Here is a 57,671-nt window from a genome sequence, read left to right on the forward strand (position 1 = left end):
GAGGCGCGGGTGGCCGCGTACTCGGACCGCGAGATCGTCGTACGGGACGGGAAGTCCCGGGACATGGAGCGCGCGATATGACCACCGGCACCTCGCCCACCGCCGCCCCGTCCGAGACTTCCCCGAGACCCATCTCCTTGGGAGATCCCCGCCACGACACCCCCATGCTGCGGCAGTGGTCCGCAGACCTGGCCATGGGCGTCAAGTTCGCGTTCACCGGAGGCCGGGAGGGCTGGATACGTCTCCTGCTCACCGGCGTCGGCGTGGGTCTCGGCGTGGCACTGCTGCTGCTCACCACCGCCATCCCGAACGCGATGCAGACACGGGAGGACCGCGAGTACGCGCGCCTGGCCTTCGCGCTGGTCGGCGAGTTCGGCGCGCGCGCACCCGAGCCGGCCAAGGCCGACAACACGCTGCTCGTCGCGGACGTCTCCACCGAGTTCCGCGGCCGGCATGTCCTTGGCCGTCAGCTGGAGCCCGAGGGCCCCGGGGCGCCGCTGCCGCCCGGGATCAAGAAGTTCCCCGCGCCGGGTGAGATGTTCGTGTCCCCCGCGCTGAAGGAACTGCTCAAGTCCAAGGACGCCAGGCTGCTGCGCGAGCGAGTGCCGTACCGCGTCACCGGCAGCATCGGGGAGAGCGGCCTGATCGGCTCGGCCGAACTCGCCTACTACACCGGCGGCCGGAACCTGGCCAAATACCACGACGCCGACTCCAGCGTCTCGCGCATCGACGCCTTCAACGTGGCGAAGCCGCCCGCAAAGGAGAAGGACCCGGTCCTTCTCCTGCTCGTCCTCACGGTCTTCCTGGTGCTGCTGATGCCGGTCGGGGTGTTCATCGCCGCGGCCGTACGCTTCGGCGGCGAGCGGCGCGACCGCAGACTCGCCGCGCTGCGGCTGGTCGGCGCCGACGGCCGGATGACCCGCCGGATCGCCGCCGGAGAGGCACTCGCCGGAGCCTTCCTCGGACTGCTCTTCGGCATCGGCTTCTTCCTGATCGGCCGCCAGATCGCCGGCTCCGTCGAACTCTTCGAGATCAGCGTCTTCCCGAGCTACCTCGACCCGGCGCCCGTACTCGCCGTCCTGATCGCCCTCGCGGTCCCGGCCACCGCGGTGGTGGTGACGCTGCTCGCCCTGCGCGGCGTGGTCATCGAACCGCTCGGCGTGGTGCGTACGGCCAAACCCACGCGACGCCGACTGTGGTGGCGGCTGCTGCTGCCGCTCGGCGGCCTCGGCCTGCTCGCACAGATGATCGGCAAGGGCAACAACAGCGGCGAATTCAACGAGTACATGGTGACCGGCGGTGTCATCCTGCTCCTCGTCGGCATCACCGCGCTGCTGCCATGGATCGTGGAAGCCGTCGTGGCCCGCCTGAACTCGGGCCCGGTCTCCTGGCAACTGGCCCTACGCAGACTGCAGCTGAGCAGCGGCACCGCCGCCCGCATGGTCAACGGCATCGCGGTCGCGGTGGCCGGCGCGATCGCCCTGCAGATGCTCTTCGCCGGCGTCCAGGACGACTACACGAAGCCCACCGGCCAGGACCTCTCCCGCGCCCAGATGGATCTGTCCGTGCCGAAGCACATCCCCATCGCAGACACCCGGCAAAAGCTCGCCGACACCCGCGGTGTGCGCGGCGCCGTCGCGCTGTCCGACACCCGGCTGGGCGACCGCGCCAAGAAACCCAAAGCGCTCGCGGGAGTCACCGTCGGCGACTGCGCCGACCTACGCGAAGTGGCGAAGCTGCCCTCGTGCCGCGAGGGCGATGTCTTCGCCTTGCACGGCACCGAACCGGAGCTCGCCGAACCCGGCCAAAAGCTCTTCCTCGACCCCTCCCTCGACGGCGACCCAAAGGGTGCGCAGGTGCCCTGGACGGTGCCGCGGGACATCAAGAAGGCCGAGCCGCGCACCGACCCCTCGGGCTGGGAGCGGGAGGGCTTCCTCATGACCACGAGCGCGCTGCCCACCGCCGCGGCCGAGACCTCCAGCGGGATGATCTACCTCAAGCTCGACATGGCGGTCCCGGACGTGAGCGAGATCGTGCGCAACGCCGCAATGAAGATCGACCCGCTCGCGGTGCCCAGGATGTTCACGGAGGGTGAGCGTACCCCTGAGTTCGACTCCATCCGCACCGGGCTGTTCGCCGGCGCGGCCTGTGTCCTCGCGCTGATCGGGGCGAGCCTGCTGGTCTCCCAGCTGGAGCAACTGCGCGAGCGAAAGAAGCTGCTCTCCTCGCTGATCGCCTTCGGCACCCGGCGCCGCACACTGACCCTGTCGGTCCTGTGGCAGACCGCGATCCCGGTCGCCCTGGGCCTGCTCCTCGCCACGATGGTGGGCCTCACCCTGGGCGCCGTCCTGCTGAAGATGACGGACACCGCGGTGACGGTGGACTGGCTGAGCGTCCTGGCGATGACCGGCATCGGCGCGGCGGTAGTCCTGGTGGTGACAGCCCTCAGCGTCCCCCCACTCCTTCGCCTGATGCGCCCGGACGGCCTCCGCACCGAGTAACACAGACGCCCCGTCAGGAGCCCGGAGAACAGGGAACGGTGCGTACAGCTCCACCCCGCCCACCTGATCAGCCGGTCAGGTTGGGCCAGCATCCGGTCCATGGGGTCCGGGCACGCTGGCACAGTGATTCCTCATGCGGTCTGTCAAGCCGCGTGCGCGGTGGGTGGCATGAGTTCGTAGGTCCGTCCGTCGCGGAGGAGGCCCAGAGGACGTTGACGCGGCGGCGGGCCAGGGCGAGGACAGCCTGGATGGCAACTTCACCTGCACGACCAGCTTTACGACATCGGACCGCAGTACGAATCCCGCACACACGACTGCCGTTCACCCGACGCTCATCACAGCCGGTGACTCACGGAACGATCGTTCGCATTCCCCGGCTCCGCCGGGCAGCCGTGCGGGCGCTCCGCGTCGGACGAAGAGCTGACGCCGCGACGCTCCGCGTCGCGGCCGACAGGAGGCGATTCCTCCCCGGCGTGAACGCCGGGGCATCCTTGCCAGAAGCGAGTGACGTTCCTGACGTACACCTGGAGGAGCCCGGCTCGGCGGCGAACCCGGACACCCAGTTCTGGCACATCGTGACCGAACCGAACGGCGGAAAGACGCTGCTCAACAAGTCGGGTGGCCGCGCGGCAGCCATCTGGACGGGGAACGCGACGGTCGGCCAGCGGATCGGCCAGTGGGTCGACGACAGCGCCACGGGCAGCTGAAACCTCGTCAAGACCGACGACGGGTTCTACCGGCTGCAGTCGGTCAAGAACACGAGCCTGTATCTGACCGGCGCGTCCGACGGGGCGCCGCTCACCTTGCAGAACACGGTCTCCGACGGCTCCCAGGACTGGGAGCTCGTCCAGTAGGCCGCCGCCGGGGACAGCGGCGTACGAGCCCGCGCCCGGCACTGCCCGCGGTGTGGGGTGGGCAGTGGATGCAGCCCACCCCCACTACCCGTTTTCCACGGCCGCGCTGATCGTCTTTCGGCCGTCTTCCGCTCTCTTCCCGTCTTCGCGCTTCTTTGTCTCTCAACTTACTTATCTTGGTACTAACTTCTTGATCATTCATCGCGTCAGACCATGCGGAGCGTTTCATGACCGGGCAGAACCCCTATCAGCGCGCCGTCGAAATCGACACCAGCAAGCCGCATCCCGCGCGGATGTACGACTGGTATCTCGGCGGCAAGGACAACTACCCGGTCGACGAGCAGATGGGCCGCCAGATGCTGACCCTTGACCCGAGGGTGCCGGTGATGGCGCGGGTCAACCGCGCGTTCATGCACCGGGCGACGCGCTGGCTGGCCGAGAACGGCATACGGCAGTTCCTGGACGTCGGCACCGGCATCCCGACCCAGCCGAACCTCCACCAGATCGCCCAGGGGATCGCGCCCGACGCACGTGTCGTCTACTGCGACAACGATCCGATCGTGCTGGCCCACGCCGCGGCCCTGCTGCGCAGCACACCGGAGGGGGTCACGGAGTATCTGCAGGCCGACATGCGGGACCCGGCGAGCATCGTGGAAGGAGCGAAGGAGGTCCTGGACTTCGGCCGGCCCATCGCGCTCTCCCTCGTCGCGCTGCTGCACTTCGTCTCCGACGAGGACGGTGCGCACGAGCTGGTCGACCGGCTGCTGTCCGAACTGCCCTCCGGCAGCTGTCTGATGATGACCCACGCCACCGCCGACTTCACGCCGGAGGAGTCGCGGGCGGCGACCGAGAAGCTCAAGGCCGCCGGCGTCACCCTGGCTTTGCGTTCCCGGGAGGAGTTCGCCCGCTTCTTCGACAGCCTCGACCTGGTCGAGCCCGGTGTCGTCGTGGTCGACAAATGGCACCCGGAACTCGGCGAGCCCGTTCCCGGTCAGGACGACGGGGTCATTCCGGGGTACGGGGCGGTGGGCCGTAAGCCGTAGCGGGTGCCGTGGCGGGCCTGGGCCCGGTGACCGCGCCGGGCTCAGTGACCGGGCCGGCCCCGGGGTGATCAGCCATGCCGTGTTCCGCCCGGCTGTGGGGGACCCGCCGTCATGCTTCACCAAGGCGGACATTTCATCTTTTTTGAGAATTTTTACCTTTTCTGGGCGTCAGTCGTTCTGGCGTGCGCACTCGATGGCCGTCCCGACCGAACCGAACCATACGGAGGACGCCATGTCGCTGGTCGAGAAACTGCTGGATGCCTATCCCGCCCAGACAGGGATGCCGCCCAGGCTTCTCGGCGAGGCGGTGGACAAGCTCTACGAGTGCGCCGGCGTCTGTCTGACGTGCGCCGATGCGGCCGCCGCCGAGCAGGACCCGGAAAAGATCGTGATGTCCATCAAGTGTGTGCGGCTGGACAACGACTGTGCCGACCTGTGCACCGTCGCCGCCCGGATCCTGGCCCGGCAGACGGGCTACGACGCGCCGACGACGATGGCGATCATCGAGGCGACCCGCACCGTCCTGCGCGCGAGCGCGGACGCTGCCGAGGAGTTCAAGGAAACGACCTACTTCCAACTGTCCGCGAAGGCGTGCCGCGAGACGGAACAGCTGCTCGGTCAGCTGGTCGAGCAGATGGGCTCCAGCGAGGCGGGAGAGGGATACCCCACCTCACCGCCCAGCGCGACGACCCCGGCCGGAGCGTCCATGGGCGGCGGAACGGAGACGACGGAGAAAACCGGCGGGTCCGGTGCATCCGGTGCGGGCAAGTCCGAGGAAGAACTCCGAGAGATGAACGTCGACGAGCTCCGGGACCTGGCCCGCGAGCAGGGGGTGACCGGTTTGCACGAGATGCGAAAGGAAGAGCTCATCGAAGCGATCAGCGGAAAGCGCGGATCGTAGCAGCGAGCAGCTGCGCATAGGCCGCGCCGATGCGGTCGTCACCTGGCTCCAGCGAACCGGCATCCACCTGCCTCGACCGTTGTGACTTCGCTTTACACAGGTCGACGGGGGGGGACCCGGCGCTCCGCCATCACCGGACGAAGACGCAAGGAGGCCTCTCCATGACCATTCACGCAAGCACCACCAGACCTACTCGTGCAGCTGTCCAGCAGGCCGCGCAGTTGGTCGGGGTGGTCTTCCTGCTCGTCGGGGTCCTCGGGTTCATTCCCGGCATCACCACCGGCTACGACGACATGGAGTTCGCCTCGCACGACTCCGGGGCGGAGCTGCTCGGGATCTTCCAGGTGTCGGTCCTGCACAACATCGTCCACCTGCTGTTCGGGATCGTCGGCCTCGCGATGGCACGCAGCGCCTCAGGGGCACGTGCCTTCCTGATCGGCGGTGGCGTGATCTACCTGGTGCTCTGGCTGTACGGCCTGATCATCGACCATGGTTCCGACGCCAACTTCGTCCCGCTGAACACGGCCGACGACTGGTTGCACTTCGCGCTCGGCGTCGCCATGATCGCCCTGGGTGTTCTGCTCACCCGAGGCCGCCGGTCCGGCCGAGAGGGATCCACCCCTACCGGGGCGGGACTGTGACGCGGCGGAGGACACGCGTCCCACCGAACCCGTGATGATGCGGTGCCCGGCCGGCCTGCGAGCTTTTCAGCGCCACCGCAGGCCGGCCGCACCCATGCCTAACCGCCGCTGCCACCGCCGCCGTTCATGGCCTTGCGGACGGCATCCTCCGTGCGGTCCACGGTTGAACGTCTGCGGACGTGCCGGCCCAGTCCACCGTGGCCTCCTCCGGGTGATAAAGCCTGACGAAGTACCCCTCAGCGAGGAGATCGAACTGCATGACCGGCGGTGCGCCGGCCGAGCTGTCCTTTTCGGCCGCGGCCCCGGCCACCGGTCACGGGCCCGGCCGGGGCACTCGCGGCCTTCCGAGGCCTGGCCCGTGCGGGCCATTCGCCCTCCCATCCGGGCGTGTCCTTCCCACCTCTCGCCCGTGCGGGTCATTCCCCCCTCTCCCCTGCCGGTGGCAGCTGATCGTCGGAAACGACGTGGACGGCGGCCTCCTCCGCACCGGCCGCCCCGCCGTCGATGCCCTCGTCCTCGGCCACGAGTTCCTTGGTGGTGTCCGTTCGCGCACCCTCGTCCGGTGCCACCAGGCGACCGGCGCGGTCCGTGCCGGCCTCCGGGTCGAGTGGTTCGCCCTCGCCGCCGGGCAGGTCCCCGATGCCGTCCCCTGCCTGCGCCTCCGCCTCCGGAACCTCCTGGCGCAGCCTCTCGTCCAGGGACTCGCCCTCGTGCTGCTCGGCCGCCGTGACGCCCTTCTTGGTGACGCCCAAGGGCTTTTCCGGCGGGGAGTAGCCCTCGTCGAGCATGTCGTCGTAGGTGCGCTCGTCCACCGCGTCCTGCAGATCCAGAGGGGCGGCGTCCTCCTGGTCCTCGTTGCTTCCCGTGGGCTGGTAGGCGTCGTCGGCCATGTTCTCGCCGGCCGTGTTCTCGTCGGTCATGGTCTCGTCGGCCGTGTTCTCGTCGCTCATGTCCGTCTCCCCGGCTGGTGATGCTTCCTGCTGCGTCCACCGGTCACGGGCCGGACCAGCCGGCCCGGTATTCCTCCGTGCCCTCGTCGTCCGCCTCGTCCTTGTCGGCCGCCTCGGCCTCGTCCGCCTCGTCCTCGCGGTCGCCCTCCGCCTGCGAGGGGGTGTCCCGGCGCGGGTCGGGGTGACCGGACGCCTCCCGCTCGTCGGTCCCCGGCTCCTGGTGCGGCGCGGTGTTCCGCTCCCGCTCACCCTCTGCCTGGGACGTGGTCTGCTCAGTCATGGTCGGCCCTCCACATCGGATGACGCAGCCGGGTTCCCGCACAGCCGCGCACATAACGGCTGACACGGTCGCGTGGGCGAAACTCCTTCCCGGCCGGGCCCTGCCGAACGTTCAGGGTGTGCTCGGGGGCCGATGGGGCACTCGGCCGCCATGGATGGACTTCGCCACCCCGTCATGGACCACACCCTCTCCGCCCTCTCCGAGGGCTACGCCTGGCTGCCGAACCGCACGCGGGAAAGCCCGGGCCCCGTGGTGCGCACCCGGCTGATGGGCCGGCCCGCGGTGGCCCTGCGCGGACCGGACGCCGTGCGGTTCTTCTACGACGAACGGCACGTGAACCGTCATGGCGCGCTTCCCGAGCCGGTCCTGGGCACCCTGTTCGGGCACGAGGCCGTGCACAACCTCGACGGCCAGGCGCATCGCGTGCGCAAGGGCCTGTTCCTGCCCCTGCTGGCTCCCGAGAGGATCGCCGGCGTGGTCGAACACGTCACCGCGGAGTGGGATGGCGCGGTACCCGTCTGGAGTCGGCGTTCCCCCGTCGTGCTGTTCGACGAGGCGAGCGTGGTGCTCACCCGGGGCGTCTGCCGATGGGCCGGGATCCCGCTGGACGACCGGGACGCTGAGTCGGTGGCCCGTGACCTGATCGCGATGGTCGACGGATTCGCCACCCTCGGACCGCGCCACTGGCGTGCCCGCCGCGCCCGGGGCAGGCAGGAGGCCCGGCTGAGCCGGCTCGTCGAGGATGTGCGGTCGGGCACGGTCCAGGCGCCCGCGGGTTCCGTACTCGAGGACGTGATCCGGCACCGGAACGCCGCAGGCGAACCACTGGATCCGAAGACGGCCGCCGTGGAACTGATCAACGTCATCCGCCCCACCGTCGCCGTCAGCTGGTTCGTCGCCTTCGCCGCGCACGCGCTGCACCGGTGGCCGGAGCACCGCGAACGACTGCAGTCGGACGACGCGGCGTACGCGGCGGCGTTCGTCCACGAGGTCCGCCGCTTCTACCCCTTCGCCCCGTTCCTCGGCGGCCGCGCCGTCACCGATCTGACCTGGCACGACGAGCACATCCCCGCCGGCACGATGGTCCTTCTGGACGTCTACGGGCAGAACCACGACGGGAGCCTGTGGGACGACCCGTACGCGTTCCGCCCCCAGCGGTTCCTCCGACGGCCCGTCGAGCGCGACGAACTGATCCCGCAGGGCGGCGGCGACCCGAAGGCCGGACACCGCTGCCCGGGCGAGGGCATCACCATCGGGCTGCTGGAGGCCCTCGCCGTACGGCTGACCCGCCTCGATTACACCGTCCCCGACCAGGACCTGAGGATTCCCCTGCACCGGATACCGACGCGGCCGCGCAGCGGCTTCGTCGTCACCGGACTACGGGCACCGGCCGACCGGCCCGTCGCCGTGCCATGACCGCCCCGAACCGCGCGTGATCGTGCCCGACGCCCGAGGAGAATGCCCATGAAAGTCAAGGACGCCGTTGTTGTGGTCACCGGGGGGTCGAGTGGTATCGGCCGGGCGTCCGCGCTGGCGTTCGCCCGCGCGGGCGCGTCGGTCGTGGTGGCGGCGCGCGGTGAGAGCGCCCTGGAGGCCGTGGCGGACGAATGCCGTGAGCGGTTCGGCGCGCGCGCCCTGGCCGTGCCGACGGACGTGGCGGACGCCAAGGCCGTCGAGGACCTGGCCGCTCGCGCGGTGGAGCGGTTCGGCCGCATCGACGTGTGGGTGAACGCCGCCGCCGTAACGGTGTTCGGCCCGTTCCAGGAGACACCGCTGGAGGACATCCGGCGCGTGCTCGACGTCAACATCATGGGATGCGTGCACGGGGCGCGCGCCGCCCTGCCCGTCCTGCGCGAGCAGGAGCACGGTGTGCTGGTCAACGTCTCGTCCATCGCCGGTGTGGTCTCCCAGCCGTACGCGCCGGCGTACGGCATGTCCAAGTACGCCGTGCGGGCACTGGGCTCCTCCCTGCGCCAGGAACTGCGTCTGGCGGGAGCCCGGCACGTCAAGGTGTGCACCGTGCTCCCCGCCACCATCGACACCCCGTTCTTCCAGCACGCGGCCAACCACACCGGACGACGCGTGGTGCCCATGCCGCCGGTGTACCCGCCGGAGCGCACCGCGCGGGCCGTCGTCGACGTCGTACGCGTGCCCCGCAGGGAGGTCGTGGTCGGCCCCGTGGGCCGCGCGCTGATCCTGCAGTCCCGTCTGGCTTCCGGTCTGGTGGAGCGGATGATGGCCCTTCAGGTGGACCGCACCCACCTGTCCCGCCACGACACCGCCGCCGCGGGCCCGGGCAACCTCTACGATCCGGCCCCCGGCACGGGATCGGTCGACGGAGGCTGGCACGGCCGCCGCCGAACCGCCGTGCGCCGCACGGCGGCCGTGGCCGCCCTCGCCGTCGGCACGGCGCTGGGGCGACGCGCCAGGCAGGCGGCGGCCCGCTGACGGTGACGCGAGGACGGGTCCGGGACGGGAAGGCCGCGAAGCGGTTGTCTCAGTGGCCGATGTCGTGGTCGCCCGCTTCGACGAGTCCGCTCTCATAGGCGAAGATCACGATCTGGATGCGGTCACGCAGGCCCAGTTTGGTGAGGATGCTCGACACATGCGTCTTGACGGTGGCGGGCCCGATGAACAGCTGGGTGGCGATCTCCGAGTTGCTCGCGCCCCGTGCGACGGCGACCACGATCTCGCGTTCGCGGTCGGTGAGCCGCTCCAGTCGGCCCGCCACGGTGGTGTTGACGACACGTCGCCCGGCGAACTGGTCGATGAGGCGCCGGGTGATCGACGGTGCCAGCAGTGCTCCGCCCTCGGCCACGGTGCGTACGGCGATGGCGAGTTGCTCGGGCGGGATGTCCTTGAGCACGAAGGCGCTGGCACCGGCGCGGAGCGCCTCGTAGACGTACTCGTCCGGGTCGAACGTGGTCAGGATCAGAACTCGCACGTCCCAGTCGGCCTCCCGCAGGATCCGGGAGGTGGCCTCGATGCCGTCCATGCCGGGCATGCGGATGTCCATGAGGATCACGTCCGGGCGGTGCCTGCGTGCGGCGTCGACGGCCTCGAGTCCGGTCCCGGCCTCGGCCATGACCTCGATGTCGTCATGGACCCGCAGGATCATGACGAAGCCCCGGCGGACCAGCGCCTGGTCGTCCACGACGACGACACGGATGCTCACGCGGGCTCTCCTGACGTCGGCAGACGGGCGGCCAGCCGGAATCCGCCGCCGGGGCGCGGGCCCGCGTCGAGGCTCCCGCCGAGGAGGACCGCCCGCTCCCGCATGCCGACGATCCCATGGCCGGGCACACTCCCGTGGGCGGCGGCCGACACGGACTGGACGGCGGTGCCACGGCCGTCGTCGAGCACCTCGATGGTGAGGCCGCCGCTCTCCCGGCTCAGGCGCACCTCGGTGCGGGTCCGCGGTCCGCTGTGCTTGAGCACGTTGGTCAGTGCCTCCTGGACGATGCGGTACGCCGACAGTTCGACGCGGGCCGGGAGGACGGCCTGGACACCACCGGTGACGGTCACGTCCAGACCCGCCTCGCGGACCTGCTCCACGAGCTGGTGCAGGTCGGCCAGCCGTGGCTGGGGGCCCAGCCGGTCGCGCTGGGCGTCCGGCCGCAGTACGCCCAGCAGGTGACGCAGTTCGTCCAGTGCCTGGCGTCCGGCTTCCTCCACGGCTGCCATCGCGTCGACGGCCTCCTGGAGGTTCTCGGCGGCCACCATCCGGGCCGCGCCCGCCTGCACCGTCATCATGCTCACCCGGTGGGCGACCACGTCGTGCAGTTCGCGGGCGATGTGGGTCCGCTCCTCGGCGACGATCCGGCGCGCCTCGGCGGCCTGCTCCTGGCGGAGCCGGGCGGCGCGCCCGGCACGCAGCCGCAGACGCCGGCCGACGTACCAGGCCCCGGCCATGAACACGGCGCCGAAGACGATGTCCCCCCAGGGGGCGGATCGCAGCAGTTCCTCGATCACGAGCGCGGCCGCGGCCGCGGCGATGCCCGCGCCGGTGCCGAGGCGGCTCCCGCGGGTGTCCGCGGCGTATCGCCCGGTGGCGTACAGCGCCACGATCACGAACCCGCCCCCGGTGGAGTAGCTGCTCCCCAGCGTCGGGCCCCAGGCGAGGAGTGCCACGCACAGGACCACGAGAGGTTTGTTTCGACGCCGGTAGAGCGCCCCGGCGGCCACGGCGTACAGCAGCAGGACCGGGACCGGCACGTCGGTGATCGGGCGGACGCGGAGCGAGTCGCCGGGTGCCTCCTCCAAGAACACTGCGGCCAGGAACAGGGCGGCGGCGAGGACGGCGTCCGCGGCCCGCGGCCAGCGGGCGAAGGGCCCGCGGAACCTGCCCGGCAGGCCGCGGGCCGATCCCGGCACGCCGGGGGTCGGCCTCTGTGAGGGCAGCGCCGTCCGGTTCATCATCGCTCCGTCAAAAGGCTTCCGTCGCACTGGCGTTGGTCATCGGGGTGCACCGGGCAGGCCATCGTAGGGCCAGGTCGCAGGCGCGGTCACCCACCTGCGGGCGGATACCGGGCTCCCCCGTCGGGGGGAGGTGCCGCCGCGTCGTCCCCGTCCCGCGCGGGAGCTCCGAACCCCTCCGGTGGCGGGGGACAGCACCGGCGCCGGAACCGACGATGGGATCGCTCAGGAATCCTGCCTCCGGCGCGCGGCTCGGTGTACGGCGGACCGGCGGGGGCGGCGGCCATCTCAACGGGGGAGCCCACACAGTCATGAACCGATTCACCCGCCGCATCGGCAGCGCGAGCGCCAGGCGGCCATGGGTCACCATCGCCACCTGGGCGGTTGCCCTTCTCCTGGTACTGCCTCTGGCCGGAACGGTCGGCGGCTCGTTCGTCGACGACCTGGTCGCTCCCGGCAGCCAGAGCGAGAAGGCGATGGAACTGCTCGAAGAGCGCTTCCCGGAGGCGTCCGGTGGCGAAGCCGTGGCGGTGTTCGCCGTGCCGGAAGGGCAGCGTCTGGACGACCACCGGCCTGCCGTGGAGGCCGCGGTCGCCCGGATCGCCGACGTCGGGCACGTTGCCACGACGGCCGATCCCTTCACCGCCGGCGCTCTGTCAGCCGACGGACGTATCGGATTCGCCAGGATCACGTTCGACGTGCCCGCGATGGACGTGGATCCCGAGGACATCGAAGCCCTTACCAAGGCGATCGAGCCCGTACGCGATGACGGTGTAGTCGCCGAACTGGGTGGCGACGCCGTCTTCATCAACGCCGAGACGGAGACGTCGGGTGCGGAGGCGGCGGGGCTGCTGACCGCACTCGTCATCCTGGTGGTGGCGTTCGGCACGGTCGTCGCCGCGCTCGTGCCGATCGCCCTCGCCCTGGTGGCCGTCGCCGCGGGCCTGGGCAGCGTCACGCTGCTGGCCAACGCGATGGACGTCTCGACCGCCGCACCCACGATCGGCGCGATGGTCGGCCTGGGCATCGGCATCGACTACGCCCTGTTCATCGTGGCCCGTCACCGCGAGAACCGCGCCGCCGGCCAGGACAACGCCACCGCGCTGTCGAATGCCATGGGTTCCTCGGGCGCGGCCGTCCTGTTCGCCGGCGGCGCCGTCATCGTGGCGATGGCCGCTCTCGCCCTCACCGGCCTGGGCTTTCTGACGTCGATCGGCCTGAGCACCGCCCTGGTCGTCCTGTTCGCCGTGGCGAGCGCCTTGACGCTGCTGCCGGCCCTGCTGTCGCTCCTCGGCGACCGGGTCCACAAAGGACGCACAGCACGGATAGCACGCAAAGTAGGCCCGTCAGGCGCAGCAGGCCGCTGGGGCCGCAAGCGCACTCCCAAGAGGCTCGAGGACACGGCATGGTGGCGCTTCGCCCACCGTGTGTCCGGCCGCCCTTGGCGCCACCTGCTCGCCGCGTCCGCCGTCCTGCTGGTGCTGGCCGCCCCGGCGTTGCGCATGGAGACCGGCTTCCCCGACGCCGGCGACGACGCCACGAGCACCACCCACCGCCGCGCCTACGACCTGCTGGCCGAGGGCTTCGGCCCGGGCTTCAACGCTCCCCTGCTGATCGTCGTCGACCTCACCCGCCCCGGCGCCGACGCCGAGGACGTCCCCGCACTGTCCCGGCGCATCGCCGCCGATCCCGGTATCGCCACGGTCGGCGAGCCGGAGACCTCCGCGGCCGGGGACACCGTCGTGCTGCCCACGCTCCCCACTACCGCCCCCGCCGACGCCGAGACCTCCCAAACCCTTGCGCGCGTCCGTGATCTCGTCCCCGACAACGTCGCCGTGTCCGGCATGACCGCCATGACCGACGACCTCACCGAGCAACTCACCGACACCCTGCCGGTCTTCATCGCGGCGATCCTGGCGGCGTCGTTCCTGCTGCTGTTGGTGGTGTTCCGCTCCGTCGCACTGCCACTGAAGGCCGCCGCGGTCAACCTCCTGTCCATCGGCGGGGCATACGGTGTGGTGGTCGCCGTCTTCCAGTGGGGCTGGCTCGGGTTCCTGTTCAACCTGGAGGGCACCTTCCCCGTGGCCTCGCCCATGCCGACGATCTTCTTCGCGGTCCTGTTCGCCCTGTCCATGGACTACGAGGTGTTCCTGCTCTCGCGCGTCCGCGAGGAGTACGAGTCCACGGGCGACACAAGGGAGTCGGTGGCGCGCGGCATGGCGGCCACGGGCCGTGTGATCACCTCTGCCGCGCTGATCATGACGGTGGTGTTCCTCAGCTTCGTCGCCAACCCGTCGCCGCTCGTCAAGATGATGGGCCTGGGCCTGGCGACCGCGATCGTGCTCGACGCGACCATCGTCCGTATGGTGCTCGTGCCCGCGGCCATGGCGCTGCTGGGACGCGCGACCTGGTGGCTGCCCCGCTGGCTCGACCGTCGACTGCCCCGCATGGGCGTCGAGGGCCCCGACCGGCAGCCTCACCCGGAGCCGGTACTCGCTCCCGCGGCCGAGCGTCCCTGAAGTCACGCCCGACGTCCCGCTCCGACGCGCATCCCAACCGCCCAGCGGTCGAGGAGAGTTCCTGGGCGGGACGACTGGGCGACCCTCCAGTCGCCCGTCAGCCGCTGCGCTCCACCACCCTCGCTCTACCGCGGGCCCAGCCCGCGACGACTGCGCCGACGGCGACAGCGAGAACGTAAACGGTGATACTGGCGGCGAATCCACCTGGCAGCCACCCGAGCAGGCCTGCGTTGCCGTGGTCGACGAGCTGGCGGATCGCGCCCTGCGCCCCCAGGGCGAAGAGAGCGACACCAAGGGTCTGCAAAAGGTCGTACTTCACGTGCTGCCCTCCGGGGTTCAAGACGTCTCTGCCGGTGACGGATGCTCCGGGGCGGGAGAGCCCCGGCAACTCCGCGGTCATCGCCCCGGCCATTACAATGCGATCGCACTGTAATACGGCGCGAGCACCGTTCGCAATGCACTCGCATTGCGAACGGCGGGAGAGGAGGCGCCATGCCGAAGATCGTGGATCACGAGGAGCGCAGGAAACGCCTGGTCGAGGCGGTCTGGGCGCTGGCGGTCCGAGGCGGTACCGAGAAGGTGACGCTGCGGAAGGTCGCGGATGAAGCGGGCGTCTCCATGGGGCAGGTGCAGCACTACTACCCTTCGATGCAGGCCCTGATCCGCGACGCGCTCGACCGGGCGGTCCAGGCGGTGAACGCGAGCATCGAGAACGCCGTCAGGACGGCCGGCGCGACGGGCCCGGAAGCCCTCCTCCGCGCATGTCTCCATGCCCTGGTCAGCCCCGACGAGGAGAGCATGCGACTCATGCGGTTCTCCCTGGCGGTGGCGGGACGGGCGGTCTCCGACCCGACGATGGCGCGGGTCCTGGCGCCCGGCGACGACGAACTGCTCTCTTTCACCGCCGGGCTCATCACCGCGGCCCGGCAGGAGCAAGGCGGCGAGCCGCGCGGCGAAGAGCGCACCGACGCCGACATCTGCTGGTCACTCGCCACCAGCCTCGGGGTGGACGTCGCCCTCGGGTATCGCTCGCCGGATGCCGCCAGAAGCGTGCTGGACCATCACATCGATCGGCTCCTGGGATCAGGGCGGCACGAGACGGCCGGCTGACCTGATCGCCGCGCTCGCACAGTCGTCGACGCTCTTCGGGTGCCCGGACCCGGTGGGCGACATGCGGTAGTTCGGCGCTTGTGCCCGTAGCAGGCCCGGGCACCCGAGGTGTTGTCGACTGAGTGTTCAGCCGACTTGTCGTCACGTGTGCTCCACCTGGAGCGCGCCTACTGGATCTTGATGCTGCACCGCAGCCATTACTTTCCGTGGTGCCACCGGCCCTTCTTCTGGGGCAGGTCTTTCGGATCACGCCCTGTGCGGTGCTGACGCAGGGCAAGAAGGATCAGCAGGACGAAGGCGGCGAACGCGGAGCTTGTGCGGGCGTAGTCGAAGGCTTCCCAGCGAGCGAGAATCGCTGCGTGGTCGGGGGGAGCCGAGGTGGCGGCCCACTTCTCGATCTGACCGTTGATGGGAACGTTGCCGAGCCGGGTGAGCGGGAAGGACGTTCAGCGCCACGAGTGCTGCTCCGCCGGCGAGCCGCCGCGGGTCATGATGGCGAGTGTCGTGGAACTGAGCGCCGACATCCCCATGGCCGCTATCGGTAAGTCCGGCTTGTCACGGGCCAGGCGCAGGCCGGACCGGTGCGTTCGACGGGCCCCGCAGCCATACGCCGGGAAGGCCCAGCACGATCTGTGATGCCTGCAGCGTCATCTCGCGCGGGCAGACGGCCGCTCCCCAACCGGTAAGGCAACCCAAGCCCTTCGTTGCGGACTGCACTGCATCCGGTCTCATCCGGTGTTGATCGGACCTGGGTTCGCCGGTCCCGTCCACATGCCCCATCACGAGCGCGCGGCAAGCAGCGTCTCGCGTATCACCCCTCGGAACCAAAACTCGTTCTTTCGACTTTGTCGTCTGATAAAGTCTGTCGAACGGATGCTCCCTGCTTCCTCTTGTCGTTCCCGCGCACCCGCCCCCTGCCGCAGGGGATTGGCGCGGCCCCTCATACGAAAGGACCGTCCCATGCGTGTGTTCACAAACGAACCGGTCGAGAGGATGGACCGGCCCTACGCCCGGCGCTGGTGGGCTCTCCTCGTGCTCTGCCTGAGCCTGCTGATGATCGTGATGGCCAACACCGCCCTCACGGTCGCGGCTCCCTCCATGACCCAGGACCTCGGCCTGTCCAGCACGGACCTGCAGTGGGTGATTGACGGCTACACCATCCCTTACGCCGCCCTGATGCTGCTGTTCGCCGCGATCGGCGACAAGTACAGCCGACGCGGCGCGCTCGTTCTCGGGCTCGTCCTGTTCGGCGGCGGAGCGATATGGGGTTCACTCGTCGACAGGCCGAAGTCATCGCCACCCGTGCCGTGATGGGTGTCGGCGCGGCGCTCATCATGCCCGCCACGCTCTCCCTCCTCGCCGCGACCTTCCCGCGCGCCGAGCGGGCCAAGGCGATCACCTTGTGGTCGGGCACGGCCGGTATCGCCATCGCCGCCGGACCGCTGATCGCGGGCATGCTGCTGGAGAGCTTCAGCTGGCAGTCCACCTTCCTGATCAACGTTCCCGTGGTCGCCCTCGCCATCGTCGGCGCCTTCGTCCTGGTACCGCCGTCCAAGGCCACGCACGCGCCGCGGATCGACTACGTCGGTGGACTGCTGTCGGTGGTGTGGATCGCCGCGCTCGTCTTCACGCTCATCGAGGCCCCGCACGGCTGGGACGCCAAGTCGGTCACCGGCACGGTCGTCGCGGTCTTGGGGCTCGTGGCGTTCGTCCTCTGGGAGCTGTTCCACCCGCACCCCCTGCTCGACCTGCGCCACTTCGCGAACCGTGCGTTCACGGGTGCCAACATCGCCGTCGTGCTGTTCTTCCTGGCGGTCTTCGGCGCCTTCTACTACGTCACCCAGCACCTCCAGTTCGTGCTGGCCCACGACGCGTTGGAGACCGGCCTGCGCATGCTGCCGCTCGCCGGCGCGGTCTTCGCCGGCTCCGTGCTGACCGGCTACCTCACCCCGCGCTTCGGCAGGAGGGCGTCCATCGTCGCGGGCATGGTCGGCGGCACGGCTGCACTCGCGCTGCTCACCCAGATCGACAAGTCGTCGTCGTACGGTGATTTCGTGGCACCCCTCATCACGCTCGGGCTCGCGATGGGCCTGGCGCTCGCGCCCTGCACAGACGCGATCATGGGCACGTTCCCGGAAGAGGAACTGGGCGTGGGCAGCGCGGTCAACGACACCTCCACGGAGCTGGGCGGGGCGATCGGCATCGCCATCCTCGGTTCGCTGCTGTCGACGTCGTACTCGTCGAGCCTGTCGGACGCGACCGCGGGCAGCAAACTCCCGGCCGACGCGCTGAACCATGCGCAGGACTCGGTGGCCGCCGGGTACGGGGTCGCCCAGGAGATCGGCGACCAGGCACGCCGGCTCGCCGAACAGGCGGCGCAGGCGACCGACCCGCAACAGGCCGCACAGCTCCAGGAGCAGGCGAGCCAACTCACCAACGGCGCCCACCAGATGGCGGACGCGGTCGGCTCTTCGTTCGCGGACGCGGTGGCTCACACCAGCCTGGTGGGCGCGGCGATCCTGGGGGTGGGGGCGGTGTCCGTGTCCTTCTTGCTCCCCGGCAAGGGCCGTGGTGCAGAAGCGGGGGCGGAGGATACGACCAAGGCCGGAGAGGGGATCAAGACCTCGGTAGCCCTGGCGAAGGAGCCCGAGATCGCACGTACGAGTTCGTGATCCCCGTCATGTCCTTCGCGTCCCCGCAAGAGGGCCGCTGACCTCCGGGCCCGGCCCTGGCCACCCTGCGCGACACCACCAGCCCCGCTCGGCCGACCAGCACCTCACCGGTCGCACACCCCGCGCCTCGGGCTGACCCCGGGGCGCGCGATACGCCCGCCGCCCACCACAGGAGGAGACGGGGCCGATGACCGCCGACACCGCCACCCGGTACAAGAGCGCGTGCATCCTGTGCGAGAACAACCGCGGCATCCAGACCGACGCCCGCCGCTTCGCCAAGATCCGCGGCGCCGAGGAACACGTCGCCCCCGCCGGCTACACCCTGATCGGACGCACCGTGCTCGGCAGACAGGTTGTACAGCCGGAACCGCTGTTGCGGCGCTGAGCGATGCCCCCGGCCGGCCCAGAGGTCATCCAGTGCTCAGGCCCTGGGGTGCGGCCGGGGCCGGTTCGCGCACGGCCAGGTAGACCGCGTGCACCGCGAGCACGCGCTCGATCTCGTCGATGATCGGCGCGAAGAACTGCTGTCGATGGTCCGCGTCCGTCATCGAAGTGACCGCGAAGTACATGCTGCCGAACGCGGCGAGGAGTGTGGCGTTCCGCAACATCGCGACGGGGATCACGGGGGAAAAGGCAGACATCTCTGGTTTTTCGCCGATCCACTGTTCCGCTGTCTCGGGCGTGACCACCAGCACGCCCAGGGCGAGGAAGAAGGTGAACAGCGTCAGGCCGACCACCGCTGCCTGCACGAGCTGGCGGCTGGCCAGCATCAGCAGCAGGTTGCGTTCCTGCCGTGGGGTCAGCGGCATTGCAGGCAGTTGACCCTCGGGCGCCAGCTGCTCGACCCGCACACCGGCCAAGGGAGTGCCCCGGCACGCCGCCGCGAGCGTGGGCCGGCTGAGGTCCTGCTCGACCCGGCCGATCTCGTCACGCAGGCGGGCAGCGGCGGCAAGCACGGTGATCGCGGCGAACAGCACGACGACGAGCACGACCCGCCACCACGCCAGCCGGTTCATGGCCTGCCACAACTCGCCGGTGAAGAACAGGAACAGCGTGACGAAGAGCAACGGGGGCAGCGCCCGGCCCAGCAGGTGCACGCTGTTGCGCAGGTCGAAGACCGAGTGGCGGACCGCCCGACGCAGCAGCGTGCCGAGACCGTAGGTGGTGGCCAGAAGTGTGGCGACAAAGGTGGCGGCGAAGAAGATCACGAAACCCAGCAGCCCGACCACGTTGCCGCCCGGCGGTGTGACGGCTCCGTCGACGGCGAGCTGCAACAGAGGTACTGCGACGGGCATCGTGGCGTACGCGGCGAGGAACGCGATGGCGGCCCTGCGCGAGAAACGGGGAAGCCGCCGGACGAGAACGGTACTTGTGCCCCACGCGGCCAGCGTCATCACGGCGACGCCACCGAGGAGGATCCACCCGTGCGAGCCTGCGGATCTGAGCGGGACGAGCCAGGCCAGGCTGGCCAGCGCCACGAAGGCCAGCGACGGCAGCATTCGGGGGAGCACATGATCGACGAAGCCGTACCCCTCGATCATCGTGGGTGCACCTCGCCGGACAAGCCAACCTTCGGTTCGGCGTATCACCGCCTGCGGCACCGTGAACGGCATGACTGACCGGCCCTTTGCTCACTATGGATGAACGATCCGAACATCAACTCGACCGCACCTTATGCCAAGACTCGTGACCGACTGGGAGAGGCACCGGTTCGAGTCAGCGACGACTGGTACCTCGCGCTACGCGAAGCCGGCTTGGCTTATGTGGCGGCGCCGGCCTGGCGGGATGCCGCGCTTCTCCGTCAGCAGGTCGAGGATCTCCGCCAGGGTCCGGGCCGGGATGCGGTTGGCACGGGAGAGGCCGCTCCCGTCGTACATCTCGAAGTTCTCCAGCGACACTCCGTACCGCAGGCTCAGCACGTCCCGTACGACCGCCGTGCCGCCCTCGAACGTGGCGGGCTGCCCGGCGCGCAGCGCGGTCATCCGCAGCAGGGTCTCGGCGATGTTGTTGCACCGAGAACCTCCTCTCCCTGCCCCACCTCATCGCGGGCACCGACCGGGTGGGTGTGCTCCCTGAGCGTGCCGCCCGTCCGGCTCCCTCCGGCAGCGGCAGGACCGTCGTCGACCTGCCTTTCGGGGTGGGACCGCTGGTGGAATCACTGTTGTGGCACCCCCTGCACGAACGCGACCCCGCCCACATCTGGCTGCGCAAGATCGCGGCCGAGGCCGGCCACCTCGTTGCCGTGAGCACGGCAGAGACCGACCCCCGCGACCTCAGCCGCAGAAGGAGTGCCGGAAATCGTGACCTGATCGAACGATTCATTCACCGGACTAAGTCGCTATGATGTTTTCATGGCTCATGTTTCTGCGGCAGAGCGCCGTCCTCAGCTGATCAAGGCCGCCATCGACCTCATGACGAGGGAGGGTGTGGCTGCCGGAAGCACCCGTGCCATCGCAGCCGAGCTGGGCGTGGCCCAGGCAACGGTGCACTACACCTTCGGCACCAAGGAAGATCTGTACCGGGCCGTCATGGAGCAGCTCACCCACGACCTGATCGCACAGGTCGAACTTGCGGCGCCCGCGGACGCCGGCTTCGAGGAGACGGTCGCGGCACTCGCCGCCGCCCTGTGGCAGACCCTGCGCGAGCAACCGACCACCCACCAACTCCTCACCGAACTGTCCATGTTCGCGCTCCGGACACCACGGCTGCAGGAGACCCTCGAGAGCCACTACCGCGAGGTGACGGCCGTGACGACGAAGCTGGTGACCGAGGCGGCGGAGCGCACCGGTCACCGGCTCGCCCAGCCGGCGGAGACCCTCGCCCGGTTCTTCCTGGCCGGCTTCGACGGCCTCTCGGTGCAGCATCTCTCGCTGCCCGACGAGGAGGCCGAGTTGACCGGTCTGCAGGCCCTGGTCGCCGCTGTCGTCGCTCTCGCCGGAGGCCGAATGGAGCTCGTGACCCTGCCGACGAGCTGACAGCAGGGCGGATCAGGCCGGCCTCGCCCTTGTCGCCGTTACCCAGCGATGAGCCGCGGACGTCGGCCGGCCGGAAGGTGCCCGATCCGCGGTGAAGGGCCGGTCGTAGACCTCCGGGTTCCGGCGGCGTCATCTCTTCGCCGGAGTTCGCCCCGCCGTTGCCGAGGGTGACTCCGGCGATGAGTGCGACCGCCACGCAGAAGGTCAGGGCGGAGCCGCTTCGTACGTTCACCGGTCGCTTCTCTGCGGGGAGTTGGGAACGGCCACCGGTCCTCGGCAGTGCGAGTTCAGAAGGGGTGGGACAGGACAGCGGGACACGCCGAAGGAGACAGGGCCACGGACGTTGGGGGGAGTGGGTGTCCGTGACCCTGTCGGTCTGTGGAGTCGGCGGGGCGGGCGGTGGGTGCCGGCCACGCACCGGGGAAGGTGGTCAGCCGGCCCAGACGTCTTCCACGTAGTGGCCGGACTCGGTCAGGGCGGCCAGCCAGGCGGTGGCCTCGTCGTCGCCCGCGCCCGTGCCGTCGCGGTAGATCTTCATGAACGCCTCCCGCACCGCGGGGGCCATTCGGCGGCCGTCTCCGCAGATGTAGACGCGCCCGCCTGCCTCCAGTACGGCCCAGACCTCGTCGCTCTCCTTGGCGATGCGGTCCTGGACGAAGCGGGCCCCGTCCTCGGGTGCGCAGGAGAAGGTGGGCCGCATGCTGACGGCTCCGGCTGCCTCGGCCGCCGCGAACTCTTCGCGGTGGAGGTAGTCGACGTCGGGGTGATCGCAGCCGAAGTAGCACAGCAGCGTTCCGGTCGACCGGGTGTGGTGGCGGTCGAGGACGGCGCCGCGGAAGGGCGCGAGGCCGGTGCCCGCGCTGACCAGGATCACCGGCACCGACTCGTCCTGCGGCAGGCGGAAGGCCTCACTGCAGGGCAGCACCCTGGCCTGGAGGGTGTCGCCGGCATGCACGGTCTGGAGGTGGTGGGAGGCGATGCCGTGGAAGGTGCCTTCGCCGCCGCGGTGGGGCGCGGCGAGCAGCGACACCATCAGGTCGACCTCGCCGGGTGCCGCTTCGGCGGACGAGGAGATCGAGTAGTGGCGCGGGCGCAGGACGGGCAGCAGTTCCAGGAAGCGTTCGAAGGGCAGCTCGCAGGCGCGGTAGCGCTCCAGCAGGTCCAGGACGCTGTGTCCTGCGGTGGTCACCTGCTCGCGGAAGGCCTCCGGACCCGCCGCCGCGAGTTCGGCCAAAGGCCGCTTCTCGGGCGGGCAGGCGGTGTGCTCGGCGAGCACGGCGACCTGCTCCTGGGTGGCGACGTCCTGCAGTTCCACGAAGTCGGTCAGCAGGCGGCGCACGGTCAGCGGCCGGTCGACGGGCAGGGCGCCCCGGCTGCGGCGACGGGCGCGCAGTCGCACGGTGCGGTCCAGGTCGAGGCCGAAGCGGTCGGCCACCCGCCGTACGAGTGCGTCCGGGTTGCTCGGCAGGACGGCGAGGTGGTCGCCGGTGCGGTAGGTGACGCCCTCGGGCAGCCGCAGCCTCAGGAATCGCTTGGAGCGGCCCAACCCGTGGTCCATGTCGACCAGTTCGTACGCGTCGAGCACCTCCATCGGCTGCACGCCGTGTCGTGCCGCGAGACCGCCGATGACCGAGTCGGTCGCGTCCTCCAACTCGTACAGTCCCGTCTCCTGGTCGGCGGCCGGCTCCGCCTCCCCCGCTTCTGCGGCGGCTCCGTACCGCTCCAGCAGGGCGGTCCACAGGTCGCCGGTCCACCGCTCCACCGTGCCGGCGAAGTCACCGGCGGCGTCCGCGGCGCCGCGCTCCAGCAGTGAGGTGGCGCCCGCGGCGGCGAGCCGCTCGTCGATGAGGGTGGGGACGCGCTGGTAGGTGGCGGCCCAGTTGCGGTCGCCGACACCCAGCACGGCGTACTGGACGCCTTCGAGCGAACCGGGCTCGAGTCCCTCCAGCCACGCGACGAACTCCGTGGCGTCATCCGTGGGCCTGCCGTTGTAGGAGGCGGCCACGATCACCACCGGCCCGTCACCCGCGGAAAGTTTGCCCACGGCGTCGTCGAGGGGAGCGACGGACGGGACGAAGCCGCGCTCGTCGCCGTCCGAAGCGAGGTCGCGGGCGATGCCCGCGCAGGTGCCCAGGTTGGAGCCGTGCAGCAGGGTCAGCGCGGTCCCGGTGGCGCGCCGGACGGCGGGCCGGTTCTGGCCGGCGGGGGCGTTGCCCGCGGTGAGGGCCGTGGCGGTGGGCAGGCGGCGCTCGCCGCTGGTGCGCCGGGCGAGGTTCAGGGTGAACTGGTCGGGCTTGATGGTGAGCGTCTGCTTGATCTTCAGCTGGTAGTTGGTGTGGTCGATCAGGCGGTAGCGGTGGATCACCAGCGCGAGGACCAGCGTCGCCTCGTGCAGTGCGAACTGGCGGCCGATGCAGGCGCGTTCGCCGCTACCGAACGGCTTGAACAGGTGGACCGGGCGCTCCTCCTCCTGCTCGGGCAGGAACCGGTCGGGGTCGAACAGCTCGACGTTCTCGCCCCAGGCGGGGTCGCGGTGCAGCTGCGGGATGAGGATCTGGATCGACTCGCCCTTGCGCACGGCGTACTTCCCGCCGATGACCGTGTCCTCAAGCGGCTCCACCGCGTACGCGGGCGCCGTCGGCCACAGCCGCAGACTCTCGTTGAGCACCTGGCGGATGTACGTCAGCTTGCCGATGTCCCCGTAGCCCGGCTCGGGGGCGTCCGAGTCCCCCCACAGCACGTCGACCTCGGCCTGAGCGCGGGCCAGCACCTCGGGATGCTTGGTCAGGTAATGCAGGGCGAACGACAGCGCCCCGCTGGTGGTCTCATGCCCGGCGATGAGGAACGTGATCACCTGGTAGCGGATGTTGACGTCGTCCAGGGGCTCGCCCGTCACCGGGTCAGCGGTGTGCAGCATCCGCCCGAGCAGATCATCGGTGTTCCGGTCACCGGACGCCCGGCGCTGCCGGATCACATCGTCGACCAGATCCTCCATCAGCGTGACGTCCTCACGGAACTGCTCGGCCTGCTTCCACTTGAACAGCTCCGTGCCGGGGATGGACTCCCCCTTGTCCTGGAGGAACCCGAGCGCCCGCGACAACGCGACGATGAAGGGATGCGGCTCCTCACGAGCGAACGACTCGAAGTCGTAGCCGAAACCGCACAGACCGATCGTGTCGAGCGTCAGCCGCGTCATGTCGTCGGCCACGTCAACGGGCACCGCACCCGCCGCCCGGTCCCACTTCCCGATCAGCTCCCGGGCCACCTGGAGCATCGTCGCGTGATAGCCGCGCATCGCGCCCAGCGAGAACGCCGGCATCAGCACATCGTGCGCCTTGCGCCAGTTGGGCTCGTCGTTGAACGCGGTGAACAACCCGTCCCCGCTGATCTCCCGGATGTTCACAAGATCGGAGTGCACGCTCTTGCGGAACCGGCTCTCGTCCGCCAGCTCCGTGACCAGGTCCAGGCCGGAGGCCCACTTGATCTCGTGGCCGAAGACGCGGAGCTTGAACAGCGGCCCCAGCTCCCTGGCCTCCTTCATCATGTAGAGCAGGCCGTCGGCACCACCGGGAATGTCGAACGCGTGGCCGACCAGGGGCAGGGCGGGACGCTCGGGGATCGGCTCGGTTCCGCGCAGGGCCTCGTGAGTCATGAGCTTGCCTTTCGATGCGGCGCAGGCTGTCTCTAGCCAGAACCATACAAGCGACTTTGTCGCTCGACAATATCGATCGATTGTGTTGGCTGACACAGTCGATTGACGGAACCTGTGAAGGCGGCCTGTAAACCTCAGGGACGAAGGCCCGGGATACGCCGACCCACCGGCCCGACACATGACTGGGGTGAGGACAAACCGGATCGGGTCGCCGAAGCCTGCCGGAGCCAAGGAACAGTCGGCGCCGTCACGCGCGAAGCTCGGCAGCGCGTACCGCCCCTCCTCGACGGGGGAGACCGAGCCCGTGGGGCCCGTCAGCAGCCGACCTCGCCGCGATCGACCTCGAGGGCGAGCCTGAGGACATCGGGACGCTGGTGGCCGCGAACTTCTTCGACGGCTTCCACACGGTCGGCGTGGCGATCGTGAACGTCGTCTACCGTTTGCTGATCGATGAGGCGGCGCATGCGCAGGTCCGGGCCGACCAGTCGCTGGTCACCAACGCGTTCTTCGAGGGCACCCGTCTGGAATCGCCGCTGATGTTCAGCCAGCGGCTGGCCCTGCAGGATGTCGAGCACCAGGGCGTGTTCATCCCCGCCGGCACGCCGGTCGTCATGGTCTGGGCGGCGGCAAAGTGGCTGCGCACCGCGACGGGGCAGGCCTTCCTCCGACAGCACTCATCGACCTGAAGCTCACGCTCCGGCCTCGGGGCGCGGGCCGGGTGGGGATCCGCCGTCGTGGTGGCCGACGCTCCGACAGCGCCGACAAGTGGGGCCCCCGCGAGGACCGCGGGGGCACCACCACGGTGGGTACCGGGGGTCAGCCGACGAACTCCCGCACCGCCGCCTTCAGTTCGGCCAGGCCCTTCTTGGCGTCCGTGAAGAACATCCCCGTCTTCGGGTCGGTGTACAGCTCGTTGTCGATGCCCGCGTAGCCGTGGCCCATCGAGCGTTTGATGACGACGACGCTCTTGGCCTTGTCCACGTCGAGGATCGGCATGCCGGAGATCGCGTTGCCGGGGCGGCGGGCGATCGGGTTGGTCACGTCGTTGGCGCCGATCACGAGGGCCACGTCGGCCTGCGGGAACTCGGGATTGACCTCGTCCATCTCCTTGAGCTGGGTGTAGGGCACGTTGGCCTCCGCCAGGAGCACGTTCATGTGTCCGGGCATGCGGCCCGCGACCGGGTGGATGGCGTAGCTGACGTCGACGCCGTGGTCGGTGAGCAGCTTGGCCAGGTCGCCGAGTTCGTGCTGGGCCTGGGCAGCCGCCAGACCGTACCCGGGGACGAAGACGACCTTGCTCGCGTAGGCGAGCTGGATCGCCACGTCGTCGGCGGAGACCGGGCGCACCTGGGCCGGCGCCCCACTCGTGGCGGCCGCCGTCGGCGCGCTGTCCCCGGTGCCGAAGCCGCCGACCATGATGTTGGCGATGGACCGGTTCATGGCGTCGGCCATCAGCTTGGTGAGGATGCCGCCGGAGGAGCTGACGAGCATGCCCGCGATGATCAGGGCGGTCTCGTCGAGGACGAAGCCCGCCATCGCGACCGCCGAGCCCGTGAAGGCGTTCAGCAGGGCAATGACCACCGGCATGTCGGCGCCGCCGATCGGCAGCACCAGCGTCACGCCGAACAGCAGGGCCACGGCCACGAGTCCATACAGCGCCACCCGGGAGTCCGGTGCCAGCACCAGCCACACCGTGCCGACGACGAACGAGGCCGGCAGCGCCACGTTGAGCAGCCGGGCGCCCGGGAACACCACCGGCGAACCGGACACGACGCCTTGCAGCTTGCCCGCCGCGATCAGCGATCCGGAGAAGGTGACCGCGCCGATGACGATGTCCAGTGCGCCGGGAAGCGAGACGCGTGCGCCGAGCCCGGCCGGGTCCTCGGCCTGGAGCAGGTCGCCCACCGCGATGAGCGCCGCCGCTCCCCCGCCGACGGCGTTGAAGACGCTGACCAGTTGGGGCATGGCGGTCATCCGGACCTCGCGGGCCGCCCACAGGCCGAGTCCGGCACCGAGGACGCCGCCCGAGACCAGCACGAGCCAGCCGGTCCGGCTGATCACGTCCTCGTCCAGCACCAGCCATACGGTGGCTGCGATCGCCAGCGCCATGGCACCTGCCGAGAGGGTGTTGCCGCGGCGGGCCGTGCGCGGGTGGTTCATCAGGTGCAGGCCCATCACGAAGCAGGCGGCAGCGGCCAGGAAGATGTAGTGGACGGCATCGGAGACGGTGTCCATGGCTTCTCACACCTCCGCCTTCTCGTGTGTTTCGGTGACGGACTGCCGCTCCGCGGGTTTACCGGCGGCCGGCTTGGCCTTGAACATCTCCAGCATCCGGTCCGTGACGACGTACCCGCCGACCACGTTCATCGCGCCGAACACCATGGCCACGAAGGCGAGGACGTAGCCGAGCCAGTTGTGCGCCTCGGCCGCGATCAGCATGGCGCCGATGACGACGATGCCGTGCACGGAGTTGGAGCCGGACATCAGCGGTGTGTGCAGGGTCGCCGGGACCTTGCTGATGACCTCGATGCCGACCAGGACGCTCAGCACGAAGACGGTGATCGCGGTGAGGAGATCGAGGTCGTTCATGATGACACTCCTCCCATGAGCGCGGCCGTGATCTCGTCGGCCGGGTCGAGGGTCAGTTCGCCGTCGCGCACGAGGTGACGCAGGAGCGCGACGAGGTTGCGGGCGTAGGCCGTGGACGCGGCGGTCGCCATGGCGGACGGCAGGCGTCCGGCGCCGACCAGAGTGACCCCGTTGTCGAGGACGGTCGTCTTGTCGGGTTCGGTGCCCTCGACGTTGCCGCCGAGTTCGCTCGCCGCCAGGTCGATGACGACCGAGCCGGGCTTCATGTGCTGGACCACGGCCGCGGTCACCAGCAACGGCGGCTTGCGGCCGGGGACTTGAGCGGTGGTGATGACGATGTCGGAGCGGGCGATGTACGCGTCGAGCGCTTCGCGCTGGGCCCGCTGCTCCTGTTCGGTCAGCTCGCGCGCGTAGCCGCCCTGCCCGGAGCCCGGTTCCCCGTGGTGAGGGCTCTGGATCTCGAGGAACCGGGCGCCGAGCGACTCCACCTCCCCTCGGGACTCGGGGCGTACGTCGTACGCCGTGACGACGGCGCCGAGACGGCGGGCGGTGGCGATCGCCTGCAGCCCGGCCACTCCCGCGCCGAGGATCAGGACCTGCGCCGGGCGCATGGTGCCCGCCGCGGTGGTCAGCATCGGGAAGAACCGGTCGTACGTGTCCGCGGCCAGCAGCGCCGCCTTGTAGCCGGCGACGCTCGCCTGGGACGTCAGCGCGTCCATGGACTGGGCGCGGCTGAGGGTGCGCGGCAGCAGGTCGAGGCTGATCGTGCGTACTCCGCGTCCGGTCAGTTCCGCTGTCAGGGCGGGGTGGCGCAACGGTTCGAGCAGGCCGATCAGGGTCTGCCCGGTGCGCAGGGCCCCGGCCGTCTCCGGATCCGGCGGGCCGACGCACAGGACGACGTCCGCGCGCGCGTAGAGCTCCTCCGCGGGGACGACGGTGGCGCCGGTGTCGGTGTAGTCGGCGTCGGTGAACCAGGCTCCGGATCCGGCACCGGTTTCGACCAGGACGTCGAGTCCGGACCGGCGCAGAAGGGTCACGGCCTCGGGGACGAGCGCGACGCGGCGTTCGCCGGGTGCCCGTTCCCGTACCGCTCCCACGGTGAGGGTTGCCATGATCTGCTGCCTCTCCCTGTGGCCCGGTGGTGGCCGGGCCACAGCATTCGCAGAGCTCTGGGAGCTCTCTAGAACTCGAAGACGAGCCGTGCCTCGGCCCGTCCGCCGAGGACCTCGTCGAAGGAGTCGTTGACCTGATCCAGACGGCGGGGTTCGGCGATGACCTGGGTGCGTCCGGCCGCGTGCAGCGCGAACACCTCGGCGAGGTCCTGGCGGGTGCCGACGATGGAGCCGATGACGGAGATCCCGCTGAGCACGGTTTCGAAGATCGGGACCTTGATGGCCGCGTTGTCGGCGGGCAGTCCGACCATGACCAGCCGTCCGCCCCGGTTCAGGGACTGGTAGGCCTGCTCGAAGGCCTTGGGTGCGGCGGCCAGCACGATGGCGACGTCGGCGCCACCGGCCTGCTTGATCTCCTTGACGGGGTCGTGTGTGCGGGCGTTGACGATCTGGTCGGCGCCGAGCCGGTGGGCGAGGCCCAGCTTGTCGGGTTCGACGTCGACGGCGGTGACGAGTCCGCCGACGAGGCGTGCGTACTGCAGCGCCAGGTGGCCGAGACCGCCGATACCGAAGACGGCGACACGTTCGGCGGGGACGACGTGCGCGACCTTGACCGCCTTGTAGGTGGTGACGCCCGCACAGGTCAGCGGCGCCGCGTCGAAGGACGACACCCCGTCGGGGACCCGGACGACCGCACCGGCGTCGGCGACCGCGTACTCGGCGTAGCAACCGTCCACCGAGTAGCCGGAGTTGACCTGGCTTTCGCAGAGGGTCTCCCAGCCGGAGACGCAGTAGCGGCAGGTGCCGCAGGACGAGCCGAGCCACGGGACGGCGACACGCTTGCCGATCAGTTCGGCGTCGACGCCCTCGCCGACGGCCTCGACCGGGCCGATGCCCTCATGGCCGGGGATGAAGGGAGGTCGCGGCTTGACCGGCCAGTCGCCGTGCGCCGCGTGGATGTCGGTGTGGCAGAGGCCGGAGGCCTCCATGCGGACGAGCACCTGGCCGGAGCCGGGCTCGGGAACGGGAAGGTCCTGTATCTCCAGGGGCTTCCCGAAGTCGGTGACGACTGCTGCCTTCATGATCTTCTCCTCGATGCGGCTGTGCGCCGCGACCCGGTGGTCCACCGGGTCCTCGATCCGTGTGACGAAGCGCTGCCCGTGCCCTGCTGCGAGGGAGAAGCCGCCCGGTGTGCCCTCCTCGACGTCCAGCACGAAGCGTGGGCGGCCGAGGGCCTCGTACAGGTCGGCGTCGATGTGGAAGGTGCAGCCGTCCAGCACGCCGAGCAGCATGTCGCCCCTGCTCAGGGAGAATTCGCCACCCGGGAAGCACATCGGGTCGCTGCCGTCGCAGCAGCCGCCGGACTGGACGAACATCACCGGCCGGCCGTGGGCGGCGCGCAGGGCCTGGATGGCCCGGTGCGCCGCCCGGGTGGCGGTGACGCGCCCGGCGTTGCCGCCCTGAAGCGTCGCGGGCATGTCGGTGCACCCCTTCGGTCCGCTGGGACGGTCAGAACAGCCCGAGTGGCTTGGTGCCGTAGCTGACCAGGAGGTTCTTGGTCTGGCTGTAGTGCTCGAGCATCATCTTGTGGTTCTCCCGGCCGATGCCGGAAACCTTGTAGCCACCGAACGCCGCGCCCGCGGGGTATTGGTGGTAGCAGTTGGTCCAGACGCGGCCGGCCTTGATGGCGCGGCCCATCCGGTAGGTGCGGGCGCCGTCGCGGCTCCACACGCCGGCCCCGAGGCCGTACAGCGTGTCGTTGGCGATCTCGAGCGCCTCTGCCTCGTCCTTGAACGTGGTGACCGCGAGGACGGGTCCGAAGATCTCCTCCTGGAACACCCGCATCTTGTTGTGGCCCTTGAGGATGGTCGGCTCGAAGAAGAAGCCGTCCGCGAACTCTCCGCCGACAGCGGCACGGTGGCCGCCCACGAGCAGTTCGGCGCCTTCCTTGAGGCCGATGTCGACGTAGGAGGCGATCTTCTCGACCTGCTGCCGGGAGACCTGGGGGCCGATCATGGTGGAGGAGTCGAGCGGGTTGCCCTGCTTGATGGCCCGGACGCGCTCCAGGCAGCGTCCCATGAACTCCTCGTAGATGTCCTCCTGGATCAGTGCTCGGGAGGGGCAGGTGCACACCTCACCCTTGTTGAACGCGTAGAGGACGAGCCCCTCGACGGCCTTGCTGAGGAAGTCGTCGTCCTCGGCGGCCACGTCGTTGAAGAAGATGTTCGGCGACTTGCCGCCCAGCTCCAGGGTGACCGGAATGATGTTCTCGGACGCGTACTGCATGATCAGCCGGCCCGTGGTGGTCTCACCGGTGAAGGCGACCTTCGCGATGCGCTTGTTGGTGGCGAGGGCCTTGCCGATGGCCGCGCCCGGCCCGTTAACGACGTTGATCACGCCCGGCGGAACGATGTCGCCGATGACCTCCATCAGCTTCAGGATCGACCACGGGGTCGGCGACGCCGGCTTGATCACCGTGGCGTTTCCCGCGGCGAGCGCCGGGGCGAGCTTCCAAGCCGCCATCAGCAGCGGGAAGTTGAACGGGATGATCTGTCCGACCACTCCCAGCGGCTCGCGGAAGTGGTAGGCGATCGTCTCCTTGTCGATCTCGGTGATCGAGCTCTCCTCGGCGCGTATCGCCGCCGCGAAGTAACGGAAGTGGTCGGCGGCTAGGGGGATGTCCGCGGCGAGGGTCTCGCGGACCGGCTTGCCGTTCTCCCAGCTCTCGGTGACGGCCAGTTCCTCACGGTGGGCGTCGATGGCGTCCGCTACCGCGTTGAGGACGGCGGCCCGCTGGGCGCTGGTCGCCTCGCCCCACTTGTCCTTCGCCGCGTGTGCGGCGTCGAGGGCGAGCTCGATGTCCGCGGGCCCCGACTTCGGGATCTCGCAGATCGGCTTGGCGGTGGCGGGGCACAGGTTGGGCGAGTACTCACCCGTCGTGGGCGCCTCCCACTTGCCGCCGATGAAGTTCTCGTACCGGGGGGCGACGTGGACGGGACTGCCCGTCCTGCCCGGAGGCTCGTACTTCATGACCGTCCCCTTTCGAGGGTCGTGTTGCCGGGGAATCTGTGCTGGTTGGAACGCTAGGGACGGGAACGCTGCAGTACCGCTGCATGCCGTCCGACCTGCGCTTTTCGGGCCAGAAGAGCCGGTTCGCGGTCCAGCGCCCGGGCCCTTGCCGCCGCGGCGGAACGCTGTGGTGAACCGCCCGGCAGCGCATCGGCGAGGGCCCGCCAGGCGGGGGCGTCGTCGGCGCCCCATGTCGTGTCGACCCAGCGGCGCAGCAGCCGGACGTCGCCACCGCCGAGGACCGCACCGCGCAACTGCTGTTCCAGGGCACGCCGGTGTTCGATGACGACGGGTGCCGCGGAGCGCGGCAGGAGCGGACCCGGGTAGCGGGCCAGTGCCTCCCCGGCCCGGCCCTCGGCGAGCAGCGCGGTCACCTCGCCGAAGTCGCTGAGTACCGGGCGCAGTAGCGCGTACGGCCGCGATCCGAGTAGCGCGGGGCCCAACACCGCGCGCAGCCGCGTCAGTTCGGCGCGCAGTGTCGAAGCGGGCAGCTCGCGTTCCGAGAGGTCAACGGCGAGCCGGTCACCGGGCACACCACGGCCCTCCAGAGCCAGTGCCACCACGATCTCGCTGTGCCGCGGGCTCAGCCGGCGCACCTGTCCGGCGCACTCCAGCAGGGCGCCGTCCCGGCCCAGCGCCGTCAGGCGTACGGCGGCGTCCACGACTGCGCGGGAGGTGTCCTCAGGTCCCACCACTCGCCCGTCGGGGCCGAGCAGCACGGAGGGTGGTGCGGGCAGCGTTCGGGCGAGTTGGGCCTCGGCGGCCAGCGCGGCGGCTCGTACCGCGGCCAGGGCAGGGGGTGTTGCCACGGTGTGGCCGCCCGACAGGTCGACGACACCGAGCAACCGGCCGGTGGCGGGGTCGCGCACCGGGGCCGCGGCGCAGGACCAGCCGTGCACAGCGGCGCTGTAGTGCTCGCCCGCGCTGATCTGCGCGGGCCGCCCCAACTCCAGGACCAGCCCGGGAGCGTTGGTCCCGGCCTGCGCCTCCGACCACACGGCCCCCGCCGCGAAGTGCATCCGCTCGGCACGCGCCAGTGCCGTGGTGTCACCCTCGACCCACAGCAGGGTGCCGTCGGTGTCGCCGACCGCGAAGACATGGCCGTCGTCGGCGGCACCGGCTCCCAGCAACTCACGGAACAGGGGCAGCACCGCGGCGAGCGGGTGGTTGCGGCGGTAGGCCGCGAGTTCCTCGGCTGCCGCGCGCAGCGGCGGCAGCCGGCTGCCGTCGGCGTGCACGCCGACGGCAGCGCAGCGCCGCCATGAGTCGGCCACCAGAAGCCGCACACCCTCCGACGTACCGGGTGAGGTCACGAACCGTTCGTGTGCGGTGCGCAGCGCGGATGCCGAAGCGGTGGTGGAAGCATCCATGGCACCTCCCGTGTCGCTTCCTCCGATCGGATCGCACCCACCTCACCCGTGCGCCGGTCCGCCGTGCAGGGGCCGAACGGCCCTTGTGCCGGGCCGCTTGGTCCGGCGGCGTCCGCGGCATCCCGGGTGGCAGGCCCGGGGCTGGCGGCGCGACGTGCCGGGCAGCCCGACAACTCGACAGCTCGCGGAGTGGTGCAGTTCGGGGCGCGGGGGTGCCGTCCTTCGGGGCGCGGAGGTGCCGCCCGGGGTATGGGAGGGGGCCGTCCGCGGTATGGAGGGGGCCGCCCGCGGCACAGGACGGGGCCGTCCGCCGCACGGGAGTCACCGTTGTTCCGGGGCCCAGGAGTTGCCGCCCGGGGTATGGCAGGGAGTCGTCCACGGTATGGAGGGGGCCGCCCGCGGCACAGGACGGGGCCATCCGCCGCACGGGAGTCACCGTTCTTCGGGGCCCAGGAGTTGCCGCCCGGGGTATGGCAGGGAGTCGTCCACGGTATGGAGGGGGCCGCCCGCGGCACAGGACGGGGCCATCCGCCGCACGGGAGTCACCGTTCTTCGGGGCCCAGGAGTTGCCGCCCGCGCACGGGAGTTGCCGCCCGCGCACAGGAGCTGTCCTCCGGGGCACAGGAGCTACCCTGCGCGGCACAGGAGCTTCCCTCCGCGGCACAGGAGCTTCCCTCCGCGGCACGGGACGGGGCCGCTCGGCCCACCGACGAGGGCCGGATGCCCGATGCCGTTCTTCACCGCCTTGATCGACCGTGGGGGCGAACGCTGGCTCCGCCCCGGACAACGGTCCGGCGCGGGGCGAGCCCTGTGCAGGGAGTGGAACATGCTGTTGTTCGACGCGGGGGGATCCCGCACCGAGGGGACGGCCCAGGGCGGCGGCAGTATACGGCCGCGACGGGCCGACGTCTGGACCGCCGTGAAGTGGATCGCCCCGGTGGCCGTGGGAGTGACCATCTACCTGTTGCCGGAGCCGGACGGCATCAAGTCCGGCGGATGGGCCGTACTGGCCATCTTCGCCGCCACCGTGCTCGGTCTGATCCTCCAGCCGCTGCCGCTGGGAGCGGTCGCGCTGGTCGGTCTGACGGCCGCGATGATCACCGGGACCCTGGAGCCGGACATCGCGTTGGGCGGCTTCTCCGAGCCGACGATCTGGCTGATCGTGGCAGCCTTCTTCATATCTCTGGGCTTCACCAAGACCGGCCTGGGCCGTCGCATCGCGCTGGTGTTCGTCCGCGCCCTGGGCCGCAGCAGCCTGGGCCTGGCCTACGGAATCACACTCACCGACCTGGTGCTGGCACCGGCCACGCCCAGCAACACCGCCCGCTCCGGCGGCGTCATCCATCCCGTCATCCGCTCGCTCAGCGTCAACGCCGGCTCGCGACCGGACGACGAGAGCCGCCGCAGGCTCGGCGCCTACCTCAGTGTGACCGCGATGCAGATCAACACGGTCACCAGCGCCATGTTCCTGACCTCCATGGCCGCCAACCCGCTGGCGCAGAAGCTCGCCGCCGACCGCGGCGTGGACCTCACCTGGACGTCGTGGGCGCTCGCGGCGCTCGTCCCCGGCCTGGTGGCACTGCTGGTGCTGCCGGCGCTGCTGTACCGGGTCTTCCCGCCCTCGGTCCGCAAGACCCCCGAGGCGCCGGCCCAGGCCCGGGAACAACTCCGCGAGCTCGGGCCGATGTCCCGTCAGGAATGGGTCATGGGGGCGGTGTTCGTTCTGCTGCTCCTGCTCTGGTCGGTCGGTGGTCAGGTCTACGATCTCTCCGCGACGGTGTCCGCCTTCACCGGCGTGGCACTGCTGCTGGTGACCGGAGTACTGACCTGGGGCGACCTGGTCGCGGAGAAGGCGGCCTGGACGACCCTGGTGTGGTTCTCCGTCCTGGTGATGATGGCCGGTCAGCTCCAGGAGCTCGGAGTCATCGGCTGGTTCAGCGACAGCATCACCGATGCCACCTCAGGGGTCGGCTGGCAGACGGCGTTCGTGATCCTGACCCTGGTGTACTTCTTCTCCCACTACCTCTTCGCCTCCAACACCGCGCACGTCGCGGCGATGTACACGGCCTTCCTGGCGGCTGCCGTCGCCACCGGGGCGCCTCCGGTGATGGCGGCCCTGGTCCTGGGATTCCTCAGCTCCCTGTACGGCGGCCTCACGCACTACGCCTCGGGCCCCGCCCCCGTGCTCTTCGGTGGCGGCTATGTCACCCTCGCCGAGTGGTGGCGTACCGGCCTGGCGGCCGCGGTCGCGAACATCGCGGTCTGGATGGGAGTCGGGGCGGTGTGGCTGAAGGTGCTCGGGCATTGGTGAGCTCGGGCGTGGGTGACAAGGTGAACTCCCTGGAACCGTAGTCGGTTTCGCGCGGCTCCGAGGTGATCTTCATGCCTCCAGTGTCGGCATGCCCGGCCCGGCCGCCCCTCCTTGAGTGTGGGTGGCTGTCCTGGGCGCCGGCCGCCACGGCTCGTTTCGCATCGGCGGGCGGTTCTGGAGCAGGCCGAAGGGGCGGGCCGCACGGACAAAGATCCGTGCGGTCCGCCCCTCGTTCCGGCGTCAGGTGTGGTACGGCATCGCCTCGGCGGCCGTCACTTGCTCGGCGCGCGTGGTGTCCGGGCGCCGTCCGGCCCGTAGCCGATACGGATCAGGAGCTGGGCGTGGCGGTGCCGGGACTCGCCCATGGCCCTGCGCAGGTCCGGCCACTCCAGGGCCTGGTGGAGCATCGAGGTGCGCACCCCGTGCGCGGTGGCCACCAGCAGCGCGTGCTGAAGGGACTGTCCGGCCCGCAGCCAGTCCACGCGCCGGTCGTGCGCGGTCCACAACAGCGCGAGCTGGGCGTGGCGTTCGAAGCGCGGCAGGGGCAGGTGCGGGGAGCGTCGTGCTCCCCGTGATCCGGTGAAGTCACGCATGGGCATCCGTCCGGCCGCGTCCTGCGGTCCCAGCGCGGTCACCGGGATGCCGTACGGGCCGGCTCCCGGCACGGTGACCCAGCTGCGGGCCTCGGCCGCGCGTGCGGCGTCGAGGTGGTTGCGTGCCTCCGCCGCGGCCGTCAGGCGCAGCAGCAGCCGCGTGTACGTGTAGTCGGGGATGCGCAGTCCCGCACCTTCGGCGCGGGCGGCCGTGGTCATCGCGGTGACGACCGGTTCGGGCACCGGACGACCGGTGAACGGCATCCTGCTCGTGTGCCGTCGCTCGATGGCCGGGTAGAGGTATGCCCCGAGGGGGTCCGGACCGCCGAGGGCTTCGGCCAACCGCACGGTGGCCAGCAGGTCGGGACGGCCGGGGTCCGGCAGCAGTTCGACGACCGGCTGCCGGCCCAGATGTGCGGCGGCCACCCGCAGGTTGAACAGTGCGGCTCCGACGGAGAGGTACTGCGCGCGGTGGGCGGGGTCGGCCAGCGGGAGGGACCGGCGCGGTGTGGCGCGTACCTCGACCGAGCGGGTGCCGGGGTCCCAACGGAACTGCCAGGGCTGGGTGTTGTGGATCGACGGGGCGGCCGTCGCCGCCGACAGCAGCCTCTCCAGGGCCATGGCGTCGATGTCCGGAACGTCTGAGGTTCGCATGGGCTCCCGCTCCCTTCCGCTCGTCGGGCCACGAAGTGCCCGCGCCGCGTGCGTCGTAGGGGGTGACAGGTCCGGCCGCCTGGGCCGAGGAAGGGACGGCAGACGGCCGGACCGGACCGGACCGGGGCCGGACGATCCGCGGATGTCCCGGGCGGGGACAGGAATCACGCCCGGTCACCGCCTCGTCCGGTCGTACCCACCGGTACCTCCGGTTCGATCACCTTCAGCATGCAGCGTGCGGGCCCGGCTTCCGCACGGCCGACAGGCCCTGGCGGTAAGGCCGTTGGTCCCTGTCCTGAGCGGTGGAACGGGGCCGGTGGTCGTCGGTCAAGGGCCTTTCGGCCCCGCGTCGTGGGGGCCGACGCTGCCTAGCGTTCTGCGGTATGGAGAACGACGAGACAGCGCGTCCCCCGCGGCGACGCGCCGGCGAAGACTGGCCGCTGGCCGCCCGACGGCTGCTGACGCGCCGTGAGGTGTCGGCGGACGGGCGGGCCGTGTTCGGCGAGAACGACGGGAGGTGGGAGGGCTTCTACCGGGACCGCTGGGCGCACGACAAGGTGGTGCGCTCCACGCACGGGGTCAACTGCACCGGTTCCTGTTCGTGGATGGTGTACGTCAAGGACGGCATCATCACCTGGGAGCACCAGGCGACCGACTACCCCTCCATCGGTGCGGACTGCCCCGAGTACGAGCCGCGCGGCTGTCCGCGCGGGGCGTCGTTCTCCTGGTACACGTACTCGCCCAGCCGGGTCCGCTACCCGTATGTGCGGGGTGTGTTGCTGAAGATGTGGCGGGAGGCGCGGCGGCGGCTGGGCGACCCGGTGGCGGCCTGGGCCGAGATCACCGGCGATCCGGCGAAGGCCCGTGCCTACAAGCGAGCGCGCGGCAAGGGCGGTCTGGTGCGGGCCGACTGGGACGAGGTGGCCGAGCTGGTGGCCGCCGCGCATGTACACACCATCAAGGCTTACGGCCCGGACCGGGTGGCTGGGTTCTCCCCGATCCCGGCGATGTCGATGGCGTCCTTCGCGGCCGGTGCCCGCTTCATGTCGCTGATCGGCGGCACCCTGCTGTCCTTCTACGACTGGTACGCCGATCTGCCGATCGCCTCACCGCAGGTGTTCGGCGACCAGACCGATGTGCCGGAGGCCGCTGACTGGTGGAACGCGGGCTACCTGATCATGTGGGGCTCCAACATCCCGGTCACCCGTACTCCGGACGCGCACTTCCTCACCGAGACCCGCTACAACGGCACCAAGGTGGTCGCGGTCAGCCCGGACTACGCGGACAACGTCAAGCACGCCGACGAGTGGCTGGCCCCGCATCCGGGCACGGACGGCGCGCTGGCGATGGCGATGGGGCACGTGATCCTGCGCGAGTTCCTGGTCGACCGGGAAGTGCCGTACTTCCAGGACTACTTGCGGAAGTTCACCGATGCTCCCTTCCTGGTGACGCTGCGCGAGAACGACCACGGTCTCGTCCCGGACGGCTTCCTGACCGCCGCCGACCTCGGCGGGGCGGACGAGGAGACCGAAGAGAACGCGGCGTTCAAGACCGTACTCCTGGACCGGGCCACCGGCGAACCGGTGGTCCCCGGCGGCTCGCTCGGCTTCAGGTGGGGAGAGGCCGGGCGAGGCCGCTGGAACCTCGAACTGGGAGACGTCGAGCCGGAGTTGAGCCTGCTGGAGCGGGCCGAGGAGTCGGTGGCCGTGGCCCTGCCCCGGTTCGACGAAGGTGACACGGAAGGCGGTTCGGTGATGGTGCGCGGGGTGCCCGTGCGCCGGGTGAGCGGCCGCCTGGTCACCACCGTCTTCGACCTGATGCTCGCCCAGTACGGGGTGGTGCGGCCCGGTCTGCCGGGCGTCTGGCCGTCCTCGTACGACGACGCGTCCCAGCCCTACACCCCGGCGTGGCAGGAGACGATCACCTCGGTGCCGGCCCAGCAGGCGGCGCGTGTCGCCCGGGAGTTCGCGCGCAACGCGGAGCGGACGCAGGGCCGTTCGATGATCGCGCTGGGTGCGGGCACCAACCACTGGTTCCACTCGGACACCATCTACCGGGCCTTCCTGGCGCTGACCACCATGACAGGCTGTCAGGGCGTCAACGGCGGCGGCTGGGCGCACTACGTCGGCCAGGAGAAGATCCGCCCGATCACCGGGCTGCAGCACCTGGCGTTCGCCTTCGACTGGCAGCGCCCCACCCGGCACATGGCGGGCACCTCTTACTGGTACCTGAACACCGACCAGTGGCGCTACGAGGCCTTCGGGCCGGACGAGTTGGCCTCGCCGCTCGGCAAGGGCCGGTTCACGGGAAAGTCCACCGCCGACTGTCTGGCGCAGGCCGTCCGTATGGGCTGGACGCCCGGCCATCCCGGCTTCAACCGCAATCCGCTGGACCTCACGGACGAGGCGGCGGCGCGGGGCAAGCCGGTCCCCGAGCACATCGTCGACGAACTGAGGGCGGGGCGGCTGCGGTTCGCCGCGGAGGACCCCGACGACCCGGCCAACTTCCCGCGGGTGCTGACGGTCTGGCGGGCCAACCTGCTCGGCTCGTCCGGGAAGGGCAACGAGTACTTCCTGCGGCATCTGCTGGGCACGGACGCCGCGGTCCGCTCCGAGCAGACACCGCCCGAGGGGCGCCCGAAGGACGTGGTGTGGCGCGAGGAGGCTCCGGAGGGCAAGCTCGACCTGCTGGTCACCATGGATTTCCGGATGACGTCCACCGGGCTGCTCGCCGACGTGGTCCTGCCGGCCGCCACCTGGTACGAGAAGGACGACCTGTCGAGCACGGACATGCACCCCTTCGTGCACGCCTTCACCCCGGCCATCGCCCCGCCGTGGCAAGCCCGCACCGACTACGACACCTTCCTGACCGTCGCCGACAAGTTCAGCGAACTGGCCGCCGAGCACCTGGGCACCCGTACCGACGTACTCGCGGTGCCGCTGCTGCACGACACACCGGACGAACTCGCCCAGCCGGGCGGGGTGGTGAAGGACTGGAAGGCCGGGGAGTGCGAGCCGGTTCCCGGGCGGACCATGCCGAAACTGGTCGTCATCGAGCGGGACTACGCTGCCGTCGCTGAGAAGATCCGCGCCGTCGGGCCGCTCCTCGACACCCTCGGCACCACCACCAAGGGCATCACCGTCCACCCGGACCGGGAGATCGACGAGCTGCGGCGGCGCTGCGGAACCGTACGTGAGGGGATCGCCGCCGGACGGCCCTCGCTCGCCACCGCCACCGACATGTGCGAGGCGATCCTCGCCCTGTCCGGCACCACCAACGGACGGCTGGCCACGGAGGGCTTCCGGCGGCTCCAGGAGCGGACCGGCAGCGAAGGCCTGGTGGAACTCGCGTCCGAACGCGAGGCGGAACGCATCACCTTCGCCGACACCCGCACCCAGCCCCGTGCCGTCATGACCTCCTACGAGTGGTCGGGCAGCGAGACGGACGGCAGACGCTACTCGCCGTTCGTCATCAACGTCGAACATTGCAAGCCCTGGCACACCTTGACGGGACGTCAGCAGTTCTTCGTCCAGCACGACTGGATCGCCGAACTGGGCGAACAACTCCCCGTCTACCGGCCACCGTTGAACACGAGCCGGCACTACGGCGACCAGCACCTGCACGAGAACGGCCGCGCCGAGGTCACCGTCCGCTACCTCACCCCGCACTCGAAGTGGTCCATCCACTCCGAGTACCAGGACAACGCGTACATGCTGGCGCTGTCCCGGGGCGGCCCGGTGATCTGGATGTCCACCGCCGACGCCGAGAAGATCGGCGTCAAGGACAACGAGTGGATCGAGGCGTACAACCGCAACGGCGTCGTCGCCGCCCGCGCCGTGGTCACCCACCGGATGCCCGAGGGCACGGTGTACATGTACCACGCGAAGGACCGCACGGTGAACGTGCCGAAGACCGAGGTCAGCGGACGACGCGGCGGCATCCACAACTCGCTGACGCGGCTGCTGCTCAAGCCCACCCATCTCGCGGGCGGCTACGCCCAGTTCACCTATGCCTTCAACTACTACGGACCCACCGGCAACCAGCGCGACGAGGTCACCGTCATCCGGCGTCGCAGCCAGGAAGTGGAGTACTGAGATGCCCCGTGGCGAAGCCGCTGTCGGACGTGTCATGGCTCAGGTCGCGATGGTGATGAACCTCGACAAGTGCATCGGGTGTCACACCTGCTCCGTCACCTGCAAGCAGACGTGGACCAACCGCGCGGGCGTGGAGTACGCCTGGTTCAACAACGTCGAGACCAAGCCCGGCGTCGGTTACCCACGCCGCTACGAGGACCAGGAGCAGTGGAAGGGCGGCTGGATGCTCGACGGGCGCGGCCGGCTCGTGCTGCGCTCCGGCGGCCGTCTGAAGCGGCTGCTGTCCCTGTTCTCCAACCCGGACCTGCCGGCCATCGAGGACTACTACGAGCCGGTGACGTACGACTACGACACCCTCGTCAGTGCCCCCGCCGGGCAGGACATTCCCGTCGCCCGCCCCCGCTCGGTCCTCACCGGGAAGCCCACGGCCATCACCTGGGGCGCCAACTGGGAGGACGGCCTGGGCGGCGCGCCGGAGAACGCGGGGGGCGACCCCAACCTCACCGGGGAGTGGGCCGAGAAGGTCAGATTCGAGTTCGAGCAGACGTTTCTGTTCCATCTGCCGCGGCTGTGCGAGCACTGCCTCAACCCGGCCTGTGTGTCCGCCTGCCCGTCGGGCGCGCTGTACAAGCGGGTCGAGGACGGCATCGTCCTGGTCGACCAGGACCGCTGCCGGGGCTGGCGGATGTGCGTGACGGCGTGCCCGTACAAGAAGGTGTACGTCAACCACGCCACCGGCAAGGCGGAGAAGTGCACGTTCTGCTTCCCCCGCATCGAGGCCGGTCAGCCCACGGTCTGCTCCGAGACCTGCGTCGGACGGCTGCGGTACCTGGGGCTGCTGCTCTACGACGCCGACCGGGTGGGTGAGGCGGCGGCCACCGCGGACGAGCAGGACCTGCTGGACGCCCAGCGTGATGTCTTCCTCGATCCGCACGACCCCGAAGTGATCGCGGCGGCACGAAGGTCCGGCATCCCCGAGGACTGGCTGGACGCCGCCCGCCGCTCCCCCGTCTACGCGCTCGTCTCCCGGTACAGGGTGGCGCTGCCACTGCACCCGGAGTACCGCACCCTGCCGATGGTCTGGTACGTGCCGCCGCTCTCCCCCGTCCTCGACGCCGTCACCGGGGCGGGCGGCAACCAGGACGACCCCGACCATGTGTTCGCCGCGGTTACCCGGCTGCGCATTCCGCTGGAGTACCTGGCGGAGCTGTTCACCGCCGGAGACACCGAAGCGGTCGCCGGGGTTCTGATGAAGCTCACCGCGCTGCGCTCGTACATGCGTGAACGCACGCTCGGCGAGGACGGTGACGAGACCGCGCTGCAGGCCGTCGGACTGACCCCCCGTGAGGCGGAGGACCTGCACCGGCTGCTCGCCGTCGCCAAGTACGCCGACCGCTATGTCGTCCCCGCCGCGCACAAGGAGGACGCCGCCGCGCTCGGCGCCCTGGAGAACCGCTGCCCGGTGGAGTCCCACGGCGACCTGCCCGCAGACAGGGCAGGCAAGGCGAACAAGAAGGTCATGCTCGGCTTCCCCGCCCTGCGCCGTACATCCTCCGGAGGCACCGAATGAGTCCCTTGCGTACCCTCGTCCGGCCCGCCGCCCGCCGCCGTTCCTCCCCCGGCCCTGCCGAGACCGAACGACGGTCCCTGCTGCTGCGGCTGATGTCGCTGCTGCTGCAGTACCCCGACGCAGAACTCACCGCCGCCCGGCCCTCCGTCGCGGCCGCGGTCAAGGCGCTGCCCCACTCTCCCGCCGCCGCCGAACTGGCCGCCTTCACAGCCTGGTTCACCGCCCAGCAGCCCGACGCGCTCGAACGCCACTACGTCGAGACCTTCGACCTGCGCCGCAAGAGCAGCCTCTACCTGACGTACTACCTGCACGGCGACACCCGCCGGCGCGGCATGGCACTGCTCGCCCTGGCCCAGCAGTACCGGGCCGCGGGCTGGGACATCGACGGCGGTGAACTCCCGGACCACCTGCCGGTGGTGCTGGAGTTCTCGGCGCTCACCGGACAGGGTGCGGGCGAGGCGCCGTTGCGCCGGCACCGCCGCGGACTGGAACTGATCCACCGGGCGCTCACCGACGCGGACTCGCCCTACCGACACATCCTGGCCGCCCTGCTCACCCTCCTTCCGCCGCCCACCGCCGCGGACCTGAGGGCGGTGGCCGAACTGGCCGCCCAGGGGCCGCCCGCCGAGGACGTCGGCCTCGGCCCGTACGCGGGCGGGCAGTTCGCCCCGCCGGGCGCTTTCGTCCCGCCCGAGCGGGCCCCCGCCACTGACGCACCACCGTCCACCCGTACGCCGGAGGAAGATCACCGATGAGCGCTTCAGGAGCAGACCTCCTCCTGTGGGTCGCCTTCCCCTACGTCTGCCTCGCCGTGTTCGTCGTGGGGCACGTCTGGCGCTACCGGCACGACCAGTTCGGCTGGACCACGCACACCAGCCAACTGCTGGAGCACCGGTGGCTGCGCTGGGGCAGCCCTCTGTTCCACCTCGGTGCCTTCATGGTGATCGCGGGACATGTGGTGGGGCTCGCCGTGCCCGCCTCCTGGACCGAGGCCGCCGGGATCAGCGAGAACGCCTACCACACCACCGCCGTCTGGGCCGGTTCGGTCGCGGGTCTGGCCATGGTCACCGGGCTCGGCATGCTGTGCGCCCGCCGACTGCTGACCCGACGGATCCGGCTGGGCACCGACCGCAGTGACAAGGTCCTCTTCCCGCTGCTGACCGCGACCGTCCTGCTGGGCATCACCGCCACCGCCGCGCACAACGTGTTCGGCGCCGGCTACGACTACCGGACCACCGTCTCCGTGTGGTTCCGCGGCATCTTCGTCCTCCAGCCGAAGCCGGAGGCGATCGCCGGCGCCCCGCTGCTGTTCCAACTGCACGCCCTTACCGCGTGCCTGCTCTTCGCCGCCTGGCCGTTCACCCGGCTCGTCCATGTGTGGAGCGCGCCCGTCGGCTACCTAGCCCGCCCGTACCTGGTCTACCGGCGGCGGGCCGAGGGGAACACGAGGGTCTTGTCGCCGACGCGGCCGGCCAGGTAGTCCCCGACGTCGGCCGCGGTCGTCCGGACGGGCGGCGCAAGTCCGTTGAGGCCGCAAGTCGGTGGAGGCGCAAGTCGGTGGAGCCCATGGCAGCCCACGGGGGCGGCCCCACTGTCTCCTGCTCTTCCCCTCTGGGCAGCGTCGGAAGAACTCGGGGCGACCGGCGGACCGACGGGACCGTCGGCCCGGGTCGGAGGGCCGTGTGGCCCTGGGCCGACGCCGGTGCGCGGGGCAGGCTGAAGCTGTCGAAACGATCAGAAGGAGTGGCCCCCATGACCACCAGGGACATCACCCCCCACGACGTCAGCGCCCACGACGTCAGCACCCATGACGTCAGCACCCATGACGTCGCCGCCCTCGCTGTACGGATTCGGGCGGAAGGCGATGTGGACCGGGAAGCGCTCGCATACGTCCGGGCCAAGGTCGAGGCGGCCCTCGGCCGGCCGGGACTGCCGGCCGTCGGCGGCGAGGTCCGCGTCGTCAAGGCCTCGGCGCACCACGCCGAGCAGCCGTGGTCCGCGGGAGCCGAGATCCGGGTCGGGAACACCCTCCTCGTCGTGCACGCCCGGGAGGCCACCGCGCACGAACTGGCGGACCGGCTGCAGGACCTGCTGCGCGGCCAGGCGGACCGGGCGGTCCACCGCCTCGACACGGCCCGCAGGGCGGCCACTCCACCCCCGTGGCGCCGGGGTGAGTCCGGCGGCGCCATGGCATAGGGCTCCTGTCGCTCCTAACCTGCCACCTGCCACCTGCCACCTGCCACGCGATGTTGGCGCTTCCCCGACCCCCGGCCGCTCACGGCCGGGGGTCGGCCGTTCGGCCTTCGCCGTGGCGGACTGGTGACCGACCAGGTCCAGGCGGCAGGAGGGCAGTTCGGCCCGGGAGCTCGGGACCGGTCGGCCCTGCCCCGTCACGCCGGTGCGCGGGAGGGTGAAGAGGTATCGAGGGGCCGGCCACCCGGGACCGTCCAACGGGACAGCAGCGGCCGGCCCGGGGACGCGAGCGCGGTCCCGAACGGAGGGCCCCGGTGGGCCGGGCGGCTGCTGCCGTACCGCGGGCCGGCCGGACCGGCCGCCCTCCCCCGAGAGCTCCGGCCCCCGATGCCACCGCGGGAGCACAGCGCCCGGCGGGGACAGGGGCGGCCCGCAGCGGCCGCACGCAGGCAAAACCGGTGGCCCTCCACAGGCACCAGCGGAGAAGGGAACTGCCGTGAAGACCTCCAAGGTCGGCGAAGTGATGACCCCCGACGTCATACAGGCGCACCGGGACACACCGTTCAAGGATGTGGCAAGGCTCCTGGCCCGGCACCGGATCAGCGGCCTGCCAGTGGTGGACGCCGACGACAAAGTCCTCGGCGTCATCTCCGAAACCGACCTGGTACGTCGGCAGGCGGCGAAGGCCGAACGGGACCGGGGAGACCGTTTCCGGCTGCCGGCCCTGCGCCGGAAGGCACGTATCGCGGCGGCCAAGGCCCGTGCCATGACCGCCGGGCAACTGATGTCGACACCGGCGATCACCGTGCATCCGGAGCAACGCGTCGCTGAAGCCGCGCGGGTGATGGAGCGTCACCACATCGAACGGCTGCCCGTGGTGGACGAGGAGGACCGCCTGATCGGCATCGCCACTCGCCGCGACCTCCTGCGGGTCTTCCTGCGCACCGACGAGGAGATCCGAGGGGAGATCATCGACGAGGTCCTGACCCGCGCCATGTGCCTGCCGCCCCACACCGTCATCGTCTCGGTCCACGACGGCACGGCCACGCTGGAGGGACGCCTGGAACGCCGTAGTGACATCCCGGTGGCCGTCCAGCTGACCTGGCGGGTGGACGGCGTGGTGGGCGTGATGAACAGCCTCACCTTCCGCCACGACGACACCCGCCGACCGGAGAAGCACCCCTCCCGCCGGATCGCCCACCACTGGCTCCCCGAGCGGTGACCCCCGGCGCCGGTTCGGAGCCGGGCATCGACCGCGCCCACAGACACAGCCGAATGCCAACCGGTACGCGATCCGGCACACCTCGTGGTCAGGGCCGACCGGCCCTGACCACGAGGACCGGTCGGGCCCCGGTAGGGACCTTTGATGCATGGGGCGGCGGCTCCCCCCTGCGAGACGGTCGCATTGGGAGCGGTACCGATCGCCCGTGGTGCCGCTCCCCCCGCACGGCACGCTGCCGGTTCTCCGGCCCACGACCTCGACGACGGAGGCGCAACCCCATGACCCGACAGGACGCCCGAACCCACCCCGCCACCCCGGGCGGCGAGCCGTCCGAGACCGCCATCACGGTGGACCGGCTGGTCACGAACGGGCTCAAGGCTCTCGCCGACTACGAGGAGCTGACGCAGGAACAGGTCGACCACATCGTCAAGAAGGCGTCGGTCGCCGCCCTGGACCGGCACACGGAACTCGCACGGCTCGCCGTGGAGGAGACCGGCCGCGGTGTCTTCGAGGACAAGGCGGCCAAGAACATGTTCGCGTGCGAGCACGTCACGCACAGCATGGGCCGTATGAAGACCGTCGGTGTCATCGCCCGTGACGACATCGAGGACATGGTCGAGATCGCGGAACCGGTGGGTGTGGTGTGCGCGATCACTCCGGTCACCAATCCGACCTCCACCACGATCTTCAAGGCGCTGATGGCGCTGAAGACCCGCAACCCGGTCGTGTTCGCCTTCCACCCGTCGGCTCAGCGCTGCAGCGCCGAGGCGGCCCGGATCGTGCGCGACGCGGCCGTCGCCGCGGGGGCGCCGGTGAACTGCGTCCAGTGGATCGAAACCCCGTCGGTCGAGGCGACCGGCACGCTCATGCGCCACCCGGGTGTCTCGCTCATCCTCGCCACCGGGGGCAACGCGATGGTCAAGGCCGCCTACTCGGCGGGCAAGCCCGCCCTGGGCGTCGGCGCGGGCAACGTCCCCGCCTACGTGCACAAGAGCGCCAAGCTGCGCCGGGCCGTCAACGACCTGGTGCTGTCGAAGTCGTTCGACAACGGCATGATCTGCGCCTCCGAGCAAGCCGTCATCCTGGACGACGAGATCTACGACGCCGCCTTGGCCGAGTTCCGCACGCTGCACGCCCACCTGGCGACCGCCGAGGAGAAGGCGAAGCTGGAAACGTTCCTGTTCCCGGCCGACCGGACGGGGAAGGGCTGCGAGCCCAAGGTCAACGCGGCCGCTGTAGGACAGAGCCCGGCATGGATCGCCGAACAGGCCGGCTTCACCGTTCCCGCCGGCACCTCCCTCATCCTGGTCGAGGCCGACCGGGTCGGCCCGGACGAGCCGCTCACCCGCGAGAAGCTCTGCCCGGTCCTCGCCGTCCTGCGGGCCGGCTCCGAGGAGCAGGGCTTCGCCCTGGCCGCCGACATGGTCGCCTTCCACGGCCAGGGCCACAGCGCCGTCATCCACACCGAGGACCGCGAGCTGGCCGAGGCGTACGGCAGGCGGATCAAGACGGTGCGGATCATCGTCAACGCCCCGTCGTCACAGGGCGCCATCGGCGGCATCTACAACAGCCTCCTGCCGTCGCTGACCCTCGGCTGCGGCTCCTGGGGCAGCACGTCGGTGTCGAACAACGTCTCCGCCGCCCAGCTCCTGAACGTCAAGCGGGTCGGCACGCGCCGCAACAACCTGCAGTGGTTCAAGGTGCCGCCGAAGATCTACTTCGAGCCGCAGGCCATCCGTTACCTCGCCGCCATGCCGGACGTCCACCGCGTCACAATCGTCACCGACGCGACCATGACCCGCCTGGGCTTCGTCGACCGCGTCGACCGCGTCCTCAAGCGCCGTCCCGAGCCCGTGACGCTGCAGATCATCGACAACGTCGAACCGGAACCCAGCATCGACTCCGTGCAGCGCGGTGCCCGCCTCATGCGGGACTTCCGCCCGGACACGATCATCGCGCTCGGCGGCGGTTCACCCATGGACGCGGCCAAGGTGATGTGGCTGCTCTACGAGCACCCGGACATCGACTTCGCCGACATGCGGCACAAGTTCTCCGACATCCGCAAGCGCGCCTTCCGCTTCCCGACCCTGGGCAGCCGGGCTCGCCTGGTGTGCGTGCCCACCACCTCCGGCACCGGCGCCGAGGTCACCCCGTTCGCGGTCATCTCCGACGCGGCCACCGGCAAGAAGTACCCGCTCGCCGACTACGCGCTCACCCCGAGCGTGGCCATCGTCGACCCCCTCCTGACCACCGCCCTGCCCCCGGCCCTGGCCGCCGACAGCGGCTTCGACGCCCTCACCCACGCCATCGAGGCGTACGTCTCCGTCTACGCCAACGACTTCACCGACGGCCTCGCCCTGCACGCGATCCGCCTGATCTTCGACCACCTCGAAGCCGCGGTGAACGACCGCGAGGGCTCGGCGGAGGCCCGGGAGAAGATGCACAACGCCGGCACCATCGCGGGCATGGCCTTCGGCAACGCCTTCCTCGGCATCGTCCACGCCATGTCCCACACCCTCGGCGCCACCTTCCACATCGCGCACGGCCGCACCAACGCCGTCCTGCTGCCGCATGTCATCCGCTACAACGGCACCGTCCCGACCAAGCTCACGGGCTGGCCCAAGTACGAGAGCTACCGCGCTCCCGAGCGCTTCCAGGACATCGCCCGCGCCCTCGGTCTGCCCGCCGCCACCCCACAGGCCGGTGTGGAGGCCCTCGCCCGGGCCGTCGAGCGCCTGCGCGACGCCGTGGGCATCGAGCCGTCGTTCCGGTCCCTCGGCGTCGACGAACGCGCTTTCCTCGACGCCCTGCCCCAACAGGCCCTCAACGCCTATGAGGACCAGTGCGCACCCGCCAACCCGCGGATGCCCATGCTGGACGACATGCGGGAGCTGATGCGAGCGTCCTACTACGGACCGGCCGACGCACCTGCCGAGTAGGCCCATGCAGCGGGCGGCGCGAGGCCGAGCAGACTTGGTATGTGATCGGCCTGGCTGCGACGCCCGGTCGGTGGCCACGCCGGTCCCGGGCCGGATCGTCGCGGCCGGCGTCCCCGGCCGGGACGATCCGGCCCCGTCGCGAGCGGGCAGGTCGGCCCCCCGGGCAGGGCACATCGGCCCGTGTGCGCGAGGCGGCCGGCCGTCAGGCTGGAAGGGGGCAGGCCGCACGCCGGAGAGCGAGCGGGGAGGAGCGTCGCCGCTCCCTCCCCGGCTCGCCGCGGCGAAGGAGGAGTACGCCATGAAGACCCAGACCGTCGGCGACGTCATGACCAGCGACGTCGTCCAGGCGCACCTGGAGACGCCGTTCAAGGATGTGGTCCGGCTGCTGGACCGGCACCGAATCGGCGGGCTGCCGGTCGTGGATCACGACGACAAGGTGCTCGGGGTGATCTCCGGTACTGATCTGGTGCGCGGGCAGGCAGCCCGAGCGGAGCCCGGCGTGCGGGACGACAAGGGCCACGGCCGTCGATCCCGGCTGCCCGGCCTACGACACCCATGGCGCGGCGCGGCTGCTGAGGCCCGCGCCACCACAGCCGCCGACCTCATGACGACGCCCGCGATCACGGTGCACCCCGAGCAGGCCGTCCCGGACGCCGCGCGTGTGATGGAGCGTCACCACATCGAGCGGCTGCCCGTGGTGGACGAGGAGGACCGTCTGATCGGCATCGCCACCCGGCGCGATCTGCTGCGGGTCTTCCTTTGCACGGACGAGGACATCCGCCACCAGGTGATCGACGAGGTGCTGGTGGGCGCTCTGGGCCTGCCGTCCGATGCCGTCGTCGTCTCCGTCCGGGACGGGATGGTCAGGCTGGAAGGGCGCCTGGAGCACCGCAGCGAGATCCCAGAGGTGATCCGTGCGGTGTGGCGGGTGGACGGGGTGGTCGGTGTGGTCAACAGCCTGACCTTCCGGATCGACGACATCCACCCGCCCCGGAAGCACCCGTCCCGCAGGATCGCCCACCACTGGCTGCCGGAGCGGTGACCCGGCGGCGCATCGCCCAGGCAGCGCCGCGCGCCAGGTTCGGGCCGGAGCCGGGCGCGCAGACCGACCGGCGGGAGCCGTTCACACGGCTCCCGCCCGTCGGCGTCGGTCGGAATGCGCGGGGGCTGTGGCGCGGCGGAGAAGGCTTCGCCCCCTCCGCCGAGCACAAGGCCTGCCCGCGCGTCCCCGGTGGCAAGGGGCGTCCGTCGGGCTCAGCCCGGGTAAAGGCGGGAGGACCCATCCGCTTCTCGCGGATCCTGATTGCGCGGTGCGCGAGCTCGGGCTCGCTTCTCCGCGTCTCTGTGCCGGGTCCTTCCGCCGATTCCATGGAAACACGCGGTCGTACGGCACGACCAGGGCCGGGTGGGCCGTCTGAACGGTCCACCCGGCCCTGTAGTGCCGCTGGGCGTGACGCGGATGCCGCGGACGCGGGCAGTCGGCTCACCGTTGCCGCACGGCCGGCACCATGACCACGGGGCAGTGGGAGCGATGCAGCAGGGTGTGCGCGACCGGCCGCAGGTGTGGGCCGAGCTTATGACCGTGAGGGTGGGCGCCGATGACGACGACGGCGGCCTCGCGGGTGGCCTCCAGCAGCGTATGTGCCGGGGCGGCGCGGACGACGCGGGTCGCCACTCCGACGTCGGGGTGCCGCTCCCGCAGCCGGGCCATCGTGAAGCGCGGCACCGCCTCCTCGGCCCTGCCGTGCCGGGCCTCCTCCTGCTGCCCGGGGCTGGTCGCGGGCAGGAGCGAGGGCAGTTCGGGTGTGCTGTGCCGGTGCGTCCAGGAATGCAGGACACTCAGCCCGGTACCGCGCCGCTCCGCCTCCTCGAAGGCATAGGCGGCGGCGTCCTCGTCGGCGTCGCCCTCCAGGCCGAGCAGCACATCACCGCCGTCACCGCACCGGTGATCGCCGCGTACGACGAGCAGTGGACTGTGCATATGGGCAGCCAGACGCAGGCTCACCGAGCCGAACACCAGGCCGGTGAGCCCACCGAACCCCCGGGTGCCGACGACGGTGAGGGCCGCACGCTCGCTCTCACGCGTCAGCGCCGCCACGGCTCCGCCCTCGGCGGCTTCGGCCACCACGGGCAGACCGGGGTGGCGCTCACGCACTCGTAAAACGGCCGACGCGAGGACCGGTCCGGCCGCGTCGACGTCGGGCACGGCGTACACGACACGCAGGGCCGCGCCCCGCCGCGCCGCTTCCCCCGCGGCCCAGTCCAGTGCCCGTACGGCGACGAGTGAGCCGTCCACTCCGACGACCACGTGCTGGAGAGTCATCTCGCAGCCCCCTTCCTGATCCGTGGTGCTCCTCAGGCCGATGTTCGTCGCCCGCCAGGGTTCGGGGCAGGGGCCGCCGCGTACCGTCACCGCGCCACACGGCCCTTGTCCGTGGGGCCGTTCGGCCCCTTCGACGGCGGTCAGGAAGACAGGTCCAGCCCGTACATGCTGTGTCCGCCCACGAGTTCGCGGCCGGTGACCAGTTCGGGCTCGATGCGCACGAACACGCCGTCGGGCGAGGGCGCCCAGGGACGCGGGCCGGTCCGGGACAGCCGTTCATGCGCGGCGGTGCCGGTGACCACGGTGGCCCGTCCGGTGACGACGACACTCCAGCCGGAGTGCGCGACCGGGTCGACCTCGTCGGTCTCGAAGGCGACCACCGTGCCATCGACAGCGCGCACCAGTTCCGAGCCGGCCGAGGTCCGCAAGACCACCGAACCGTCGTCGTCCAGGCGGAAATTGACGGGCAGCACCGCGGGCAGCGCGCGGCGTGTGAAGACGATGCGTCCGACGGGGACCTTCGCCATCAACCGCAGACACTCCCGCCGCCCCAGCTCGCGGAAACCGTCGTTCGCATCCATCAGCCCGTCCGTCTCTTGCCCGACACAACGCGTATGAGGTTCCATCCTCCGCCGCGCCGGTTCCGGGGGGAGGGGCCATGGGTCCCGGACCGGCCGGAGAGGGGCCCCGGCCGGAGGGACGATTGTCACCGACCGGAGGGCGCCGGCGGACGGCGGCATGGTCCGCCGCCCGGTGCGGGCGACGGGGCCGCCGCGTACCCACAGCTCGCGCTGCCCTTCCGAAAGGTCCGCCCGGCATGGCGGCCCGCCCCGTCGGGCCCATGGGCCCCACCCGACGTGCAGGGTGGGGACCGATCGGCCCTACCCTGCACCCGCATGTTCCGGCTTGTCTCGGAGCATGTCCGAAACCTGGCCCGATACCGGGCCCCGCCACATCGAACGGTGGATCTGCGGGACGACCGTGGTGGAGCTGAGCGGCGAGATCGACATCCTGACTGCGCCGTCCGTATCGGCACACCTCGACGCCCTGACCGCCTGCCCGCACCCCGACCTGGTCGTGGACCTGCGCACCGTGTCGTTCATCGACTGCTCCGGCCTGAGCACACTGTGCCGCGCTCGGAAGCGGGCCCTCGAGCAGCGGGGCCGACTGCGACTCGTCGCCGACAGTGCCCGCTTTCTGCGGATCCTTAGGTACGCCGGTCTGTCCGGGGTCTTCGAAGTGCACCGCCGACTCTCCGAGGCTCTCGCGGGTACTCCCCGGCAGAGCGTCGTCCCTGCGGCTGCCCGCTGACCAGTCCCTGGCGGCGGGCACCGCCTGTGCGGACGGGACGGTCGTCCGACGACGCACGTCATGAACACGGCGCCGCCGGTGCCCGGTGGTGCCGGGCCAGGGCCGAACGGCCCCCTTCCCAGGCCGAGTCGGTCCCGGTCGGCCTCAAGGTGACCCCTGGTCGGCCCACGCCACGGCGTCTGCCGGGCTGCCACCGTGCTGACTGGGACCACAACGCCGGCGGGGACCACGACGAGGAGGTGCGGACCGATGAGCAGCAGGCGGTCGAAGCGGAGCCGTATACGTACGACGCGACGGCTGTGGCGGTGGCGGAGCAACCCGCTGCGCCGACGCGACGATGTCATAGAGGCATGGGTCGTGCTGACCGTCTGGGCGGTCGTCGTAGTGGGTGGCGCGCTCGCCGGCCTGGTCACGGCCCTCGCGGCGCAGGAGACCTTCGCCCAGCAGCGTGCCGAGCGGCATTCGGTACGGGCCGAGCTCGTCGCGGATGTCCCGCGGAGCGCTTCGGCCGGCGCGCGGGACATGACCCAGGCCACGGTCCGCTGGACGGGCCCGGACGGTTCCGCCCGCACCGGCCGCGCGCTGGTGAAGACCGGGCAGCAGGCCGGAGCCGCGGTCGTGATCTGGACGGATGGAGAAGGACGGCTCAGCATCGAGCCGCCGAGCCCCGTGGAGGGTGCCGTCGAGGCGGGGTTCATGGGAACCACCGCGGCGCTCGCCGCCGCCGGCACGGCGTTCGGAGCGGGAGCCCTCGTCCGGTGGCGGCTCGAGAAGCGGCGCGTCGACCGATGGGGGACGGAGTGGGCGCTGGTCGGCCCGCAGTGGGGCCACAAGACCGGGTGAGGTGAACGGTCTCGCCGACCCGTCCTGGTTGGCCGGGTACTGTCGCGGCCGTCGTGCCCGCGGTCGCTCGCGACGCAATCGCCGAGGCCATCGGCGCCGAACTGTCCGGCACCGGCAAGGCCGGGCCGGCGCGACAATGGAGCCTGGCACCTGTGTTCCTGGTCCTCGTCCCGAAGGGAGGTGGGATCATGGACAAGTCGAGCGGAGCGTCCAGGTCCGCCCGGCCCGGTTCCCGGACGGCGATCATGGAGCGGTTGAGCCCGCAGGACCTCATGATGCTGTGGCCTGATGATCTCGGCTGGCCCGAGACCATAGGCGCCCTCGCCATCCTCGACGGAACCGGACTGCTCGACCCGGACGGCCGCTTCCGTGTCGAGGCGGTACGTGAGGTGATCGAAAGCCGCCTGCCGCTGGCTCACCGGTTCCGCCAGCTGCTCCACACGCCCCGGCCTGGACTGGGCCCGCCACTGTGGGTCGATGCGCGGTCGTTCGATCTCACCGAGCACGTACGGGTCCGCCCGTTCGCCGCTCCCCCCGATGAGGCGCAGCTTCTCCGCACCGTCGAGCGACTGCGTGCCGTCCCGTTCGAGCGTTCCCGGCCGCTGTGGCTGATGTGGTTCCTGCCCGGGCTGGCGGACGACCGGGTGGCCATGTTCGTCAAGTTGCACCACACCATCGCCGACGGTGCGGCGGGGGTGGCGCTGGTGGGCACGTTCCTCGACCTCAGCGCCGATGCGCCCGCGACGCCCACCCGCCCGTGGACCCCGGCTCCGAAGCCGTCGAGCCGGGACCTGTTCGAGGACAACCTTCGTCGGCGCGTCCAGGCGGCCCGAGACTCTGTGTCGAAGCTGGCTCGGCCCACCGCCACGCTGCGGCGGGCCCGGGAGGGGTGGCCCGCAGTACGCGAGGGCTTCATCAGGGGGCGAGCGCCGCGGACCAGCTTCAATGTCCCGATCGGCCGAGACCGCAGGATGGCGGTCGTCCGCAGCAGTCTCGACGTCCCGAAGCAGATCGCTCACGACCACGATGCCAAACTGAACGACGTTCTGATGACGGCCGTCGCCGGCGGCCTGCGAGAGCTGTTGTGCGGCCGGGAGGAGAGCGTCGAGGACCTGGTCCTGCGGGCTTTCGTTCCCGTCTCGCTGCACCGGGAGCAGCCCGGTCGGGCACGTGGCAATCAGAACGGAATGATGTTCGTGCCGCTGCCGGTCGGTGAGGCCGATCCCGTTCGGCGGCTGCGGGCGATCGCCACGGCGAGCGCCGAACGCAAGAAGTACGTCGTTCGTCCTCCCGAAGGCGTGATCGCCCGTAACGGCGTCCTCCAACGGGCCATGCTGCGCCGCCTCGCCCGTCAACGGTGGGCGAACGTGTACGTCACCAACATCCCGGGGCCTCCCGCTCCGCTCTACCTCGGTGGGGCGAGACTGCTCGAGGTGTTCCCCGTGGTGCCGCTCAGTGCGAACGTCACACTGGGCGTCGGCGCACTCACCTATGCCGGGCAGCTCAGCGTCTCCGTCATAGCCGACGCGAGTGCCCTCCCCGATGTCGAGGTCTTCGCCGCGGGCATGGAGAACGCACTGCAGGCACTGGGGGCGCTGCGAACCCGGGCTGACGCGCGGTGAAGCCGACACAGACGGAGACGCCCGATAGCCCTCACCGTCCCGCGCGGCTCGCGCCGGCGCTCACCGTCCCGCCGGGCTCGCGGCGACCGTCCCGCCGCGCTCACGGCGGTCCTTCGGCCGTGTCGTCGTCAGTCGTGCGGGACCACCGCGACCGGGCAGGCCACCTCGCGGATCAGCGTGTGGGCGACCGGACCGAGGTGGGAACCGACCGCGCCGCGCCGACGCCTGCGCCGGCCCACCACCAGCAGCCCGGCACCGCCCGCGGCCTTCACGACCAGACGGGCCGGGCGCCCCTCCGACAGCGTTTCCCGCACGAAGACACCGGCGTACTTCTCGCGCCATGGCTCCAGCAGCGCCCTCAGCTCCCGCTCCGCCCGCGCCCGGTCCTGGGCACGCTCCTCGGCGTCCACGAGGCCGTGCCGGTAGGGGACGTGCCAGGCGTGCACCACGCGCAGCGGCGCTCCGCGGGCCTGCGCGGCCCTCAGCGCGAACTCGAGCACTTCGTCGCACGGCCCGCCGACGTCGAGGGCGACCGCCACGTCACGACAGGGCGTATGAACCGATGGCTCGCCCGACCGGTCCGGAAGGTGGTCGTCCTGCCTGGTGTGACCGGACCGTACAAGGACGACCGGCCGCCCGGCGTGTGCGACGGTCGCCATGGCCACGGAGCCCGCGAAGAAGCCGCCGACACCGCCGAAGCCCCGGCTGCCGAGCACCAGCAGTTCGGCGTCCTCCGCCTCGGCGAGTAGTGCGGGTCCGGGTGGTCTGCGCAACTGCTCGGTGACGATGCACAGTTGCGGGTAGCGCTCGTTCAGGCGGTCGCCCGCGCTCCGCAGCACCTTGAGCGCCCGGTCCTGCGGAGCCTGAAGTTCGGGCAGGGTCGGGGGCCTTCCCTCGTCGGGCATCCCCTCCCATGCGTGCACCAGACGGAGCGGCAGGCCGCGCCGCAACGCCTCCCGTGCTGCCCAGTGGGCCGCGGCGTCGCTCTCCCGCGAGCCGTCCAGGCCCGCCACCACTACCGGCCTGAGCATGACCATCACTCCTCTCGGCCCGTACTGTCGCCCTGCCTGCAACGGGCTTCCTCGTCGCTTCCTCGTCACCTGCTGTCGCTGGTCCCAGTGGTGTCCGCGAGCGCCGCTCGTCCCGCCTCCAGCCGGGCGGCCGGGATCCGGAACGGTGAGCACGAGACGTAGTCCAGCCCGGCGTGGTGGAAGAAGTGGATGGACTGCGGGTCGCCGCCGTGCTCGCCGCAGACCCCGGTCTGCAGGCGCGAGTTCACGGCACGGCCCGCTTCAACGCCCATCTCCACCAGCCGGCCGACGCCTTCCCGGTCGATCGTCTCGAAGGGCGACACGTCGAAGATCCCCTTCTCCAGGTACAGCGGGAAGAAGGATGCCTCGGCGTCGTCCCGGGACAGGCCCCAGGTGGTCTGTGTGAGGTCGTTGGTGCCGAAGGAGAAGAAGTCGGCGACCTCGGCGATGCGTCCCGCGGTGAGCGCGGCGCGCGGCAGTTCGATCATCGTGCCGATCGGGAGGCCGAGTTCCCGGCCGGTCTCGTCCGCGACCGCGGCGAGCACGCGTTCGGCCTCGGCGCGGGCCTGCCGCAGCTCCTCGACCGTGCCCACCAGCGGGATCATGATCTCGGCACACGGCTCGCCGCCGGCGCCCAGCCGTTCGGCGACGGCCTCGGCGATCGCCCGTACCTGCATGGCCACCAGACCGGGCACGGCCAGTCCCAGACGTACGCCGCGCAGGCCGAGCATGGGGTTCTGCTCGTGCATGCGCTCGACGGCGTCCAGCAGTTCGCGGTCGTGGAGGTCGGGGTGGACGGCGCTCGCGAGGCGGACGGCCAACTCCGTGCGGTCCGGCAGGAATTCGTGCAGCGGCGGGTCGAGGAGGCGGATCGTCACCGGGAGGCCGTCCATGGCCTTCAGGATCCCGGCGAAGTCCGCGCGCTGCAGCGGCAGCAGGGCCGCCAGCGCCGCTTCGCGGGCGGTGTCGTCGCGGGCGAGGATCATCGCCTCGACGAGCGCGCGGCGTTCGCCGAGGAACATGTGCTCGGTGCGGCACAGTCCGATGCCCTGGGCGCCGAGGGCGCGAGCGCGTTCGGCGTCCTCCGGGGTGTCGGCGTTGGCCCGTACCCCGAGGCGGCGCACGGAGTCGGCGTGGCTGAGGGCTTGAAGGACGGCCTCGGTCAGCGGTCCGGTACCCCTCGCGGTCTCCAGCGAGCGTCCCACGTCGGAGGCGGTCAGCGGCAGCGCGCCGAGGTGGACGGTGCCGGCCGTGCCGTCGACGGAGACGACGTCGCCCTCATGGACCACCACGCCCGAGGATGTGGTGAACTGCCGGGCCACGGGGTCGATGGCCAGCGATTCCGCGCCGCACACGCACACCTTGCCCATGCCGCGCGCCACGACGGCGGCGTGGCTGGTCTTGCCGCCGCGGCTGGTCAGGATGGCCTCCGCGGCGATCATTCCGGGCAGGTCGTCGGGAGTGGTCTCACGCCGTACGAGAACGGTGTGCTCTCCGGCGGCGGCACGGCGCCTCGCCTCGGCAGAGTCGAAGACGACGGCGCCGACGGCGGCGCCCGGCGATGCGGCCACGCCGTGGGCGATGGGCACGTCCGTGGGGCGGATGTCGAAGCGGGGGAACATGAGCCGGGTCAGTTCGGCGCCGTCGACGCGGTTCAGCGCCTCGTCCGCCGTGATCACGCTCTCCTCGCGCAGATCGTGGGCGATCCGGAAGGCGGCCTCGGCGGTGCGCTTGCCGACGCGTGTCTGCAGGATCCACAGCGTGCCGCGCTCGACGGTGAACTCCACGTCGCACAGGTCGCGGTAGTGCGCCTCCAGCGTGTGCAGGTGCTCGCCGAGTTCGTCGTAGGAGCGGGGGTCCAGGCGCCCAAGCTCGGCCAGCGGTACGGCGTCGCGGACGCCGGAGACGACGTCCTCGCCCTGGGCGTCGGGCAGGTAGTCGCCGTACCGGCCGCGGGCGCCGGTGGCGGGGTCGCGGGTGAAGGCGACGCCGGTGCCGGAGTCGGCGCCGAGGTTGCCGAAGACCATGGCCTGGACGTTGACGGCGGTGCCGAGGTCGTCGGGGATGTGTTCGCGGTGGCGGTAGACGCGGGCGCGTTCGCCGTTCCAGGACTCGAAGACGGCACGGATGGCCCGGGTCAGCTGCTCGACGGGGTCCTGCGGGAAGTCCCCCCCGGTTTCCCGGCGGATGATCTCCTTGAACTCATCGGTGATGGCCGCGAGTTCCGCGGCGTCGAGGTCGTGGTCGTCAGTCGTCGAGCGGCCGGCCTTGTGCTCCGCGATGGCCGCCTCGAAGAGGTCGCCGTCCACCC

Annotated in this window: 42 protein-coding genes and 6 pseudogenes (1 of these 48 running past the window's edge); 27 read left to right on the top strand and 21 right to left on the bottom strand. The window is 70.8% G+C overall.

From position 1 onward, the window contains the following. The 6 genes and pseudogenes from EF387_RS38780 to EF387_RS38805 form a co-directional block, all read left to right on the top strand. Positions 1 to 81 (top strand): annotated as a pseudogene (locus tag EF387_RS38780) (ABC transporter ATP-binding protein); the annotation flags it as partial. Between the two features lie 113 nt (positions 82 to 194). Next, complete coding sequence (locus EF387_RS38785; RefSeq protein WP_128381367.1) at positions 195 to 2,501, top strand: ABC transporter permease; 2,307 nt, start codon at positions 195 to 197, stop codon at positions 2,499 to 2,501. 506 nt (positions 2,502 to 3,007) lie between these two features. Beyond that, positions 3,008 to 3,355: pseudogene (locus tag EF387_RS38790) on the top strand (RICIN domain-containing protein); the annotation flags it as partial. Between the two features lie 227 nt (positions 3,356 to 3,582). Beyond that, positions 3,583 to 4,398 (top strand): SAM-dependent methyltransferase, encoded by an 816-nt coding sequence (locus EF387_RS38795; RefSeq protein WP_128381313.1) that lies wholly within the window; start codon positions 3,583 to 3,585, stop codon positions 4,396 to 4,398. Between the two features lie 64 nt (positions 4,399 to 4,462). Next, on the top strand, positions 4,463 to 5,299 hold the full coding sequence (locus tag EF387_RS38800; RefSeq protein WP_128381314.1) for a four-helix bundle copper-binding protein: 837 nt from the start codon (positions 4,463 to 4,465) through the stop codon (positions 5,297 to 5,299). A 161-nt stretch (positions 5,300 to 5,460) separates the two neighbouring features. Then, complete coding sequence (locus EF387_RS38805; RefSeq protein WP_128381315.1) at positions 5,461 to 5,940, top strand: DUF4383 domain-containing protein; 480 nt, start codon at positions 5,461 to 5,463, stop codon at positions 5,938 to 5,940. Between the two features lie 416 nt (positions 5,941 to 6,356). On the opposite strand, the gene EF387_RS38810 is transcribed toward EF387_RS38805, so the two are convergent. Together EF387_RS38810 and EF387_RS38815 are read right to left on the bottom strand one after the other, a co-directional pair. Further along, positions 6,357 to 6,890: a DUF5709 domain-containing protein gene (locus EF387_RS38810; protein WP_420802675.1), complete on the bottom strand. Its 534-nt coding sequence runs from the start codon at positions 6,888 to 6,890 to the stop codon at positions 6,357 to 6,359. Between the two features lie 43 nt (positions 6,891 to 6,933). Further along, positions 6,934 to 7,170 carry a hypothetical protein gene (locus tag EF387_RS38815; RefSeq protein WP_128381316.1) on the bottom strand — a complete coding sequence of 79 codons (237 nt, stop codon included), beginning with the start codon at positions 7,168 to 7,170 and terminating at the stop codon, positions 6,934 to 6,936. 150 nt (positions 7,171 to 7,320) lie between these two features. Here EF387_RS38815 and EF387_RS38820 point away from each other — a divergent pair, with 150 nt between their 5' ends. Together EF387_RS38820 and EF387_RS38825 are read left to right on the top strand one after the other, a co-directional pair. After that, positions 7,321 to 8,586 (top strand): cytochrome P450, encoded by a 1,266-nt coding sequence (locus EF387_RS38820; RefSeq protein ID WP_128381317.1) that lies wholly within the window; start codon positions 7,321 to 7,323, stop codon positions 8,584 to 8,586. Positions 8,587 to 8,634: 48 nt separating this feature from the next. Continuing rightward, positions 8,635 to 9,618 (top strand): SDR family oxidoreductase, encoded by a 984-nt coding sequence (locus tag EF387_RS38825; protein WP_128381318.1) that lies wholly within the window; start codon positions 8,635 to 8,637, stop codon positions 9,616 to 9,618. A 49-nt stretch (positions 9,619 to 9,667) separates the two neighbouring features. On the opposite strand, the gene EF387_RS38830 is transcribed toward EF387_RS38825, so the two are convergent. Together EF387_RS38830 and EF387_RS38835 are read right to left on the bottom strand one after the other, a co-directional pair. After that, a complete protein-coding gene (locus EF387_RS38830) occupies positions 9,668 to 10,345 on the bottom strand; it encodes a response regulator transcription factor (protein WP_128381319.1) in 678 nt (225 codons plus the stop codon). Then, complete coding sequence (locus EF387_RS38835) at positions 10,342 to 11,589, bottom strand: sensor histidine kinase (protein WP_202918504.1); 1,248 nt, start codon at positions 11,587 to 11,589, stop codon at positions 10,342 to 10,344. The genes EF387_RS38830 and EF387_RS38835 overlap by 4 nt, the downstream gene beginning before the upstream one ends. A 308-nt stretch (positions 11,590 to 11,897) precedes the next feature. Here EF387_RS38835 and EF387_RS38840 point away from each other — a divergent pair, with 308 nt between their 5' ends. Next, the gene (locus EF387_RS38840; protein WP_128381320.1) at positions 11,898 to 14,105 is read left to right on the top strand and encodes an MMPL family transporter; all 2,208 of its coding nucleotides are present in this window, start codon (positions 11,898 to 11,900) and stop codon (positions 14,103 to 14,105) included. Between the two features lie 97 nt (positions 14,106 to 14,202). Here EF387_RS38840 and EF387_RS38845 read toward each other — a convergent pair whose 3' ends face one another. After that, positions 14,203 to 14,424, bottom strand: coding sequence for a hypothetical protein (locus EF387_RS38845; RefSeq protein ID WP_128381321.1), 222 nt, complete (start codon positions 14,422 to 14,424; stop codon positions 14,203 to 14,205). A 173-nt stretch (positions 14,425 to 14,597) separates the two neighbouring features. On the opposite strand from EF387_RS38845, the gene EF387_RS38850 reads away from it, so the two are divergent. Further along, positions 14,598 to 15,215 (top strand): TetR/AcrR family transcriptional regulator, encoded by a 618-nt coding sequence (locus EF387_RS38850; RefSeq protein ID WP_128381322.1) that lies wholly within the window; start codon positions 14,598 to 14,600, stop codon positions 15,213 to 15,215. 197 nt (positions 15,216 to 15,412) lie between these two features. On the opposite strand, the pseudogene EF387_RS50220 reads toward EF387_RS38850, so the two are convergent. Continuing rightward, a pseudogene (locus EF387_RS50220) lies at positions 15,413 to 15,646 on the bottom strand (DUF1772 domain-containing protein); the annotation flags it as partial. 529 nt (positions 15,647 to 16,175) lie between these two features. Here EF387_RS50220 and EF387_RS38860 point away from each other — a divergent pair. Further along, positions 16,176 to 17,887, top strand: a pseudogene (locus tag EF387_RS38860) (MFS transporter). Between the two features lie 187 nt (positions 17,888 to 18,074). After that, entirely contained in the window at positions 18,075 to 18,272 is a 198-nt protein-coding gene (locus EF387_RS38865) for a hypothetical protein (protein WP_128381323.1), read from the top strand. Positions 18,273 to 18,297: 25 nt separating this feature from the next. Here EF387_RS38865 and EF387_RS38870 read toward each other — a convergent pair whose 3' ends face one another. Together EF387_RS38870 and EF387_RS38875 are read right to left on the bottom strand one after the other, a co-directional pair. Beyond that, positions 18,298 to 19,428, bottom strand: coding sequence for a hypothetical protein (locus EF387_RS38870; RefSeq protein WP_128381324.1), 1,131 nt, complete (start codon positions 19,426 to 19,428; stop codon positions 18,298 to 18,300). A 249-nt stretch (positions 19,429 to 19,677) separates the two neighbouring features. Then, positions 19,678 to 19,896: pseudogene (locus tag EF387_RS38875) on the bottom strand (D-alanyl-D-alanine carboxypeptidase); the annotation flags it as partial. Between the two features lie 56 nt (positions 19,897 to 19,952). On the opposite strand from EF387_RS38875, the gene EF387_RS38880 reads away from it, so the two are divergent. Further along, positions 19,953 to 20,231 (top strand): type 2 periplasmic-binding domain-containing protein, encoded by a 279-nt coding sequence (locus EF387_RS38880; protein WP_128381325.1) that lies wholly within the window; start codon positions 19,953 to 19,955, stop codon positions 20,229 to 20,231. Positions 20,232 to 20,238: 7 nt separating this feature from the next. Continuing rightward, entirely contained in the window at positions 20,239 to 20,862 is a 624-nt protein-coding gene (locus EF387_RS38885) for a TetR/AcrR family transcriptional regulator (protein WP_128381326.1), read from the top strand. A 430-nt stretch (positions 20,863 to 21,292) separates the two neighbouring features. On the opposite strand, the gene EF387_RS38890 is transcribed toward EF387_RS38885, so the two are convergent. After that, positions 21,293 to 24,514, bottom strand: a complete 3,222-nt coding sequence (locus EF387_RS38890) for a bifunctional cytochrome P450/NADPH--P450 reductase (protein WP_128381327.1) — start codon at positions 24,512 to 24,514, stop codon at positions 21,293 to 21,295. Positions 24,515 to 24,888: 374 nt separating this feature from the next. On the opposite strand from EF387_RS38890, the gene EF387_RS38895 reads away from it, so the two are divergent. Further along, positions 24,889 to 25,200, top strand: a complete 312-nt coding sequence (locus tag EF387_RS38895) for a hypothetical protein (protein ID WP_128381328.1) — start codon at positions 24,889 to 24,891, stop codon at positions 25,198 to 25,200. Between the two features lie 130 nt (positions 25,201 to 25,330). Here EF387_RS38895 and EF387_RS38900 read toward each other — a convergent pair whose 3' ends face one another. The 7 genes and pseudogenes from EF387_RS38900 to EF387_RS38925 all read right to left on the bottom strand — a co-directional run bounded on the left by EF387_RS38900 (position 25,331) and on the right by EF387_RS38925 (position 32,654). Further along, positions 25,331 to 26,749, bottom strand: coding sequence for an NAD(P)(+) transhydrogenase (Re/Si-specific) subunit beta (locus EF387_RS38900; RefSeq protein ID WP_128381329.1), 1,419 nt, complete (start codon positions 26,747 to 26,749; stop codon positions 25,331 to 25,333). A 6-nt stretch (positions 26,750 to 26,755) separates the two neighbouring features. Then, positions 26,756 to 27,103: an NAD(P) transhydrogenase subunit alpha part 2 gene (locus EF387_RS38905; RefSeq protein ID WP_128381330.1), complete on the bottom strand. Its 348-nt coding sequence runs from the start codon at positions 27,101 to 27,103 to the stop codon at positions 26,756 to 26,758. Then, on the bottom strand, positions 27,100 to 28,215 hold the full coding sequence (locus tag EF387_RS38910; RefSeq protein ID WP_128381331.1) for an NAD(P) transhydrogenase subunit alpha: 1,116 nt from the start codon (positions 28,213 to 28,215) through the stop codon (positions 27,100 to 27,102). The genes EF387_RS38905 and EF387_RS38910 overlap by 4 nt, the downstream gene beginning before the upstream one ends. A gap of 68 nt (positions 28,216 to 28,283) precedes the next feature. Next, positions 28,284 to 29,297, bottom strand: a complete 1,014-nt coding sequence (locus EF387_RS38915; RefSeq protein ID WP_202918508.1) for a zinc-dependent alcohol dehydrogenase — start codon at positions 29,295 to 29,297, stop codon at positions 28,284 to 28,286. A gap of 66 nt (positions 29,298 to 29,363) precedes the next feature. Then, a pseudogene (locus EF387_RS49525) lies at positions 29,364 to 29,693 on the bottom strand (DUF779 domain-containing protein); the annotation flags it as partial. 31 nt (positions 29,694 to 29,724) lie between these two features. Continuing rightward, complete coding sequence (locus tag EF387_RS38920) at positions 29,725 to 31,245, bottom strand: aldehyde dehydrogenase family protein (protein WP_128381333.1); 1,521 nt, start codon at positions 31,243 to 31,245, stop codon at positions 29,725 to 29,727. A gap of 53 nt (positions 31,246 to 31,298) precedes the next feature. Continuing rightward, positions 31,299 to 32,654: a GAF domain-containing protein gene (locus EF387_RS38925; RefSeq protein WP_128381334.1), complete on the bottom strand. Its 1,356-nt coding sequence runs from the start codon at positions 32,652 to 32,654 to the stop codon at positions 31,299 to 31,301. An 826-nt stretch (positions 32,655 to 33,480) separates the two neighbouring features. Between EF387_RS38925 and EF387_RS38930 the strand changes: the two genes are divergently transcribed. Next, positions 33,481 to 34,965 carry an anion permease gene (locus EF387_RS38930; protein ID WP_128381335.1) on the top strand — a complete coding sequence of 495 codons (1,485 nt, stop codon included), beginning with the start codon at positions 33,481 to 33,483 and terminating at the stop codon, positions 34,963 to 34,965. A 272-nt stretch (positions 34,966 to 35,237) separates the two neighbouring features. Here the strand turns inward: EF387_RS38930 and EF387_RS38935 are convergent, their stop codons facing one another. Then, positions 35,238 to 36,212: an Acg family FMN-binding oxidoreductase gene (locus EF387_RS38935; RefSeq protein ID WP_128381336.1), complete on the bottom strand. Its 975-nt coding sequence runs from the start codon at positions 36,210 to 36,212 to the stop codon at positions 35,238 to 35,240. A gap of 383 nt (positions 36,213 to 36,595) precedes the next feature. Here EF387_RS38935 and EF387_RS38940 point away from each other — a divergent pair, with 383 nt between their 5' ends. The 8 genes from EF387_RS38940 (at position 36,596) to EF387_RS38975 (ending at position 49,272) form a co-directional block, all read left to right on the top strand. Then, positions 36,596 to 40,306, top strand: coding sequence for a nitrate reductase subunit alpha (locus tag EF387_RS38940; RefSeq protein WP_128381337.1), 3,711 nt, complete (start codon positions 36,596 to 36,598; stop codon positions 40,304 to 40,306). 1 nt (position 40,307) lies between these two features. Beyond that, positions 40,308 to 41,876 carry a nitrate reductase subunit beta gene (gene narH, locus EF387_RS38945; protein ID WP_128381338.1) on the top strand — a complete coding sequence of 523 codons (1,569 nt, stop codon included), beginning with the start codon at positions 40,308 to 40,310 and terminating at the stop codon, positions 41,874 to 41,876. Beyond that, on the top strand, positions 41,873 to 42,631 hold the full coding sequence (gene narJ / locus EF387_RS38950; protein ID WP_128381339.1) for a nitrate reductase molybdenum cofactor assembly chaperone: 759 nt from the start codon (positions 41,873 to 41,875) through the stop codon (positions 42,629 to 42,631). Before narH ends, narJ begins: the two co-directional genes overlap by 4 nt. Beyond that, positions 42,628 to 43,356, top strand: coding sequence for a respiratory nitrate reductase subunit gamma (narI, locus tag EF387_RS38955; protein ID WP_128381340.1), 729 nt, complete (start codon positions 42,628 to 42,630; stop codon positions 43,354 to 43,356). Before narJ ends, narI begins: the two co-directional genes overlap by 4 nt. Before the next feature lie 272 nt (positions 43,357 to 43,628). Next, a complete protein-coding gene (locus EF387_RS38960; RefSeq protein ID WP_238431942.1) occupies positions 43,629 to 44,072 on the top strand; it encodes a hypothetical protein in 444 nt (147 codons plus the stop codon). A 493-nt stretch (positions 44,073 to 44,565) separates the two neighbouring features. Further along, positions 44,566 to 45,291, top strand: a complete 726-nt coding sequence (locus EF387_RS38965) for a CBS domain-containing protein (RefSeq protein WP_128381341.1) — start codon at positions 44,566 to 44,568, stop codon at positions 45,289 to 45,291. 278 nt (positions 45,292 to 45,569) lie between these two features. Next, positions 45,570 to 48,230: a bifunctional acetaldehyde-CoA/alcohol dehydrogenase gene (gene adhE / locus EF387_RS38970; protein WP_128381342.1), complete on the top strand. Its 2,661-nt coding sequence runs from the start codon at positions 45,570 to 45,572 to the stop codon at positions 48,228 to 48,230. 298 nt (positions 48,231 to 48,528) lie between these two features. Beyond that, positions 48,529 to 49,272: a CBS domain-containing protein gene (locus tag EF387_RS38975; RefSeq protein ID WP_128381343.1), complete on the top strand. Its 744-nt coding sequence runs from the start codon at positions 48,529 to 48,531 to the stop codon at positions 49,270 to 49,272. A gap of 441 nt (positions 49,273 to 49,713) precedes the next feature. Here EF387_RS38975 and EF387_RS38980 read toward each other — a convergent pair whose 3' ends face one another. Both EF387_RS38980 and EF387_RS38985 read right to left on the bottom strand, forming a co-directional pair. Next, positions 49,714 to 50,553 carry a universal stress protein gene (locus EF387_RS38980; RefSeq protein ID WP_202918505.1) on the bottom strand — a complete coding sequence of 280 codons (840 nt, stop codon included), beginning with the start codon at positions 50,551 to 50,553 and terminating at the stop codon, positions 49,714 to 49,716. A 140-nt stretch (positions 50,554 to 50,693) separates the two neighbouring features. Continuing rightward, on the bottom strand, positions 50,694 to 51,134 hold the full coding sequence (locus tag EF387_RS38985; RefSeq protein ID WP_128381344.1) for a pyridoxamine 5'-phosphate oxidase family protein: 441 nt from the start codon (positions 51,132 to 51,134) through the stop codon (positions 50,694 to 50,696). 337 nt (positions 51,135 to 51,471) lie between these two features. Between EF387_RS38985 and EF387_RS38990 the strand changes: the two genes are divergently transcribed. From EF387_RS38990 to EF387_RS39000, 3 genes are all read left to right on the top strand, one after another. After that, positions 51,472 to 51,864: an STAS domain-containing protein gene (locus EF387_RS38990; protein WP_128381345.1), complete on the top strand. Its 393-nt coding sequence runs from the start codon at positions 51,472 to 51,474 to the stop codon at positions 51,862 to 51,864. A gap of 249 nt (positions 51,865 to 52,113) precedes the next feature. Then, positions 52,114 to 52,707: an Rv1733c family protein gene (locus tag EF387_RS38995; protein ID WP_128381346.1), complete on the top strand. Its 594-nt coding sequence runs from the start codon at positions 52,114 to 52,116 to the stop codon at positions 52,705 to 52,707. A gap of 53 nt (positions 52,708 to 52,760) precedes the next feature. Continuing rightward, positions 52,761 to 54,329, top strand: a complete 1,569-nt coding sequence (locus EF387_RS39000; protein WP_202918506.1) for a wax ester/triacylglycerol synthase family O-acyltransferase — start codon at positions 52,761 to 52,763, stop codon at positions 54,327 to 54,329. A 128-nt stretch (positions 54,330 to 54,457) separates the two neighbouring features. Here EF387_RS39000 and EF387_RS39005 read toward each other — a convergent pair whose 3' ends face one another. Beyond that, the gene (locus EF387_RS39005) at positions 54,458 to 55,360 is read right to left on the bottom strand and encodes a universal stress protein (protein ID WP_128381347.1); all 903 of its coding nucleotides are present in this window, start codon (positions 55,358 to 55,360) and stop codon (positions 54,458 to 54,460) included. Positions 55,361 to 55,425: 65 nt separating this feature from the next. Next, positions 55,426 to 57,671, bottom strand: partial view of a pyruvate, phosphate dikinase gene (gene ppdK / locus EF387_RS39010; protein ID WP_128381348.1) — the 3' portion only. 442 nt of this gene lie beyond the right edge of the window; only the last 2,246 of its 2,688 coding nucleotides appear in the window; its start codon lies off the right edge, out of view; it ends in the stop codon at positions 55,426 to 55,428.

Origin of the sequence: Streptomyces cavernae, assembly GCF_004023625.1 — a bacterium.
In the GTDB taxonomy this organism is placed as follows: Bacteria; Actinomycetota; Actinomycetes; order Streptomycetales; family Streptomycetaceae; genus Streptomyces; species Streptomyces cavernae.

Coding starts and splice junctions, on each gene's coding strand:
- EF387_RS38975 (WP_128381343.1), top strand. CDS start 48,529: ATGAAGACCCAGACCGTCGGCGACGTCATGACCAGCGACGTCGTCCAG.
- EF387_RS38930 (WP_128381335.1), top strand. CDS start 33,481: ATGCTGTTGTTCGACGCGGGGGGATCCCGCACCGAGGGGACGGCCCAG.
- EF387_RS38870 (WP_128381324.1), bottom strand. CDS start 19,428: ATGATCGAGGGGTACGGCTTCGTCGATCATGTGCTCCCCCGAATGCTG.
- EF387_RS38835 (WP_202918504.1), bottom strand. CDS start 11,589: ATGATGAACCGGACGGCGCTGCCCTCACAGAGGCCGACCCCCGGCGTG.
- EF387_RS38885 (WP_128381326.1), top strand. CDS start 20,239: ATGGCTCATGTTTCTGCGGCAGAGCGCCGTCCTCAGCTGATCAAGGCC.
- EF387_RS38850 (WP_128381322.1), top strand. CDS start 14,598: ATGCCGAAGATCGTGGATCACGAGGAGCGCAGGAAACGCCTGGTCGAG.
- EF387_RS38920 (WP_128381333.1), bottom strand. CDS start 31,245: ATGAAGTACGAGCCTCCGGGCAGGACGGGCAGTCCCGTCCACGTCGCC.
- EF387_RS38815 (WP_128381316.1), bottom strand. CDS start 7,170: ATGACTGAGCAGACCACGTCCCAGGCAGAGGGTGAGCGGGAGCGGAAC.
- EF387_RS38985 (WP_128381344.1), bottom strand. CDS start 51,134: ATGGATGCGAACGACGGTTTCCGCGAGCTGGGGCGGCGGGAGTGTCTG.
- EF387_RS38805 (WP_128381315.1), top strand. CDS start 5,461: ATGACCATTCACGCAAGCACCACCAGACCTACTCGTGCAGCTGTCCAG.
- narJ (WP_128381339.1), top strand. CDS start 41,873: ATGAGTCCCTTGCGTACCCTCGTCCGGCCCGCCGCCCGCCGCCGTTCC.
- EF387_RS38820 (WP_128381317.1), top strand. CDS start 7,321: ATGGATGGACTTCGCCACCCCGTCATGGACCACACCCTCTCCGCCCTC.
- adhE (WP_128381342.1), top strand. CDS start 45,570: ATGACCCGACAGGACGCCCGAACCCACCCCGCCACCCCGGGCGGCGAG.
- EF387_RS38865 (WP_128381323.1), top strand. CDS start 18,075: ATGACCGCCGACACCGCCACCCGGTACAAGAGCGCGTGCATCCTGTGC.
- EF387_RS38910 (WP_128381331.1), bottom strand. CDS start 28,215: ATGGCAACCCTCACCGTGGGAGCGGTACGGGAACGGGCACCCGGCGAA.
- EF387_RS38900 (WP_128381329.1), bottom strand. CDS start 26,749: ATGGACACCGTCTCCGATGCCGTCCACTACATCTTCCTGGCCGCTGCC.
- EF387_RS38960 (WP_238431942.1), top strand. CDS start 43,629: ATGACCACCAGGGACATCACCCCCCACGACGTCAGCGCCCACGACGTC.
- narI (WP_128381340.1), top strand. CDS start 42,628: ATGAGCGCTTCAGGAGCAGACCTCCTCCTGTGGGTCGCCTTCCCCTAC.
- EF387_RS38995 (WP_128381346.1), top strand. CDS start 52,114: ATGAGCAGCAGGCGGTCGAAGCGGAGCCGTATACGTACGACGCGACGG.
- EF387_RS38785 (WP_128381367.1), top strand. CDS start 195: ATGGGCGTCAAGTTCGCGTTCACCGGAGGCCGGGAGGGCTGGATACGT.
- EF387_RS38795 (WP_128381313.1), top strand. CDS start 3,583: ATGACCGGGCAGAACCCCTATCAGCGCGCCGTCGAAATCGACACCAGC.
- EF387_RS38980 (WP_202918505.1), bottom strand. CDS start 50,553: ATGACTCTCCAGCACGTGGTCGTCGGAGTGGACGGCTCACTCGTCGCC.
- narH (WP_128381338.1), top strand. CDS start 40,308: ATGCCCCGTGGCGAAGCCGCTGTCGGACGTGTCATGGCTCAGGTCGCG.
- EF387_RS38990 (WP_128381345.1), top strand. CDS start 51,472: ATGTCCGAAACCTGGCCCGATACCGGGCCCCGCCACATCGAACGGTGG.
- EF387_RS39005 (WP_128381347.1), bottom strand. CDS start 55,360: ATGCTCAGGCCGGTAGTGGTGGCGGGCCTGGACGGCTCGCGGGAGAGC.
- EF387_RS38890 (WP_128381327.1), bottom strand. CDS start 24,514: ATGACTCACGAGGCCCTGCGCGGAACCGAGCCGATCCCCGAGCGTCCC.
- EF387_RS38935 (WP_128381336.1), bottom strand. CDS start 36,212: ATGCGAACCTCAGACGTTCCGGACATCGACGCCATGGCCCTGGAGAGG.
- EF387_RS38840 (WP_128381320.1), top strand. CDS start 11,898: ATGAACCGATTCACCCGCCGCATCGGCAGCGCGAGCGCCAGGCGGCCA.
- EF387_RS38825 (WP_128381318.1), top strand. CDS start 8,635: ATGAAAGTCAAGGACGCCGTTGTTGTGGTCACCGGGGGGTCGAGTGGT.
- EF387_RS38940 (WP_128381337.1), top strand. CDS start 36,596: ATGGAGAACGACGAGACAGCGCGTCCCCCGCGGCGACGCGCCGGCGAA.
- EF387_RS38925 (WP_128381334.1), bottom strand. CDS start 32,654: ATGGATGCTTCCACCACCGCTTCGGCATCCGCGCTGCGCACCGCACAC.
- EF387_RS38905 (WP_128381330.1), bottom strand. CDS start 27,103: ATGAACGACCTCGATCTCCTCACCGCGATCACCGTCTTCGTGCTGAGC.
- EF387_RS38810 (WP_420802675.1), bottom strand. CDS start 6,890: ATGAGCGACGAGAACACGGCCGACGAGACCATGACCGACGAGAACACG.
- EF387_RS38915 (WP_202918508.1), bottom strand. CDS start 29,297: ATGAAGGCAGCAGTCGTCACCGACTTCGGGAAGCCCCTGGAGATACAG.